45 protein-coding genes (2 of these 45 only partly in view) are annotated in these 57671 nt (G+C 72.1%); 19 read left to right on the forward strand and 26 right to left on the reverse strand.

Features of this window, described 5'->3' with window-relative positions:
* The 9 genes from BA175_RS07895 to BA175_RS32205 all read right to left on the reverse strand — a co-directional run.
* Positions 1-3104 carry the 5' end (the start) of a non-ribosomal peptide synthetase gene (locus BA175_RS07895; RefSeq protein WP_069170578.1) on the reverse strand. It extends 3238 nt beyond the left edge of the window, so only the first 3104 of its 6342 coding nucleotides appear in the window; it begins with the start codon at positions 3102-3104; its stop codon lies beyond the left edge, outside the window.
* Positions 3101-3364 carry a phosphopantetheine-binding protein gene (locus BA175_RS07900; RefSeq protein ID WP_175420778.1) on the reverse strand — a complete coding sequence of 88 codons (264 nt, stop codon included), beginning with the start codon at positions 3362-3364 and terminating at the stop codon, positions 3101-3103. Before BA175_RS07900 ends, BA175_RS07895 begins: the two co-directional genes overlap by 4 nt.
* 5 nt (positions 3365-3369) lie before the next feature.
* Positions 3370-6435: a non-ribosomal peptide synthetase gene (locus tag BA175_RS07905; protein ID WP_069170580.1), complete on the reverse strand. Its 3066-nt coding sequence runs from the start codon at positions 6433-6435 to the stop codon at positions 3370-3372.
* A 2-nt stretch (positions 6436-6437) separates the two neighbouring features.
* Positions 6438-12800: a non-ribosomal peptide synthetase gene (locus tag BA175_RS07910; RefSeq protein ID WP_069170581.1), complete on the reverse strand. Its 6363-nt coding sequence runs from the start codon at positions 12798-12800 to the stop codon at positions 6438-6440.
* Positions 12797-13981 (reverse strand): cytochrome P450, encoded by a 1185-nt coding sequence (locus BA175_RS07915; RefSeq protein WP_069170582.1) that lies wholly within the window; start codon positions 13979-13981, stop codon positions 12797-12799. The genes BA175_RS07910 and BA175_RS07915 overlap by 4 nt, the downstream gene beginning before the upstream one ends.
* 2 nt (positions 13982-13983) lie before the next feature.
* Positions 13984-14985, reverse strand: coding sequence for a 2,3-diaminopropionate biosynthesis protein SbnA (sbnA, locus tag BA175_RS07920; protein WP_254667832.1), 1002 nt, complete (start codon positions 14983-14985; stop codon positions 13984-13986).
* The gene (locus BA175_RS07925) at positions 14969-15814 is read right to left on the reverse strand and encodes a formylglycine-generating enzyme family protein (protein WP_079159444.1); all 846 of its coding nucleotides are present in this window, start codon (positions 15812-15814) and stop codon (positions 14969-14971) included. The genes sbnA and BA175_RS07925 overlap by 17 nt, the downstream gene beginning before the upstream one ends.
* Positions 15815-15823: 9 nt before the next feature.
* Complete coding sequence (locus BA175_RS07930; protein ID WP_079159445.1) at positions 15824-17440, reverse strand: DUF885 family protein; 1617 nt, start codon at positions 17438-17440, stop codon at positions 15824-15826.
* A gap of 250 nt (positions 17441-17690) precedes the next feature.
* Positions 17691-18068, reverse strand: coding sequence for an MbtH family protein (locus BA175_RS32205; RefSeq protein ID WP_079159446.1), 378 nt, complete (start codon positions 18066-18068; stop codon positions 17691-17693).
* Between the two features lie 533 nt (positions 18069-18601).
* Here BA175_RS32205 and BA175_RS07935 point away from each other — a divergent pair.
* From BA175_RS07935 to BA175_RS07950, 4 genes are all read left to right on the forward strand, one after another.
* Entirely contained in the window at positions 18602-19492 is an 891-nt protein-coding gene (locus BA175_RS07935) for a cupin-like domain-containing protein (protein WP_069170584.1), read from the forward strand.
* Positions 19493-19542: 50 nt separating this feature from the next.
* Entirely contained in the window at positions 19543-20805 is a 1263-nt protein-coding gene (ectB, locus tag BA175_RS07940) for a diaminobutyrate--2-oxoglutarate transaminase (RefSeq protein WP_069170585.1), read from the forward strand.
* A gap of 112 nt (positions 20806-20917) precedes the next feature.
* Positions 20918-22204 (forward strand): MFS transporter, encoded by a 1287-nt coding sequence (locus tag BA175_RS07945; RefSeq protein ID WP_069170586.1) that lies wholly within the window; start codon positions 20918-20920, stop codon positions 22202-22204.
* Positions 22205-22229: 25 nt separating this feature from the next.
* Positions 22230-22982, forward strand: coding sequence for a thioesterase II family protein (locus tag BA175_RS07950; RefSeq protein ID WP_254667833.1), 753 nt, complete (start codon positions 22230-22232; stop codon positions 22980-22982).
* A gap of 84 nt (positions 22983-23066) precedes the next feature.
* Here the strand turns inward: BA175_RS07950 and BA175_RS07955 are convergent, their stop codons facing one another.
* Positions 23067-24044: a 3-oxoacyl-[acyl-carrier-protein] synthase III C-terminal domain-containing protein gene (locus BA175_RS07955; RefSeq protein WP_079159448.1), complete on the reverse strand. Its 978-nt coding sequence runs from the start codon at positions 24042-24044 to the stop codon at positions 23067-23069.
* Positions 24045-24458: 414 nt separating this feature from the next.
* Between BA175_RS07955 and BA175_RS07960 the strand changes: the two genes are divergently transcribed.
* The 5 genes from BA175_RS07960 (at position 24459) to BA175_RS07980 (ending at position 28538) form a co-directional block, all read left to right on the forward strand.
* Positions 24459-26027 carry an AMP-binding protein gene (locus BA175_RS07960; protein ID WP_069170589.1) on the forward strand — a complete coding sequence of 523 codons (1569 nt, stop codon included), beginning with the start codon at positions 24459-24461 and terminating at the stop codon, positions 26025-26027.
* Entirely contained in the window at positions 26024-26293 is a 270-nt protein-coding gene (locus BA175_RS07965; RefSeq protein WP_069170590.1) for a phosphopantetheine-binding protein, read from the forward strand. The genes BA175_RS07960 and BA175_RS07965 overlap by 4 nt, the downstream gene beginning before the upstream one ends.
* A gap of 49 nt (positions 26294-26342) precedes the next feature.
* Complete coding sequence (locus BA175_RS07970; protein ID WP_069170591.1) at positions 26343-27044, forward strand: hypothetical protein; 702 nt, start codon at positions 26343-26345, stop codon at positions 27042-27044.
* Positions 27041-27286, forward strand: coding sequence for a phosphopantetheine-binding protein (locus BA175_RS07975; RefSeq protein WP_069170592.1), 246 nt, complete (start codon positions 27041-27043; stop codon positions 27284-27286). The genes BA175_RS07970 and BA175_RS07975 overlap by 4 nt, the downstream gene beginning before the upstream one ends.
* A gap of 94 nt (positions 27287-27380) precedes the next feature.
* Positions 27381-28538, forward strand: a complete 1158-nt coding sequence (locus BA175_RS07980; RefSeq protein ID WP_139131378.1) for a cytochrome P450 — start codon at positions 27381-27383, stop codon at positions 28536-28538.
* Between the two features lie 82 nt (positions 28539-28620).
* Here the strand turns inward: BA175_RS07980 and BA175_RS07985 are convergent, their stop codons facing one another.
* The 9 genes from BA175_RS07985 to BA175_RS08025 all read right to left on the reverse strand — a co-directional run bounded on the left by BA175_RS07985 (position 28621) and on the right by BA175_RS08025 (position 40572).
* A complete protein-coding gene (locus BA175_RS07985; protein WP_069170594.1) occupies positions 28621-29946 on the reverse strand; it encodes a sulfate adenylyltransferase subunit 1 in 1326 nt (441 codons plus the stop codon).
* Between the two features lie 2 nt (positions 29947-29948).
* Complete coding sequence (gene cysD / locus BA175_RS07990) at positions 29949-30890, reverse strand: sulfate adenylyltransferase subunit CysD (protein ID WP_069170595.1); 942 nt, start codon at positions 30888-30890, stop codon at positions 29949-29951.
* Positions 30887-31450 (reverse strand): adenylyl-sulfate kinase, encoded by a 564-nt coding sequence (cysC, locus tag BA175_RS07995; RefSeq protein ID WP_069172002.1) that lies wholly within the window; start codon positions 31448-31450, stop codon positions 30887-30889. The genes cysD and cysC overlap by 4 nt, the downstream gene beginning before the upstream one ends.
* An 85-nt stretch (positions 31451-31535) precedes the next feature.
* Positions 31536-32873 (reverse strand): (3,5-dihydroxyphenyl)acetyl-CoA 1,2-dioxygenase DpgC, encoded by a 1338-nt coding sequence (gene dpgC, locus BA175_RS08000; RefSeq protein WP_069170596.1) that lies wholly within the window; start codon positions 32871-32873, stop codon positions 31536-31538.
* Positions 32831-33490 (reverse strand): enoyl-CoA-hydratase DpgB, encoded by a 660-nt coding sequence (dpgB, locus tag BA175_RS08005; protein ID WP_079159449.1) that lies wholly within the window; start codon positions 33488-33490, stop codon positions 32831-32833. The genes dpgC and dpgB overlap by 43 nt, the downstream gene beginning before the upstream one ends.
* Before the next feature lie 14 nt (positions 33491-33504).
* The gene (gene dpgA / locus BA175_RS08010; RefSeq protein ID WP_069170598.1) at positions 33505-34584 is read right to left on the reverse strand and encodes a 3,5-dihydroxyphenylacetyl-CoA synthase DpgA; all 1080 of its coding nucleotides are present in this window, start codon (positions 34582-34584) and stop codon (positions 33505-33507) included.
* 108 nt (positions 34585-34692) lie between these two features.
* Positions 34693-36027 (reverse strand): PLP-dependent aminotransferase family protein, encoded by a 1335-nt coding sequence (locus tag BA175_RS08015; RefSeq protein ID WP_069170599.1) that lies wholly within the window; start codon positions 36025-36027, stop codon positions 34693-34695.
* Between the two features lie 79 nt (positions 36028-36106).
* Positions 36107-39229: a non-ribosomal peptide synthetase gene (locus BA175_RS08020; RefSeq protein ID WP_079159450.1), complete on the reverse strand. Its 3123-nt coding sequence runs from the start codon at positions 39227-39229 to the stop codon at positions 36107-36109.
* 317 nt (positions 39230-39546) lie between these two features.
* The gene (locus BA175_RS08025) at positions 39547-40572 is read right to left on the reverse strand and encodes a helix-turn-helix domain-containing protein (protein ID WP_069170601.1); all 1026 of its coding nucleotides are present in this window, start codon (positions 40570-40572) and stop codon (positions 39547-39549) included.
* 217 nt (positions 40573-40789) lie between these two features.
* Here BA175_RS08025 and BA175_RS08030 point away from each other — a divergent pair, with 217 nt between their 5' ends.
* From BA175_RS08030 to BA175_RS08065, 9 genes are all read left to right on the forward strand, one after another.
* Positions 40790-41098, forward strand: a complete 309-nt coding sequence (locus BA175_RS08030; RefSeq protein WP_069170602.1) for a hypothetical protein — start codon at positions 40790-40792, stop codon at positions 41096-41098.
* Positions 41099-42196: 1098 nt separating this feature from the next.
* Positions 42197-42376, forward strand: a complete 180-nt coding sequence (locus BA175_RS30860) for a hypothetical protein (protein ID WP_139131379.1) — start codon at positions 42197-42199, stop codon at positions 42374-42376.
* Between the two features lie 41 nt (positions 42377-42417).
* Positions 42418-43497 (forward strand): ParB/RepB/Spo0J family partition protein, encoded by a 1080-nt coding sequence (locus BA175_RS08035; RefSeq protein WP_175420780.1) that lies wholly within the window; start codon positions 42418-42420, stop codon positions 43495-43497.
* Between the two features lie 37 nt (positions 43498-43534).
* Positions 43535-44332: an enoyl-CoA-hydratase DpgD gene (gene dpgD, locus BA175_RS08040; RefSeq protein WP_069170603.1), complete on the forward strand. Its 798-nt coding sequence runs from the start codon at positions 43535-43537 to the stop codon at positions 44330-44332.
* Between the two features lie 152 nt (positions 44333-44484).
* Positions 44485-45207, forward strand: a complete 723-nt coding sequence (locus BA175_RS08045) for a VOC family protein (RefSeq protein ID WP_069170604.1) — start codon at positions 44485-44487, stop codon at positions 45205-45207.
* A gap of 761 nt (positions 45208-45968) precedes the next feature.
* A complete protein-coding gene (locus BA175_RS08050) occupies positions 45969-46913 on the forward strand; it encodes an ABC transporter ATP-binding protein (protein WP_069170605.1) in 945 nt (314 codons plus the stop codon).
* A complete protein-coding gene (locus tag BA175_RS08055) occupies positions 46910-47887 on the forward strand; it encodes an ABC transporter permease (RefSeq protein WP_069170606.1) in 978 nt (325 codons plus the stop codon). Before BA175_RS08050 ends, BA175_RS08055 begins: the two co-directional genes overlap by 4 nt.
* A 49-nt stretch (positions 47888-47936) precedes the next feature.
* Positions 47937-48341, forward strand: coding sequence for a GntR family transcriptional regulator (locus BA175_RS08060; protein WP_069170607.1), 405 nt, complete (start codon positions 47937-47939; stop codon positions 48339-48341).
* Between the two features lie 486 nt (positions 48342-48827).
* Complete coding sequence (locus BA175_RS08065; RefSeq protein WP_438947321.1) at positions 48828-49772, forward strand: terpene synthase family protein; 945 nt, start codon at positions 48828-48830, stop codon at positions 49770-49772.
* Positions 49773-49898: 126 nt separating this feature from the next.
* On the opposite strand, the gene BA175_RS08070 is transcribed toward BA175_RS08065, so the two are convergent.
* The 7 genes from BA175_RS08070 to BA175_RS08100 form a co-directional block, all read right to left on the reverse strand.
* Entirely contained in the window at positions 49899-50114 is a 216-nt protein-coding gene (locus BA175_RS08070; protein WP_069170609.1) for an EF-hand domain-containing protein, read from the reverse strand.
* 142 nt (positions 50115-50256) lie between these two features.
* Positions 50257-51453 carry a YncE family protein gene (locus BA175_RS08075; RefSeq protein WP_069170610.1) on the reverse strand — a complete coding sequence of 399 codons (1197 nt, stop codon included), beginning with the start codon at positions 51451-51453 and terminating at the stop codon, positions 50257-50259.
* Complete coding sequence (locus tag BA175_RS08080) at positions 51453-52262, reverse strand: polysaccharide deacetylase family protein (RefSeq protein WP_069170611.1); 810 nt, start codon at positions 52260-52262, stop codon at positions 51453-51455. The genes BA175_RS08075 and BA175_RS08080 overlap by 1 nt, the downstream gene beginning before the upstream one ends.
* 373 nt (positions 52263-52635) lie before the next feature.
* The gene (locus BA175_RS08085; RefSeq protein WP_069170612.1) at positions 52636-53151 is read right to left on the reverse strand and encodes an ATP-binding protein; all 516 of its coding nucleotides are present in this window, start codon (positions 53149-53151) and stop codon (positions 52636-52638) included.
* A 250-nt stretch (positions 53152-53401) separates the two neighbouring features.
* The gene (locus BA175_RS08090; RefSeq protein ID WP_069170613.1) at positions 53402-54169 is read right to left on the reverse strand and encodes an enoyl-CoA hydratase/isomerase family protein; all 768 of its coding nucleotides are present in this window, start codon (positions 54167-54169) and stop codon (positions 53402-53404) included.
* Between the two features lie 90 nt (positions 54170-54259).
* A complete protein-coding gene (locus BA175_RS08095; protein ID WP_069170614.1) occupies positions 54260-55513 on the reverse strand; it encodes a L,D-transpeptidase in 1254 nt (417 codons plus the stop codon).
* A 201-nt stretch (positions 55514-55714) separates the two neighbouring features.
* Positions 55715-56935 carry a L,D-transpeptidase gene (locus BA175_RS08100; RefSeq protein WP_069170615.1) on the reverse strand — a complete coding sequence of 407 codons (1221 nt, stop codon included), beginning with the start codon at positions 56933-56935 and terminating at the stop codon, positions 55715-55717.
* A gap of 154 nt (positions 56936-57089) precedes the next feature.
* On the opposite strand from BA175_RS08100, the gene glgX reads away from it, so the two are divergent.
* Positions 57090-57671: the start of a glycogen debranching protein GlgX gene (glgX, locus tag BA175_RS08105; protein ID WP_069170616.1), read on the forward strand. The gene runs 1653 nt beyond the window's last position; only the first 582 of its 2235 coding nucleotides appear in the window; its start codon is at positions 57090-57092; its stop codon lies beyond the right edge, outside the window.

The following is a 57671-nucleotide window of genomic DNA, read 5'->3' on the forward strand; positions in this document are numbered from 1 at the left end:
ACGGACGGATCCAGGAGCACATCGCGGAACACGTCGAGCAGCAGCGCCTCGGACGGATCGGCCGGAGCGGTGTCACCCGGCGCCGACGGCACGCGCCCGGGCCCCGCCGCGGCCACGGCGGCGACCAGCGCCCGCCGGTCGAGCTTGCCGTTGTTGGTGAGGGGCAGGCCGCCGGCCACCACGACGGTGCGCGGGACCATGTAGCGCGGCAGCGTCGAGCGCACCGCGGCCAGCAGTTCCGCCGGTTCGGGTGCGGCTCCCGCCTCGGGAACGACGAGGGCGACCAGGTGCGCGCCGCTGGCGTCCGTGCCGACCGCGACGCCGGCCGCGGCGATTCCTGGGCGGGCGCAGAGTGCCGCCTCGATCTCGGCGAGTTCCACCCGGAAGCCGTTGACCTGTACCTGCTGGTCGCGGCGGCCGAGGTAGGCCAGGGCGGTCCCGTTGCGCCGGGCGAGGTCGCCGGAGCGGTACATCCGGGCGCCCGGGACGGTGGTGAACGGGTCGGGCAGGAACCGCAGGGCCGTCTCCCGGGGTCTTCCGAGGTAGCCGTCGCTGACCTGCGGACCGCCGACGTAGATCTCGCCGACACACCGGTCGGCGACCGGAACTCCGTCGTCGTCCAGCACGTGCAGCGCGGTACCGGGCAGCGGCGTACCGATGTCGGACTCCGCCGTCCGGGTGTCCTCGGGCCGCAGCCTGCGCCACGACGCGTGCACCGTCGTCTCGGTGATCCCGTACATGTTGACCAGTTCGGTGCGGTGCCCGACCTCCTCGTACCAGCGCTCGACCAGCCGCCGGTCCAGCGCCTCGCCGGCGAACAGGACGTACCGCAGACGCGCGGTGGAGTCGGGCCGCGCGGCGAGCGCGGGCAGCATGGCGGTCAGCGCGGACGGGGTCTGGCTGAGCACGGTCACCCGCTCGCGTGCGCACAGCGCGGCGAACTCCTCCGGCTCCCAGGTCGTCAGGCGCGGCACCACGACGAGTCTGCCGCCGTGCACGAGGCAGCCGAACATCTCGTACATCGACACGTCGAACGAACAGGCGTGGAAGAGGGTCCACACGTCGTCGGGGCCGAGGCCGTAGCCGTCGGCGGTCGCGTCGAGCAGGCTCAGCACGTTGCGGTGGGTGACCCTCACGCCCTTGGGGCGGCCCGTGGAACCGGAGGTGTAGATCACGTAGGCCGCGGCATGGGCGGGTACGGGGGCGAGCCGCGCCCGGGCCGCCGCGTCCACGAGTTCGGCGGGGGTGGCCCGTGCCCCGGGCACGGTCGCGTCGTCGGTGATGGTGAGGCGGGCGCCGGAGTCGGTGAGGATGTCGGCCACGCGCGCCGTCGGCCAGGACTCGTGCAGCACGAGGCCGGCACCGCCCGAAGCCATCACGCCGATGATCGCGACGACGAGTTCGAGGCCCCGCGGCAGCGAGACGGCCACCACGTCCCCGGCGCCGATCCCGCGCGCCCGCAGGGCCTCCGCGGTCGCCTCGACCCGCGCCCACAGGTGCGCGTACGTCAGCTCTCCCTCGGGTGCGCTCACCGCGATCGCGTCCGGCCGGGAACGGGCCGTCCCGGCGAGGCGGCCGGTCAGCGATTCACCGGCGTGCGGCTGCCGGCCGGGCGCGGCGAGCGCGCCGGGGGCGGCGGCACCGAAGGTTCCGGCGGCGAGCGCCGTGACCGGTGCGTCCGGGTCGTCGCCGGCGGCGGCCAGCACCGCGAGGACGGTGCCGGCGATGGCCTCGACGTCCGCGTCGGCCACGGCCCGGCGGTCCGCCTCGACGTACAGGGTGAGGGTCTCGCCCTCGTCGCGGAGCAGGAAGTTCAGCCCGTACTTGGCGCCGACCTGCGCCACCTCGACATGCTCGATCGTCAGGCCGGGGAAGTCGGGCTCGGGCAGCGCGGTGCCGAGGTCGGTGACGATGACGTTGAACGCGGACCGGGCGGCGGCGACGTCCTCGGGCACGGGCGCGTGCCGGACGCCGCCGAGAACGGCCGTCCGGGTCCGCCGCACCAGGTCGGCGAAGGGGGCGCGGCCGACGTCGAGCCGGACCGGGACCGTGTCGAGCAGCAGGCCCACGACCCGCTCGAGGCCGGTGCGGTCGCGCCGCGAGACGGGCATGCCGACCACCAGGTCCTCGCGCCCGGTGTAGCGGGACAGCGCGACCGCGACGGCGGTGGAGACCACGGTGAAGACACCGGAGCGGGTCCGTTCGGCGATCCGCCGCGCCGCGGCGGTGGTGGCTCGAGGGACGACCACCCGGTGGGCGTGGCCGCGCTCGGCGGCGGCCCCGTCGAGCGGCGGAGGCAGCGGAAGGCCGCTCAGCTCCGCGTCGTCGAACGTCTCCCGCCAGTACCGGCGGGCGGCGGTGAGATCGGCGTGCGCGACCCGCTCGGCCTCCCAGCGGGCGTAGTCGACCACGGCGACGTCCCCGGCCGGGGCCGGCGGCCGCTGCCGCAGGACCCGGCTGCCGTAGCAGCGGGCGAGATCGTCGAGGAGCGGGCCGAACGACGTGCCGTCGGCGATCACGTGGTGGAGGACGAAGAAGAAGACGTGGTCCTGCGGCGCGAGCCGGAACAGGCGCATGAGCACGGGAGGGGCCGTGTCCAGGGGCAGGGGCAGATCGGCGAGGCGGGCGCACTCGGCCAGGCAGGCGTCCAGGTCCGCCGCGCCGGCCACGGTCAGCGGGGGTTCCACCGACGGCAGGACCCGCTGCCGCGGCTCGCCGTCCTGCACCGGGAAGACGGTGCGCAGCGACGGGTGCCGCTCGTGCAGGTCGCGCAGCGCCGTGACGAACGCGTCCTGGTCGAGCGGGCCGCGCAGGCGCAGCGCCCCGCACAGGTTGTAGGTGCCGTCCTCGGCGAAGTACGCGGTGGCCCACAACGAGCGCTGGGCGGCCGTCAACGGCCCGGTGTCCGCGCCCGGAGCGGGAGGCCAGGTCAGTCCCTCGCGCCGGCCGACGAGACCGATGAGGTCCTCCCGGTGGACCTTCATCTGCGCCAGCAGCTCGGCGGGCAGCTCCTCGCCCCGGGCGCGGTACCGCAGCCGGTCGTCGGCGAGGCTCAGGGTCACGCCGAGGTCGTCCAGGCGGCTCAGTACGTCCCGCGCGCTCACAGCTCCCCCTCGAAGACCGGCTCGAGCACGCGGCGGTCGGCACGCAGGCGGTCCAGCTCGGCGGCGACCTCCTCGACCGTGCCCAGTTCGAAGAAGTCCTCGAGCGCCAGCTCGACACCGGTCACCTCGGTGAGCCGGTAGAGCACCTGTACCGCCAGCATCGAGTGGCCGCCCAGTTCGAAGAAGTCCTGGTCGACGGCGACCGTCTCCCTCTCGAGCAACTCTCGCCAGACCTCGGCGACCTGATCCTGTGTCGACACCTTCATCACCTTTCGCCGAAAGTCGGTACCGCGTCCGGCCGGGCTGCGCCGGCGCGCAGCACGCCGGCCGTCGCCCGCGCCCAGCCCGCGACGGTCGCGGAGTCGAGCGTCTCCGGCCAGTACAGGAGTTCCAGCCGCAGCCGGTCGTTCTCGCCGGAGACGTCGATCATCAAGTCGAGGTCCATCACGGGGTCGGCCAGCTCGCGCGGCTCGACCCGCAGGTCCCCGATCCGCATCCCGGTGCGCCACGCGCTCTGGTGCGTGACCTTCACCTGGAACAGGGGGAACCGGCCCGGGCGGCGCGGCGGGTTCACCGCCGCGACCATCGTGTGGAAGGGGAGCCGGTCGTGCTCCTGAGCGCCGAGCACCTGCCGCCGGGCCAGGTCCAGCAGGTCGCCGAAGGACGGTGCGGCGCCGGGCGCGAGCCGTACCGGGAGCTGGTTGACGAACGTGCCGATCAGCTCCTCGCTGCCCGGCCACGAGCGGTTCACCGAGTCGATGCCGAGCACGAGGTCGGTGGTCGCGGTCGCCTCGCGCAGCACGACGTACGTGGCGGCGAGCACGGCCATGAACGGCGTGGCGCCGTGCGCCCGGGCCGTCTCGGCGAGGGCCTTGGTGTCGTCCGCCGAGAGCAGGGTGACCGTGTGGTCGGTCTCGAAGGTCGGCCTGGCCGGCCGGGGCCGGTCGAGCGGCAGGTCGAGAGCGCCGGGGGCCCCCGCCAGCTGCCCGGTCCAGTACCGCGTGCACTCCTCGGCGTCGGGGCTCTCCAGCCACGCGCGTTCGGCGGCCACGTAGTGCGAGAACGCGGCACGGGGCGGCAGCACCTCGGTGTCCCCCGCCAGGGCCCGCTCGTAGTACGCGGCGATGTCGCGCTTGAGCACCTCCAGGGACCAGCCGTCGGCGATCAGGTGGTGGAGGGCGAGCGCGAGGACGTGGTGGCCGTCGGCGATCCGCTCCAGCCGGGCCTGCGCCAGCGGCGGTTCGGGGGTACGGGCGGAGATCTCGAACCCGTCCGCGGTGCCCGGCTCCAGGGGGAACGTGGCAGTGGCCCGCAGGACGGCCTTCGGGACGCCGCGCTCCTGGGTGAAGACGGTGCGCAGCGGCTCGTGCCGGGCGACGACGGCGGCCAGCGCGTGCCGAAGCGCCTCCTCGTCGAGCGGCCCGTACAGGTCGAGGGAGAGCACCAGCAGATTGGGCGCCTTGCGGCGGTGCAACTGCTCGAAGAACCAGAGCCGTTCCTGGCCGGAGGACAGGGCGCCCACGGCGCGCGGTTCCTCGCCCCGGGCCACCGGCTCCGCGGCCTCCACGGCGGCGAGCAGACCCCGTGGGGTCGGCCGGGACAGGAACGCCCGCAGCGACGTGCCCTCCGCGCCGAACCGGGCGCGGGCACCCGCGACCAGGGTCATCGCGAGGAGCGAGTCCCCGCCCGCGGTGAAGAAGTCCTCGTCCGGGCCGATCACGGCCACGCCGAGCGTCTCGGCGACCAGTTCCCGGGCCGCTTCCAGGCCGGGCTCCAGGGCGGTGCCCGCGCCGGTGTCCGCGGCGGGGCCGTCGGCGCCCAGGGCGGCCAGGGCCCGGTGGTCGATCTTGCCCGAGGTGTTCACGGGCAGTCGCTCCAGCACGGTCACCTCGTGCGGGACGAGGTAGTGCGGGGCGGAAGCGCGCACGGCGGCGGCCACGTCGGCCGGGGCGTCCAGCGCCACGAAGGCGCGCAGCCGTCCTCCGGTGAACACACAGGCGGCCGACCGGACGCCGGGCACCCGCAGCAGCTCGGCCTCGGCGTCGCCCAGCTCGACGCGGTGGCCGCGGACCTTGACCTGCCGGTCGCGGCGGCCGTGGAAGTCGACGGTGCCGTCGACGGCACGGCTCACGCGGTCGGCGGTGCGGTACAGCCGTGCGCCCGGCGCCCCGGACAGTCCGTCGGGGACGAAGGCCAGCGCGGTGCGTACCGGGTCGCCGATGTAGCCCCGGCCGACCCCGTCGCCACCGACCAGGAGTTCACCCTCGGTGCCGTCCGGCACCTCGTGGCCCTCGGTGTCGACCACGTACAGACGGGTGTTGAGCACTTCCCGGCCGATCGACGGCCAGGACCGGGCAGCGCTCTCGGCGGCGGTCACCACGTGGTGGGTGACGTCGTCGGAGCATTCGGTGGGGCCGTAGGCGTTGACGATCGGTATGTCCGGGCAGTGCTCGTACCAGCGCCGGGCGACGGCGCCCGGGAGCGCCTCACCGGTGGCGACGAGGCACCGCAGCGAGGACAGCCCGGCACGCAGGTCGTCGTCGAGCTGTGCGGTGAGCACGGCGAGGAAGGACGGCACGATCTCCAGCACGGTCACTCCGTGCCGGCGGACCCACGCCACGAGTTCGGCCGGCTCGGAGATGTCACGGGGCGCGGCCACCGCGGTCCGTGCGCCGACGGTGAGCGCGACGAGGGTCTGCCACACGGAGATGTCGAAGGACAGCGGCGCGGTGAGTCCGACGACGTCGGCCGGGCCGAGGCCGAGGTCCGCGATCTTGGCCGCCAGGTGGTTGTCCATGCCGCCGTCCGCGACCATCGCCCCCTTGGGGGTACCGGTGGACCCGGACGTGAAGATCACGTACGCGAGGCCGTCGCGCGGCCGCACCGTCTCCGGGACCGTACGGGGTCCGGGCCCGCCGGGCTCCGTGGCGGCGAGCAGGACACCCGGCCGGGGGTCGAGCCCGGCCACGACCTCGGCGGCGTACGCGTCGTGCCCCGGCTCGACGAGGAGCGCCCGTACCGTGGCGTCGGCGCACATCCGGCGGGCGCGCCGCACCGGCACGCCCGGCTCCACCGGGACGAAGGCTGCGCCGGCGAGCAGGACGCCGAGCATCATCGCGACGTACGCGGGGCCGCGGTCCGCGACGAGCGCCACCACCGTCTCCGGCCCGGCACCGGCCGTCCGCAGCGCCTCGGCGTGCCGACGGGCCAGGGCGTCCAGCTCCGCGTACGTGTGGGTGACGCCGTCGGCGACCACGGCAGGGGCCTCGGGCCGCTCGCGCCGCGACGAGGCGAACCGGGTGAGCAGGGGGCTCGCGGTCGGTTCGGTCATGATCAGGTCCTCTCCACCAGATCGCGTACGGGAAGCAGCTCGGCCAGGGACGCCGCGTCGGCACCGGCCAGCGCGCGCACCGTGGCACGCAGCCGGCGGGCCAGGTCCTCGATGCCCGCCGCGTCGAACCGGTCGGTCCGGTAGCGGTAGGTCACCCGGTAGCCGCTGTCCCGCTCCTCGATGTCGATCAGCAGCGGGTACGGGGCCGCGGCGATGTCCAGATCGGTCACCGTCACGTCGAGACCGGTCAGTTCGAGGGGCCGGGACGGCGGCTGCATCACGAGCATCACGTCGAACGGCGATCCGTCGCCGCCGGCGGCCGGCGCGAGGAGCGGCGCCAGGTCCTGGAAGGGCACGTGCGCGGACCGGTAGGCCCGCAGGGCGCCCGCCCGGACCGCGGCCAGCGCCCGGTCCGGCGGGTCGGCCGGGGCCAGGTCCACGGCCAGCACCGACACGTTCAGCAGCGGGCCGACGATCCGGCGCCACTCGGGCCGGTCGCGCTGGGCGATCAGGGTGCCGAGCATGATCTGCTCACGCTCCTCCGTCCCGCTGTGGGTGAGCGCGGCCAGAGCGGTCGCGAACACCATGTACGGGGTGGTGTGGGTGCGGAGGGCGAGGTCGCGCACCGCCGCGCCGAGGTCCGCGTCGAACGCGTCGCGGTGTCCGGCGGACGGCGCTTCGCCGGGCCCGGCCGGCACGGCCCGGTCGGGCAGCGCGGACCGCCTGGCCGGACGTGCCGCCACCTCCCGCCACAGGGCCGCGGTCTCCCCGCGGTCGCGCCCGTCCCACCAGGCGCGCTCGTCGAGGCAGTAGTCCGCGAACCCGTAGTCGGCGGCCGCCGGCCGCCGGCCGTCGTAGCGGTCGGCCAGCTCGCGCAGGAACACCCCGACGGACCAGCCGTCGCACACGATGTGGTCGACGTTGACGAACAGGGCCCAGTCCCGTTCCCCGAGCCGTGCGAGCAGCGCACGGAACGGCAGCTCCCGGCGCAGGTCGGCCACGACCGCGGCCTCGTCCTCGACGAGCCGGTCGAACACCTCGTCCCCCAGTTCGGTCACCGGGCCCCGCAGGTCCACGCGGCCGAGTTCGAACTCCTCGACCGGGCGGGCGCTCCAGGTGAGTTCGCCGCCGGTGGTGGCGAACCTGGCCCGCAGCACCGGGTGCGCGACCAGGGTGTCGCGCAGCGCCGCCTCCAGGGCGTCCGCGTGCAGGTCGCCGCGCATCCGCAGGACGCCGGGCATGTTGTACGTGGGTGCGTCGGGGTCGATCTCGCGCAGGAACCAGAAGCGCTGCTGTGCGGCGCTGGCGGGGACCGGTCGCGACGGGTCCGCGGGGACCCGGTCCCGCACCCGGCCGGCGGTGGCCGGGTCGGCCGCGCGCACGGCGTCGACGAAGTCCCGCAGCCGCGGGTGGGCGAAGACGACGTCGACCACCAGCCGCACGTCCAGCAGGGCGTTGACCCGGTCGATCATGGCGAGCGCGAGCAGTGAATGGCCGCCGAGCTGGAAGAAGCTGTCGTCCCGGCCGATCGTGTCGACTTCCAGCAGGTCCGCCCACAGGGTCCGGACGGTCGCGGCGAGCGGGTCGTCCAGGTCGGCCGTGGCCGGCGTGGCCGTAGGGGCGGTGAACGACAGCGACCGGTGGTCCACCTTCCCGTTCCTGGAGCGGGGCAGTCGGCCGAACTCGGCGATGATCGTGGGGATCATGTGCCGGGGCAGCAGGTCGGCGAGGAGGGCGCGGACGTGTTCGTCCTCGTCCGGGCCGAGTACCGTCGCCGGGCCCTGCGGCCCGCCGGGGCGGGACACGTACCCGACGAGCGAGGCACCCGCGGGCCCGTGGTGGACCTTCACCGCGGCCTCGACGACGCCGGGGCACCGGCGCAGCGCGGTCTCGACCTCACCGACCTCGATCCGCTGGCCGCGGATCTTGATCTGGGTGTCGGCGCGGCCGAGGAACTCCAGATCACCGGCGGCGTCGACGCGGCCGAGGTCGCCGGTGCGGTAGAGCCGGCCGCCGGGGCCGGGCGCGTAGGGGTCCGGCACGAACATCTCGGCGGTCCGCCTCGGGTTCCCCCGGTAGCCGCGGCCGACCGCCCCGCCGCCGATGTGCAGCAGGCCGACCACGCCGGGCGGCACCGGCCGCAGGTACTCGTCGAGGACGTGCACGGTGGTGTTGGCGAGCGGCCGGCCGACCGCGGTGGTCATCGGCGCGCCGGGGCCGGCGGCGCACAGTCCGGCGGTGACGTCGTCGGTGCACTCGGCGGGGCCGTAGGCGTTGAACACCGGGATGCCGGGCAACTCCCGGATCCAGCGGCGCAGCACGTCGTGGGTGAGGCTCTCGCCCGTGGACAGCATCACCCGCAGGGCGCCCGGCGTCGCGGCGAAGCCCGCGTCGAGCAGCGCCATCATGTTGGACGGCACGAGCTCCAGCATGGTCACGCCGCCGTCGACGACGGCCCTCAGCAGGCTCGCGGGGGACTGCGAGTCCGGCTCGGGCACGATCCGTACGCGACCACCGGTCATCAGCGGGGTCAGCAACTGCCATACGGAGATGTCGAAGGAGACCGGGGCGGTCTGCGCCACGCAGTCGTGCTCGGTGAGCCCGAACTGCTCGGCCATCTGCCACATGTGGTTCGTGACGCCGTAGTTGGTGGAGACGGCGGCCTTGGGCACACCCGTGGACCCGGAGGTGTGGATGATCGTCGAGGTGGCGTGGTCGTGGCAGAGGCGCGGCGGCCGGACAGCGGTGGTGCCCGACACCAGGTCGGCGAGGTCGAACACCTCACGGTCGCCGAACAGATGGCGGCCCGAGGGTCCGGCGACGATGACGGTGGGGCCGACCGCGTCGACCATCGCCTCGGCCCGCCGGGGCGCTTCGCGCGGGCTGATCGGCACGTAGGCGCCGTCGGCCTTGTGCAGGGCGACCAGGGCCACCAGGTAGTCGGCGGAGCGGTCGGCACTCATCACGACGGTGCGGTCGGTGGCCACACCGGCGGCCCGCAGCCGCTCGGCCGCGCGGTTCGCACGGGCGTCCAGCTCGGCGTAGGTCAGCCGGACCCGTCCGTCGTCGACGGCGATGCCGTGGGGGGCGCGGTCCACCCAGGACTCGAAGGAGTCGAGGTAGTTCCCCGGGCGCGGCACGTCCGGACCGGTCCCCCGGGCGATCAGCGCGGCGGCCTCGTCCTCGGCCAGCAGGGGCGGTGGGCCGGGTGTCGCCGCGCCGACGCCGGCGAGCAGCACCGGCAGGGTCCTGGCCACCAGCTCGGCCTGGCCCCGGGAGACCGATGCGGGGTCGTACTGCAGCTGGAAGTCCAGCACGTCGTCGCGGATCGCCACGTTCAGCCCGAGGTCGGACTGCGTGGTGTGGTCGGGGACGGCGTGGCCGTGCAGGACGACGGCGCCCGCCGCGAGCTCCGCGTGCTCGTCTCCCGTCACCAGGCCGGCCGCGCCGGGCAGGGAAGCCGTGTAGCAGGTGAACATGGCCTGGAAGACCGTGGCGGAGGCGGTGTCCCGGTCGGGGTTGACCAGCCGCACGATGTCGGCCAGCGGCGTGTCCGCGTGGTCCAGCACGTCGAGGACGTGACGGTGGGTCGCCGCGGCGAACTCGGCGAACGGCGTCTGCGGGCGGTGGGTGGAGCGCACCGGGACCACGTTGACCAGGTGGCCGACCCATCCGGCCAGCGACCGGTCGGTGCGGCCGGCGGTGGGTACGCCGACGATCAGGTCGTGCTGGCCCGACAGCCGGTGCAGCAGGTTCTGGTACGCGGCGAGCAGGAGGTTGTGCAGCGTCAGCCCGTGCGCGCGGGCGTACTCGGCCAGCCGGGTGCCGGGCACCCGGAAGGCCAGGGACTCGCGGGGTGCTCCGGCCCGGGAAGGGCCGAGGTCGGGCAGGGTGAGGGTGGGAAGTTCGCCGTCGAGCTCGGACCGCCAGAAGTCACCGTGCTCGACGGGCGCGACGGGGGCCGGCAGCGTGTGGGGGTCGGCGTGCTCGCCGCGCAGTGCGGACGCCAGGTCGGCGGCGACGATCGCGAAGGACGACACGTCGCACACGATGTGGTGCAGGGACAGCGCGAACAGCCAGTCGTCGGCCCGCCGCAGCAGCGCCGCGCGCAGCGGGGTGCCGGCGCCGAGGTCGAACGGGCGGGTCGCGATGTCGCGGTACCAGGCCGCGGTCCGCTCGTCGGTCCAGCCGCGCCCGTCCGTGACCTCGACCTCGGGAGCGCCGGTGTCGCGCACGTCCGCGTGCGGGGCGCCGTCACGCGTGGTGATCGCCAGACGCAGGCTCGGATGGCGGGTGGCCACGGCGCGCAGTGCCGTGCGGAAGGCCCCGGCGTCGACGGTTCCGGTGACCCGGAAGGCGCGCGTGACGTTGTAGTCGCCGCTGTCCGGTACCGCCCGGTGCAGGAACCACAGGGCACGCTGGGAGGGGGTGAGCACGTAACCGCCGTCGGCCGCGGGGGCGGGGGGCGCCGGGGCGGCCGCGGCGGCCGACGCCGCGGCGGCGAGCCCGGCGATGGACTCCGCGCGCAGGGCGACGGTGGGCGACAGGACGACCCCGAGCGCCTCTTCCAGGTCGTGCCGCAGACGGACCGCGGTCAACGAGTCGGCGCCGAGGTCGGCGGGGGCGGCGTCGGCCGACGGGGGCTGTGCGAGACCGAGCAGGGAGCCGATGTGCAGGCGCAGCGCGTCGGTCAGGGAGTGGCCCGTCAGCAGGTTCGTGAGCGAGGACGCGCGCCCGTCCAGCGTGTCGTCGTGCAGGACGGGCAGTACGGCGTCGAGGTGGCGCCGGCGGGCCGCGTACCGCTGGACCTTGCCGCTGGAGGTCTTGGTGAGGGTGCCGGGCGGCACGATCAGGACGGTGCGGGCGGTGACGCCATGGACGCGCGACAGGGTGGCGCGGATCCGGGTGGCGATCTCCGCGTACCGCGAGGCGGGGGTGCGGGCGCCGACCTCCTGGCAGACCACGACCGCTTCGTCGCCGTCGTGGTCGACGCCGAAGACGGCGCAGCGTCCGGGCCGGACCTCGGGGTGGCAGGTGCCCGCGTCGGCCTCCAGGTCCTCGGGGTAGATGTTGCGGCCGCGCTGGACGACGAGGTCCTTGGCGCGGCCCACCACGAACAGTTCATCGTTGTCGCGGAAGCCGAGGTCACCGGTGCGCAGATGGGTCCCGAAGCTCTTCCCGCCCCAGTAGCCGTCACCGTTGCTCTCGCTCGCCACGGCGATCTCGCCGACCTGGCCGGCGTCGAGCGTGGTGTCGCCGTCCTGGGCGAGGATCCGCACGTCGGCGTGGTCGGGCAGCCGGTAGGCGGTCAGCTCCCGGCCGTCCGCGAAGGTCCGGGCAACGGCCGGGGCCACGGTCGTGACCAGCAGCGTCGATTCGGCCAGGCCGTAGCAGGGCAGATGCGCCGAGGAGCGGAACCCGGTGTCACGGAACGCCTCGGTGAAGGCGCGCAGGGTTCGTGGGTAGACCTGGGCGGCACCGTTGAACGCGACGCGCCAGCGGGACAGGTCGAGCCCGGCCTTCTCCTCCTCGGTGACCTTGCGCACGCACAGGTCGTAGGCGAAGTTCGGGCCGCCGCTGATGTCGGCCCCCTCGGCGCTGATGGTCTCCAGCCAGCTCGCGGGGCGCCGGATGAACGACAACGGGTCGAGGATGACGCCCCTGGCACCGGTGTGGAGGGGCTGCAGCATCGCGCCGATGAGACCCATGTCGTGGTGCAGGGGCAGCCAGCTGACGATCGTGGAGTCCGGCGTGACGCCGAACGACCGCTGGATGGCCGCCTCGTTGTGCATCAGCGCGCCGTGGGTCACGACGACACCGCGGGGGGTACTGGTGGAGCCGGACGTGTACTGGAGGAAGGCGATGTCGCCGGCGGCCGCCGTCGGCAGGTCCGCGCCGTCGTCGGCGGTGGAGGGCTCGATCAGATCGGCGAGCAGCCACTCCTGGGCCTCGGCGAAAGCCCGCAGCTCCGCGTCGTCCCCGGCCAGAGCGAGATCCCGGACGAACGACAGCGAGACGACGAGCGACACGTCGCAGTTCCTGGCCACGTTGAGCACGCGGCGCCGGGTGCCGTCGTCGACCGGCAGCGGTACGGGCACGGCGATCACCCCCGCGGCCAGACAGCCGAGGAAGGCGGGGGCGAACTCGGGTGCGGTGGGGAACAGCAGCAGGACGCGCGAGCCGGGCCGTACCCGCTCGGTGAGGGCGCGGGCCACCGCGAGCGAGCGGCCCCACAGCTGTCCGTAGGTCAGATCGACGCGTGGGCCGCCGCCGAGCGACGCGATGGACAGCGCCGGCTTGCCGGCCGACTCCTGCGCGTGTGCGGCGAGCCGTGCGACCAGCCCGCCCGGGACGAACCCCGTCATTGCGTTTCCTTCCATGCGAACCGGACGGCCGCCTCACTCGCGCCGAACATGAGACGTGGGTCGAGCAGGCGGGTGCCCGCCGGGTCGACCGTGAAGTCGAGGGTGGAATCGAGCAGTGCACGCAAGGCGATGCGGATCTCCAGGCGCGCCAGCGGTGCGCCCAGGCAGTAGTGGATGCCGTGCCCGAAGGCGATGTGCGGATTGGCCGGGCGCTCGATGTCGAAGACATGGGGGTCGTCGAAGATCCGCGGGTCCCGGTTGGCGGCCGCGATCCAGACCGACACCGATTCGCCGGCCGGGATCACGTGTCCACCGATCACGACGTCCCGGACGGTCCGGCGTTCCACCCGGGTGGTCTCCGAGCGGTAGCGCATGACCTCCCCGACGGCCGGGTCGAGCAGGTCCGGCCGGGCCCTCAGCGTGGCGACGGCCTCGGGGTGGCGGCCGAGGACGATCACCGCGTTCACGAGGGTGATGGTCGCGGCCTGGCCGGTGGACATCAGCAGGGCGATCAGCCCGGCGGTCTCGTCGTCGCCGAGATGTTCGCCGTCGATCTCGGCCGCGATGAGCTTGCTGGTCAGGTCGTCGGTGGGGGCGGCACGCCGCGCGGCGACGAACTGGTGCAGATACGCCTCGGCGACCTGGGTGAGGGAGAGCACCTTCTGCAGCCCGTTGCCCTCGGCACTCGGGTCGGCGAGCGCCAGCAGACTCCTCGACCACTCCTGGAAGAGCCGCTGCCCCTTCTCGGGTACGCCGAGCATGCGGGCGATGACCGTGGCCACGACCGGTGAGGCGAACTCCCTTACGAAGGACACCTCCTCACGGCCGCGCAGGCGGGCCAGGAAGGTCCCGACGGTCTCGTGGATCATCGGTTCGAGCCCGGCGGCCCACCGCGGCGTGAACGCCTGGCTCACCAGGCCCCGCAGGTTGCGGTGGCGGGGCGGGTCCATCCAGGTCAGGTTGCCGGTGCGGTAGAGGCGCATCGGGGAGTCCTCGGGCACCGGCCGCACCACGGAGTTGGAGAACGAACCGTGGTCGGCGAGCACCTCCTTGACCTCGGGGTAGCCGAAGACGTGCCAGCCGCCGTTTCCCGGGGCACGGGTGACCGGGTCGCGGGCGCGCAGCCATTCGGTCAGCGCGGCCTCGTCGGCGGGTGGCGGCGTCCACGTGCTCGTCGTCACGCTCATGCTCCCTCGGTTGCTGCCGGTGTGAGGTGGTCGGCGACCCACTGATCCGCGTAGACCGTGTCGGCGTACGGGTTGCCGCTGTCGGCGCACAGGAATGCCACCACCGGTTCGGGGCCGTCGTGTCCGTCGAAGTAGCGCGTGATCGCGGCGTAGACGCAGCCGGTGGACCCGCCCGCGTAGATCCCGTGATCGCGCAGCAGATCCCGGCAGCCCGTCACTTCGTCCCGCTCGGACAGCACCACCACGTGCTTGATCCACGCGTCGTCGATCAGCGGGGGCCGGATGCTGGAGCCGATGCCCGGGATGCGCCGGCGGGCCGCCGGGGCGCCGAAGATGGCCGAGCCCTCGACGTCGACGGCGACCACGGTGGCGTCCGGGTACTCCTCGCCGAGCCGGCGCGAGAGCCCGCTGATGGTCGCGCCGGTGCCGACACCCACGAAGAGGTAGTCGATCCGGCCGACGTCCTCGAGCAACTCCCGCGCCGTCAGCTCGTAGTGGCCGTGCGCGCCGTCCGCGTTCGCGTACTGGTTCGGCCAGTACACGTCCGGGAGTTCCGCGCGCAGCCCCCCGACCCGTGCGAGCCGGCTCAGCAGATAGCCGCCGGTGCCGTCGGGCTCGGTGACCTTCTCCACCCGCGCGCACAGCCTCCGCAGCGTCCGCTCGGTGGCCGCGTTCACGTTCGGGTCCAGCACCGGTACGAACGGCACGCCCAGTTCGTTCAGGAACGAGGCGAGGGCCAAGGCGAAGTTGCCGGACGACGACTCGACCACGGTCGTGGTGCGGGTGATCTCACCGCGCCGCACCGCTTCGCGCAGGATCCAGATCGCGGCCCGGTCCTTCGCACTGCCCGTCCGGTTCTCCAGCTCCATCTTGGCGTAGAGCTGGAGACCCGGGTGCGGCAGCCGCACGACCGGCGTCCTGGGCAGATCGCCCAGGAGCGTGTCCACCCGGGCGAGCAGCTGCCTGTCTGTGCGTCCTTGGTCAACGCGCGCAGACACGGAAGCCCATGTCGTAGCAGCTGTAGTCGGGCAGGTTGTAGATCCGCACCCACGCCAGGCAGCCGCGGGGGTCGCAGTTGTTGTAGAACGAACCGCCGCGGATCACGCCCAGCTCGACCTCTCCCTCCTTCGTCCTGATGACGCGACCGGGCTTGTCCGCGTCGTACGGGTAGTGGTGGAAGGCGCTGGCGGTGATCTCCCAGACGTTGCCGGTGAGGTCCACGACGCCGTACGGTCCGGCCGACTGCGGGTAGGCGTCGACGGGGGTGGTGTCGGCCACGTTCATGGTGTGGTTGCAGTGCTCGGCGGTGGGCTCCTCGTCGCCCCAGGCGTAACGGCGGCCGTCGGTGCCGCGGGTGGCCTTCTCCCACTCGGCCTCGGTCGGCAGCCGGGTTCCGGACCACGCGCAGTAGGCGGCGACGTCGAGGGAGCTGACATGGGTGACCGGGTGGTCGTCCTTGCCCTCCAGGGTGGAATCCGGGCCGTGGGGGGTGCGCCAGGACGCGCCGTCGATGTTCTTCCACAGGTAGTCCTGGTCCGGGACGACGACGCTCGGGTCGCCGATCCAGACCCAGCTCCTGCCCTTCTTCTCCGCGTCGGTCACATGGCCCGTCGCCTCGACGAAGCGGCGGAACTCGGCCACGGTCACCGGGTACTTGGCCATACGGAACTCGGCCACGTCGACCTGGTGCTCGGGGGCGGCGGCGCGCGGCTTGCCGTCCTCGCGCAGCTCGTCGGAGCCCATCGTGAAGGGGCCGGCGGGGATGGTGACCCAGTAGTCCGCGGGGAGTGCCTCGGCGAGGGTCGGTTCAGCCGTCAGCTGAGTCACGGATTCTCCTTATGTCGTGGTGGTGGATGCGGCCGGAACGAGCCGGCCGTCGAGGTGGTAGCGCCGTACGGCGGACAGGGGCGCGCTGCCGCAGCGCAGCAACCGGTCGTGGAAGGACTTCAGTTCCGCGGCCGAATCGCTCACGCCGGCCCACTCGCGCCACCGCCGGATGTGGAGCTTGCCGAGGGTGTACATGGCGCCGGCGGGGTGCGCGACGACGGCCAGCACCTCGCGGCCGGCTCGCTCGGGCGACCACGCGCACAGCGTGGCGGCCTCGGCGGCGGCCTCGCCGAACTTCCGCCGGCCCGAGTGGACGGAGAGGAACACCAGCAGGCGGGTGGCCGCCTCCAGCGCGTGGCGCAGAGCGGCGACCTCGACGAGCGGGCGGCCTTCGGCGAGGCCGCGTTCGATCGCCAGCTCCTCCGCGTAGTGGGCCCATCCCTCGGTGGTCCCGGGGAACCAGGGCACGCACCTGCGGATCAGGCCGGCCTGCCGGGGAGTGGCTTCGTGGTGCAGGTAGTGGCCGGGCACGGCTTCGTGCACGGCGATGATCTCGAGCATCGGCTCGTTGAGGTAGTCGCGCAGTGCGGCGGGGTCGCGCGGCTCGGGAACGTGCAGCACATGCGGCTGCGGCTCCGGTTCGAGGGCACCGGCGTGGTCGAAGACGACCGCGGCGGAGGTGGCTGCGTCGCGGGCGGGACGGATGTCGAGACCGTACCGGTCGGTGAGGGTCACGACGTCCTGCTCGGCCCAGAACTCCCGCAGCCGCTCGATGATCCCCGACAGCGTGGTGACCACCGATCCGGCGGGCAGCCGCGCACTCATGAGCCCGTACGCCTCCTCCCGGCAGCTCACCCCCAGTCGTGCGGCGAGCGCGTCGAGGCGGGCGGCCAGGTGGCGCACCTCGGCCTCGGCCTCGGCGAGCAGTTCCTCCACCGGGATGTCGATCCCCTCGGCCGCCTCCAGGTAGGCGGCGAGCCGCTCGGGACCGTGGACCGCCCGGGTCGGGCGGGTGGCCGCGACGGCGTCCGCGAAGCCCAGGAACGCCAAGCGGGCCGCGTCGGCCAGCCGCAGCAGCGAGTCGCCGGCCACCTCCGGGTGGGCCGCGACGAGTTGGGCCGCGAGGTTCGGCACGGACGCCGCGCGGGCCCTGGCGTTCTCGACGCCGCTGATCCGTTCGCCCGCGGGCAGGGCACCGCCGAACGTTTCCTGCGCCGCGGCGAGGAAGTCCGGCAGCCCCGCCAGATGGCGGGACAGCGCCCCGACGCGTTCGTCGAGCGGCGCGTAGTCGCCCCGCAGGTACCCGTGGACGTCGGCTTCGGCGAGCCACAGCTCGGGCCCGCGGTGAGGCCGGCCGAGCTCGGCGATGCGGAACCGCTCGTCGGTGAGGACCCGCATCGCCGTGCCGAGGTCCGCCCGCACCTCCGGATCCGCGTGCTCGGGCAGGATGTCGAGCTGCGCACGGACCGCCGTCAGCAGACGGTCCACATCGTGGAGCGCGTCGGGCAGTACCGCCGGCAGCCGGGCGTCGAAATCGTGACGGCCCGCCCGCCGAGCCACCTGCGGATAGCGCTCGAAGACGTGGTCGACCACGGCGGAAACGGAATTCAGGGCAGCAGACGTCATGTCACTTTTCTCGGAGAACAGTGGGCCGGTGACGTGCGGAGGAGGGACGCGTGCATGCGTCACGGAACGCGAGCCGGACGTGCCGGCTCAGGACTGTCCCGGAATTCCCGGTGGATCGGCGCGCGATGCCGGATACGGTGCATCGCACGGCGGAGGGACCTCCGCCTGCTGGATTCATCCGGGTGTTCCGACGACGCGGCGAGGTGCCGTAGCTGTCGTCGTGCGCCCGCCGGGAATTGCGGGACAGTGCTCAAGCCGCCCCGTTACCCGGGTTGGGCTCGATGGTGTTCCCGTCGTCGCCGTAGATCACGTCGTCGTCGAGGCTGGCCAGCATATTACGGAGTTCCTCGGGCGACATGGCCTTCAGGTCGTCGGCGTCGACCAGCTGCGAGAGTACCATTCGACTTCCCTGTGCAGTGAGAGATCCGGAGTTTTCGAGGGCCTTGCGCACACTCTTCGGTCGCATGTCGGTCCACACTCTTTCAATGTGATCGAGACATTCCTGTCGCGGGCGGGGGTCACCCACCGAAGCCCAGCCGTTCGGCAGGTCACGAACCGCCGGCCATATCGAGTACTGCTCCTCGCCGTTCATCACCACGAGGTACTGGGTGTTCTCGTCGTCAAACATCGGATAGAGGTCCCATACTGTCGGCCCCGGTGAGGGACGGGCGGGATGTGCTGCCTGCGGGAGAGGCTGCCGGATATCCGAATGAAGCCCGTCCGTTCGGACGGGAAATGCATTCCCGGCAGTTCCACCGGATGGAAGCTAGGCCAGGCCGATTAGGGGTGTCAAGAAAGCGGAATTGACGTGTGCTCAACCGGCGGGGACCACGCGATTTCCCTTGACCATATGACCGGGCGTCGGAATGCTCGCACCTCGGTACAGGTACTCCGTCAGGCCCGGAAAAAGAGCTGGAGTAACCACCACCACCGAACTCGCGCTCCCCGCTCCGGAAGGTTACGAGCCGGGCGGAAGCCATCCAAGCGGTCCGCCCGGACACAGGGCGTTCCCCGGGCGGCGGTCCTGCTCTGTTCGACCGGTGCCGCGCCTCACTTGGACAGCGGCCGGCGCGGACGGTCACCACGGCACCCGTGCGGGCGCCGGCGGCCCCTGCCCGTACCGCCGGCGCGGACGACGAATAGGAGATGTCAGTGACAACGATGGCCCCACCGGTACCCGTGGATGTGCGGACCGAGCTGAGCCCGGAGGAGTTCCGCTCCACGTACATGGGGCGCAGGCCGGTGGTGATGCGGGGCGCGGCCGCACACATGCCCGCGGTGTCCACCTGGTCGGCCGCCCACCTCGGCGCGGTGGCACCGGAGCAGCGGGTACGCGTCAAGATGGGCACGGTCTCCAAGGGCCGCACCGCCGTCGTCGGGCTCGGCGACTACGCCCGTCAGCTCGCCGAGTGGGAGGCGTCGGTCGCCCAGGGGGACGACGTCGGCGATCCTCCCGGCTATCTGCACGACGTACCGCTGCTCTCCATGCTTCCGGAGCTCCGGCGCGACCTGGAACCGTTCCCCGCCGACTACTTCCCGGCGTTCTTCCGCGAGCAGTGGTGGCAGTTCACGCAGTTCTTCGTCGGCCCCGCGCGCGCGGTGACCCCGCTGCACTTCGACACCCTGCTCACGCACAACCTGTTCTTCCAGGTCCAGGGATCCAAGCGGTTCGTCATGGTGGCCGACGCCGAGCGCGGCAAGTGCTACACCTACAAATGGCGTTGGTCCGCGGTCGATCCGGAGGACCCCGACCTCGACCGGTATCCGCACTTCCGCGACGCGACGGTACTGACGTGCGACGTCGAGGCGGGCGACGTCTTCTACATGCCGCCCGGGACCCTGCACAAGGTGATCTCCCCGGGCGCGTCGATCTCCTTCAACATCGACTGGCACGACCGGGCCAGCGCCCTGCGCGGCGTCGCCGCGGTGCGGGAAGGCATGCCGCTGAAGAACCTGCGGTACAACTCGCTGTTCGCGCTCGGGGTCGTCGCCGGTCTGCCGCGCGGTCTGCTCATGCCGGGCCTGCGCTCGTACTACTCCTACGTCTCCTGACCAGGGCCGGCCCTCGGTCGCGCCACTCCTCGTACACAGAAGGGGCTTCCATGAGCATCTTCGACCAGCACGAGTCGAACGTGCGTACCTACAGCAGGCGTTGGCCGGTCGTCTTCTCCCGCGCGACCGGCAGCCGCCTGTACACCGATGAAGGACGAAGCTGGCTCGACTTCTTCGCCGGAGCGGGTTCGCTGAACTACGGCCACAACAATCCGGTGCTCAAGCGGGCGCTGCTCGACTACATCGGCAACGACGGCGTCACGCACGCGCTCGACATGTTCACCACCGCACGGCACGACCTGCTCGACACGCTCGTCGAGGTCGTACTGCGGCCACGGGGCCTGGACCACAAAGTGGTCTTCCCTGGCCCCGGGGGCGCCAACGCCGTCGAGGCGGCTCTGAAGCTGGCCCGCACGGTCACCGGCCGCAGCGAGGTCGTGCACTTCACCAACTCGTTCCACGGGGCGACGCTCGGCGCACTCGCGGTCACGGGCAACCCCGCCCACCGCCGGGCCGCCGGGATACCGCTGACCGGGGCCACTCCGGTGCCGTTCGACGGCCAGGATGGCCGGCCGGGGCCGGACTTCCTGGCGCGGCTCCTGGACAACCCGGGCAGCGGACTGGACCGGCCGGCCGCGGTGATCGTGGAGACCGTGCAGGCCGAGGGCGGGGTGAACGTGGCGAGCGCCGAGTGGCTGCGCGCGCTCGCGGACCTGTGTCACCGGCACGAGATCCTGCTCATCGTCGACGACATCCAGGCCGGCTGCGGCCGGACCGGCCCGTTCTTCAGCTTCGAGGACGCGGGCATCGTGCCGGACCTGATCTGCCTCTCGAAGTCGATCGGCGGATACGGGCTGCCGCTCGCGCTCACCCTGGTCCGGCCGGAGCTGGACGTCTGGCGGCCGGGGGCCCACAGCGGAACGTTCCGCGGTGTGAACCCGGCGTTCGTCACCGCCACGGCCGCGCTGTCCGCCTACTGGCGGGACGACGCGCTCGAGAAGTCGACGCGCGCCAGGGGCGAGTGGACGGCGAACGCCCTCCAGGACATCGTGCAGGCCCACCCCGGTCTCGGCATGTCCGTCCGCGGCCGCGGTCTCATCCAGGGCCTGGTGGCCGGAGAGGGGGTGGCCGACGAGGTCGCCGGTGAGGCGTTCACCCGGGGCCTGCTGGTGGAGACCGCCGGCCCGCGGGACGAGGTGGTCAAACTGCTGCCGCCGCTCACCGCCTCCGACGCCGAACTCGCCGAGGGCCTCTCCCTCCTCGAACAGTCCGTACGCGCGGTCGCCGGGCGGACCGCACGAGCACGATCATGACCGTTCCGGCTGTCGGTACGACAGCGTTCTCAGACAGGAATCCGCTTGTGAACCCACCGCGCGTCGATCCCGTTCGCTGCCGGCACGTCCCGACCCGACGGGAGGCACACTGATGGCCCGGAGCGGGAGCGGCAGCAAGCGTCTCGCCCGGGCGCGCGCTCTGGAACCGCTCCGCATAAGGGAGTTCCGCATCCTGTGGATCGGGCAGGCCGTCTCGGCCGCCGGGGGCGGGATGACCAAGGTGGCGCTGATCTTCGCCGTACTGGCGGTGGACGGCTCGGTGACCGACATCGGGCTGGTCATGACCGCGCAGGTCCTGACGCAGATCGTCTTCTCGCTGATCGGCGGGGTGTGGGCGGACCGGATGCGCCGCCAGGTCCTGATGCTGTCGTCCGACCTGATCCGCGCCGCCGCGCAGCTGGTGCTGGCGGCACTCCTGGTGACCGGTACGGCCGGCGTGTGGCATCTGGCCGTCGGCGCCGCGATCTTCGGTGGCGCCCAGGCGTTCTTCGGCCCGGCGTCCCGAGGGCTGATGGCGGAGATCATGCCCGCGGAACAACTCCAGCGCGGCAACGCGCTGATGTCGTTCTGCATCAGCGCCTCCACGGTCCTGAGCCCGGCGCTGGCCGGCGTGGTGATCGCCTGGTGGGGACCGGGACTGGTCCTGGCGGCCGACGCCGTCACGTTCATCGTCAGTGCCGTCTCGCTGGCGATGCTGCGGCTGGCACCGCGCACCCTTCCCGCGGCCGAGACGTTCTGGCGCGATCTGGGCACCGGGTGGCGCGAGTTGTCCGTCCGGCGCTGGCTGTGGCTCAACATGATCGTCCACATGCTGCAGAACCTCGCGGTCGCGGCCTACTACGTGCTCGGTCCGGCGATCGCGAACGAGTCCCTCGGCGGCCCGTCCGCCTGGGGCATCGTCGTGTCGGGCTTCGCCGCCGGCGCCCTGACGGGCGGGTTCGTCGCACTGAAGCTGGAGCCGCGCCGCCCTCTGGTCGTCGGTAACCTCGCGCTGGTCCTGACCGCGCTGCCCCTGCTGGCACTGGCCGTGCCGATGCCGCTGTGGTGCGTGGTCGGGTCGGCCTTCGTCAGCGGTGCGTCCACGCTGTTCCTCGACGCCCTGTGGCAGGCGTCGATGCAGCAGCTGATCCCCGTCGAGGTGATGTCGCGGGTCGAGTCCTACGACTGGCTCATCTCCACCGTGGCCGCGCCGCTGGGCCTTGCTCTGGTGGGCCCGCTCGCCGCCCAGGCGGGTCAGGCCGAGGCTCTGCTGATCGCCACGGTGATGATCGTCGTCCCGTGCGGCCTCACCCCGCTGGTGCCCGGCATCCGCGCGGTCCGGCGTGCTCCCGACGGCAGGATCACCGGACCGGCCGTCCCCCAGCTCACCAGTGCGTGAGCCGACCGAACGAGGAGTCATGGTCATGGGACGGGGCGAATGGATCCGCCGGTTCGGGACGGCGTCCGACGCGGCGGTGCGGGTGATATGCCTCCCGCACGCCGGGGGGTCGGCGCACTACTTCCGGCCCCTGGCGGCGGCGCTGTCCCCCGCGGCCGAGCTGCTGGCCGTGCAGTACCCCGGGCGGATGGACCGCGTCAGCGAACGGTACGTCACCGACTTCGCGGAGCTGACCGAGCGCACGCTCGACGCGGTGCGCCGGGTGGCGGACCGGCCGGTGGTGCTGTTCGGGCACAGCATGGGCGCGCTGCTGGGCTTCCAGGTGGCCAAGCGCATGGAGGCCGAGGGGATCGCGCCGCTGGCGCTGTTCGCGTCCGGAGCGCGGCCACCGGGCCGGTCGCTCCCCCCGCACACACGCCCGCGGGACGACGAGGAGCTGATGGCGGACCTCGCCCGGCTGGACGGCACCGACACCGGACTGCTGGACAACGCGGACATGCGTGCCCTGGTGCTGTCGACGCTGCGCGCGGACTACCGGATGCTGCGGTCCCACCGACGTGACGACTCCGTGCTGGCCTGTCCGGTCATGTCGCTGACCGGGGACGACGACCCGGTGGTGTCCGTCGACGACGCCCGTGGGTGGGCACGCCACACCGCCGGCCCGTTCGGCCTGCGGGTCTTCACCGGCAGGCACTTCTACCTCGACGGCCACTGGAGCGAGGTCGGCACGGTCATCACGGAACGTGCAGCGGCGCTCGGGCCGCAGCGTTCGGGCTGACCCCACGACGAAGCACCCCCTCGTCCGCCGAGCGCGGTGAGGGGGTGCTTCGTCGTGGGCCGGTGGTGCCCTGCTCGCCCGGGGTCAGCCGTCGGCCTCCCACGCCGGCCGGGCCAGGACCTCCAGAACGGCGCAGCCGAAACTGAACCCCGTGGAGTCGCCCAGCATGACGACGCGGTCCCCCACCTCGACGGCCGCCGTCTCCAGCAGGTGGGTCAGTCCGACGAACGAGTCGCCGCCGCTGATGAGATGACCGACGGTGCGCCCCAGCTCCCAGGTCGTGCGCTTCTCGTCGATCCCGAACTCGGCGAGGAAGTCCCCCTCGACCAGGAAACGCCCGGTGTAGGGCAGCAGCCAGTGCGTGATGTCACCGGCCTCGAGACCGGCGTCCGCGAGCGCGCCCCGCACACAGTCACGCTTCGCCTCGGCCATCGTCCCCATCATCGACATGATCCGGGCACGCTGCGCACGGAGGTACGCGCGGCGATCCTCGAACCCGGCGGGGTCGAGTCCGGCGAGACCACTGAACCTGCCGTCCCCGACGATCTCGGTGGCGAGCAGCCGGGCGACGCCGCTCCCGCCACCCACGACCATGGCGGTCGCCCCGTCGGCGGCCACCGCGCCCTGGTCGTCGCGGTACCGGTCGCCCTCTCTCGCGTACATGTCCGCCGAGGTCAGTACCGCCGCACGGCCGGCGGAGACGTACATCGCGCCGACCTCCAGCGCCGCGAGCGCCCCGTTGCACCCCTGCCGCAGCCCGAAGGCCCGAGCGCGGCCGTCGTGGGCCATGCCCTGTACGTAGGACGCCGGTTCGGCGACTCCCTCCGGGCCCTGTCCGTCCACGTAGGCGTGGACGAACAGGCCGATCTCGGCCGGGTCGGCGGCGGACCGGGCCAGAGCCCTCCGCGCGGCCTCGACGGCCATGTCCGCGGCGCAACCACTGCTCGCGACCGCTATCGACGCGTAGTCGTGCGCCTCACGGACGGCGGGGTCGTACCGGCCGGCGGCCACGGCGTCCGCCACCGGCTCGCGCTCCCCCAGGACCACGGCACAGGAGCGCACATACACATCGTCCCAACGCACGAAGCAGCCTCCGGAAGTCTTCAGGGTGGTGGTTCTGGGCGTGAACGGCTGCGACCGTAACGGCGCGCGTCCCGCCCCGGCAACGTCCGTGGGGCACCGGGTGGAGCGCGTCCGCCCGCACGGTGTTCACGCTCGTCGTGCGGGCCTTCACTGGGCGGTGGACCTGTGGGTACGATCCCGCGACGAACCACGCCGGGAACGGGAGCCGGTCCCACCGCGCCCCGTGCGCCCCTCCCCCGTCCCCTCCGGCGGGAGGGCGTGCGAACGGGCCGCGTGCTGCCCGGACGGCGGAGCTGAGACCCGGTCAGGACAGAGGTCCTCGCGACACGCGAGCGAACCGCCACGAACACGCTCGACGACGGTGACGGCAGCCGTCGCACGTTGGGAGTCCACATGTGCCAAGCAGAGCAGGCGGATACAGCACGACCACCGACGCTGTGGGGCGGCACCGCGGAGCCGGGATGCCTGCTCGACGGGCTGGTCCGTGCGGTGGAACGGCGGCCCGGAGGGCTCGCCGTGATCGACGGGGCGACCCGGCTGACGTACGGAGAGTTGTGGGGCCGGGTCGGCGCGCTCGCGGCGACCCTCGGCCGCCACGGCATCGGCCCGGGCAGCCGGGTCGCGGTGACCGGCGCGCGCGGCGCACCCACCGTCACGGCCCTGCTGGCCACCCTCGCCGTCGGCGCCACCTGTGTGCCGCTGGACGCGTCGTACCCGGTACGCCGCCTCGCCTTCATGCTGCGCGACAGCGGCGCGACCCTGCTGCTGCACGACGGTCCCCCGCCGGTGACCGCACCCGGGATCACGGCCCTCGCCATCGAGGACGCCGCCGGGGCCGGAAACGACGGCTTCCGCCCGGTGGCCTGCCGGCCGGACCTCCCGGTCTACGTCATCTACACCTCGGGGTCGACCGGCCTGCCCAAGGGCGTGACCGTCCAGCACAGTTGCCTCGACCCCCTGGTGGCCTGGCAGCGCGGCGACTCCGTCCGGCCGGCACTGCGGACCGCACAGTTCGCGCCCCTGAACTTCGACGTGAGTTTCCAGGAGATCCTGGGCACCCTGTGCGACGGCGGCACCCTCGTCATCGCCCCCGAGTCGCTGCGCCGCGATCCGTTCACCCTGGTGGGGTGGCTGGCGGAACACGCCGTGGAGCGGCTCTTCCTTCCCTACGTCGCCCTGCACATGCTGGCCGTGGCGGCCTCGGCGCACGACGGTGACCTCGGACTCTCCCTGCTGGAGGTGAACACGGCGGGCGAACAGCTGCTGTGCACACCGCCGATCAAGGCACTGTTCACGGCGCTCCCCGGGGCCAGGCTCAAGAACCACTACGGGCCGTCCGAAACCCACGTGGTGACGGCCTGGACGCTGCCCCGCGACCCCGCCGACTGGCCGCTCGTGCCGCCCATCGGCCGTCCGCTTCCGGGCTGCGAGCTGCTGGTGGACCCCGGTGACGCGGAGTCCCCGGCCACCGGTGAACTGCTGGTGGCCGGTGCCCCGGTCTCCCTGGGTTACCTCGACCGGCCGGAACTGAACGCCGAGCGCTTCGTCACCGTCGCACGCACTCCCCAGGGACACACCCGCGCGTTCCGCACCGGCGATCTGGTACGCGTCGAGGACGGCCTCGTCCACTTCCTCAACCGCCTGGACCACGACGTCAAGATCCGCGGTGTCCGGGTCAACCTCCTGGAGATCGAGGCCTGCCTGATGCGCCAGCCGGGCGTCGCCACCGCGGTCTGCACCGCCGTCGAGCCGGTCCCCGGCTCGCGGCAGCTGCGGGCCGCCGTCACCCTGCGCCCCGGCGGGACCGAACCCGGTGACCTGCGCGCGGCGCTGGCCGAACTGCTGCCGGAGGCCTCGGTGCCCGCCTCGGTGACCGTACTCCCCGGACTGCCCCATACCCCGAGCGGCAAGATCGACCGCAGCTCGGTCGCGCGGTCCCTGACGACCGGAGGTGGCCGATGACGGCCGAACCGACCCTGGACGACGCCACCACGCCCTACCGGCGACGCATCGCCGCGATCTGGTCGGCCGCACTGGGCATCGAGGTGACCGCGGCGGACCACGACTTCTTCGCCGCGGGCGGCGATTCCTTCCAGGCGGTGCTGGCGACGGCCTCGGTGCGCCGCGAGTGGGGCGTCGACGTCCCCGCCCAGCTCCTTCTCGATCACCCGGTGCTCGCGGACTTCGCGGCTCATGTGGCCCGGCTGGCGGACGAGCGTGCCCGGTGAGGTCACGCAAGCCGGCGAGGACGGCCGGAGAGCGGGAAGGAGCACGACGTTGCTGAGGATCCTGGACTATCCGGGGCGCCGGCCGGAGGCGCCGGTCACCGCGCTGGGTCTCGACGGCATGGTCGGTCTGCTCGACGACCCCCTGCCGGTCGAGGGCACCGGCCCCGCGTACGCGGCCCGGCTCGACGTCGGTCCCGAGCCGATCCTGGCGTACTGCGCCGCCTCGGCGATCGCGGTGCACCTCGCCCACCGGTCCGTACGGCCGAACCCCCTGGTCCTCTTCGACCCGATGCCCACCACCGACGACGACATCGCGCACGCCTACGCCGACGCGGTCGCCCAGGTGCCGGGAGACGGCGAAGAACCACTGCCGTTCGGTGAACTCCCGTCGGAACCGGTGAAGTTCCTCGACGCCGTGGGCGCCGACCTGACGCGGCGCGTGGACGCGGCGCTGCGGGCCCAGGGGCTGAGCGGGGAGGTGACCGCCGGCCCGGCGGCGCACTTCGTCCGGCAGCACCTCTCGTACCTCTCCTACCTGCTCGCGGCACGGGGCGCACTGCCCGACGGGCCGGTCGGGCCCATGCTCCAGGTGCTCTCCCGCGAGCACCCCGACCACCGTGGCTGGCTCCCCCCGGGGCAGCTGACCACCTTGCGTATCGACAGTGACCGGGCCGGACTGACGGCCCACGAAGAGGCGAGGGTCGGCACCGCGTCGTTCCTGGCCACAGTGACGAGGAGGCAGTACACATGACCGGTGACGACCTGCGGTCCGCGGTGCGGACGGTCTGGGAGGAAGTGCTCGGCACCGTCGTCGACGACGACACCGAGTTCTTCGATGCGGGGGGCACCTCGTTCGCCGCACTGCGCATCATCGCGACCATCAACGGCCGTCGAGGAACCTCGGTCTCGGTGAAGGTGCTGTTCGACCACTCCCGCTTCGGCGACTTCACCGCCGCCCTGGACCGTGAAACCGGGCTCGTCCGGCAGGTCTGACACCGCGTGTGCGGAACCGCGCACCACCACGAGATCTCTTCCGGACCATCGAAAGCAGGGGGCTGCCTTGTCCGTGTCGTTGACGGTCGATCTGTTGGATCCAGCGCTGTACTCGGAGGGAAATCCGCACGAGGTCTGGCGGGCGATGCGTGAGGCCGGTCCCGTACACCACCAGGTGGCGCGGACCGGCGCGGAGCACTGGGCCGTGGTCGGCCACACGGTGGGCAAGCAGGTGCTGCACGACTGGAAGACGTTCACCTCCACCCGCGGGGCGCTGCTGCGCGCGGACGACAACGCCGCCCCCTACCCCGGCGCCGGCAAGATGCCGGTCCTCACCGATCCACCGCGCCACACGGATATGCGCCGGGCCGTCGCCCGGATGTTCACACCCCGTGCCGTGGAGGGGCTGGGCGCGCTGGCGCACGAGGTGGCCCGCTCGCTCCTGGCGGACCTGCGCGCGCGGGGCGGTGGCGACTTCGCCACCGAGGTGGCCGCGAGGTTCCCGATCGCGGTCCAGGCAGAGATCCTCGGCATACCGGTCGAGGACATCCCCCTGATCCTCGATGCCACGCGCCGCTCCGTGGACGATCCGGAGCACGATTCCTTCGGTCACCACGATGTGATGACCTACTTCCTGGGGGCGCTCGGCACGACGCGGGGCGCGGCGGGCCGCGACCTGATCGGCACCCTGCTCGCGGCGCGGGCGGACGGCCTTCCCCTGTCGGACGAGGAGATCGTCCTGACCTGCGACAACATCGTGGTGGCCGCGAGCCAGACCGTGCAGCACGCGGTGAACGGCGGTCTGTTGGCCCTGATCGAGCACCCGGCGGCGTGGGCGGAACTGCGCGAGGGACGGGTGGACACCGGCGCCGTGGTGGACGAACTGCTGCGCTGGACCTCGCCGGCCACGCACGTGATGCGCACCGCGGTCCACGACACCGAACTGGCGGGAACCACGATCCGGGCCGGAGACGCGGTGGCGGTGTGGATCGCCTCCGCCAACCGGGACGCCACCGTCTTCGACCGTCCGGGAGAGCTGCTGCCGGCCCGCAGCCCCAACCCGCACCTGTCCCTCGGCGGCGGCATGCACTTCTGCCTGGGCGCCGCCCTCGTACGCGTGCTGATGCGGGCGCTGCTCACGGAACTGACCCGCTCCGGGATGTCGCTGTCGCTCGCGGGCCCGCCCGTGTGGCACTCGACCTGGGCGGTCAACGGCATGCGCTCGCTGCCCGTGGAGGTCTCTCCCGTCTGACCCGCGATGCGGACAGAGGTGGGGGGCCGGCCGCGTACGCGGCCGGCCCCCCACCTCTGTCCGCATCCGGCTTCCGCCCGGTTCAGCGGGCCCCTTCCCGGTCGTCGTGGGGCGGGCGGGGTCCTCCGGCCCGTTCGGCGAAGGCACGGCCGGCCATGCCGGCGGCGAGTGTGGTGCCGTCGTCGGGATCGATCAGCAGGAACGATCCGGTGCGGCGGCAGTCGGCGTAGTCGTCGATGGGCAGTGCCTCGGCCGTGCGGATCACCACGTGCCCGATGTCGTTGGTGACGAGGGAGCCGGGCGCGGGGTGCAGGGCCAGGCTGTCCGGCGTGAGCCGGGACGCGATGTCCCCGACCATCGACGTGACCGTACGAGTGCCGTGCTTGAGCAGGACGCGTGCGCCCGGCACCAGCGGCCGGTCGGCGACCTGGCAGACGGTCGCCCTGATGTCCTGGGTGACGCGGGGCGCGGACGCCGTAGGGGCGATCAGGTCTCCGCGGGAGACGTCCACCTGGTCGGCCAGCCGCAGCGACACCGACTGCGGGGCCCGGGCCCTCTCCACGCTCTCGCCGAGCACGTCGATACCGGCGACGGTCGTCGTGCGGCCCGACGGCAGGACGGTGACCTCCTGGCCGACGTGGAAGGAGCCGGCCGCTATCTGGCCGGCGTACCCGCGGTAGTCGGGGTGGTCGGAGGTCTGCGGGCGGATGACGTACTGGACCGGGAAGCGCGCGATACCCGCCCCCGGCTCGTGACCGGCCGGGACCGTCTCCAGGTGCTCCAGCACGGTGGGGCCCCCGTACCAGTCCATGTGCGCGCCCGCGTCCACGACGTTGTCGCCGTGCAGCGCCGAGACGGGGATGGCGGTGACCGCGGACACGCCCAGCCGGGTGGCGTAGGCGGTGAACTCGTCGGCGACGGCGGCGAAGGTCTCCTCCGCGTAGCCGACGAGGTCCATCTTGTTGACGGCGAGGACGAGGTGCGGGACCCGCAGCAGTGCGGCGATGGCCGCGTGCCGCCGGGTCTGCTCGACGATGCCGTGGCGCGCGTCGACGAGAACGATCGTCAGCTCGGCGGTGGAGGCGCCGGTGACCATGTTCCGCGTGTACTGCACGTGCCCCGGGGTGTCCGCGAGGATGAACCGGCGCCGCGGGGTCGCGAAGTAGCGGTACGCGACGTCGATGGTGATGCCCTGCTCGCGCTCGGCGCGCAGACCGTCGGTGAGCAGCGCGAGGTCCGGGGTACCGGAGCGGGAGACGGACTCCAGCTGGTCGGAGAGGACAGACCTGGAGTCGTGCAGCAGGCGGCCGACGAGCGTCGACTTGCCGTCGTCCACCGACCCGGCGGTCGCCAGGCGCAGCAGCGTGGTCCCGGTGGGGGCCCCGCTCCGTTCGACAGTGATGGTCATGGCTAGAAGTACCCTTCGCGCTTGCGGTCTTCCATGGCGGCCTCGGACATCTTGTCGTCGGCACGGCTGGCGCCCCGCTCGGTGAGCCGGGACGCGGCGATCTCCGCGATGACCTCGTCGACGGTCGTGGCGTCGGAGTCGACGGCGCCCGTGCAGGAGATGTCGCCGACGGTGCGGTAGCGCACCTGGCGCTTCTCGACGGTTTCCCCGGCCTTCGGCCCGCCCCACTCGCCCGCGGTCAGCCACATGCCGTTGCGTCCGAACACCTCGCGCCGGTGGGCGAAGTAGATCTCCGGAAGCTCGATGTGCTCGCGGGCGATGTACTGCCACACGTCCAGCTCGGTCCAGTTGGACAGCGGGAAGACGCGGACGTGTTCGCCGGGGGCGTGGCGGCCGTTGTAGAGCTGCCACAGCTCGGGGCGCTGGCGGCGCGGGTCCCACTGCGAGAACTCGTCACGGAGGGAGAAGACGCGCTCCTTGGCGCGGGCCTTCTCCTCGTCCCGGCGTCCACCGCCGAAGACCGCGTCGAACCGGTGCGCGCGGATGGCGTGGACGAGCGGCACCGTCTGCAGCGGATTGCGCGTCCCGTCCGGACGCTCGCGCAGCAGTCCCCGGTCGATGAACTCCTGCACCGACGCGACGTGCAGGCGCAGCCCGTGCCTCGCCACGGTCCGGTCGCGGTGCTCGATCACCTCGGGGAAGTTGTGCCCGGTGTCGACGTGCAGCAGGGGAAACGGCACCGGCGCGGGGGTGAACGCCTTCATGGCCAGGTGCAGCATCACGATCGAGTCCTTGCCGCCGGAGAACAGGATCACCGGCTTCTCGAACTCCCCCGCCACTTCGCGGAGGATGTGCACCGCCTCGGACTCGAGGGCGTCGAGGTGGGTGAGGGCGGCCTTCGCGCCCGCCTTCCCGGCCTCGGCCGGTGCGATCGATGACGTCATGCGATGCCCCTTCTCTTCAACAGGTCCAGTAGTGCTCCCACCGACTCGTCCACGCCCTCCCGGTGGGCCGCGATGCGCGCATCCGGGTCGGCCGGCACGTCGTAGGGGTCGTCCACCCCGCTGAGCCCGGTCAGTCCACCGGCGGCCTGCCGGGCGTACAGGCCCTTCACGTCGCGGCCGGCGCACACCTCCACCGGTGTGGCCACGTGCACCTCCAGGTACGGCGTGCCGGACGATTCGTGGTGCCGGCGCACCGCGGCGCGGCTCTCGGCGTGCGGCGCGATGACCGGTGCGAGGACGAGCACGCCGTGGGAGGCGAGCAGTTCGGCGACGAAGCCGATACGGGTCACGTTGGTGTGCCGGTCCGCGCGGGAGAAGCCGAGCCCGGCGGAGAGGAATGTGCGCATCTCGTCCCCGTCCAGCACTTCCACCCGGCGGCCGGCCGCCCGCATCCGCTCGGCCGCCGCGGCCGCGATGGTCGACTTGCCCGCGCTCGGTAGACCGGTCAGCCAGACGGTGGCACCCCGCTCCCCGGCTCCGGGTCCGGGTCGAAGCGTCATCCCGGCCATCCCGGCACCTCCTTCCCGCCGGTGGGTCCGGGCCGGGGGCCCGTGCGTCGAGCGCGGGCGTGACGCGCGGCGCGGGTCAGGACGGCACAGGACACGTCGGCCGCGCCTCCTCCACGAACCGGCCCACCTTGCTGATGACGTCCTCGCCGTACAGGCGCAGGGCCTGCTGGAGTGCGAACTCGCTCATGTAGCGGCGGAACTCGTCCAGGGGCTCCTCGGCGAGGTTCAGCATCCTGCGGTTGGGCACCACCGCCGGGCCGCGCAGCCGGCCGACCGCGCGGGCCACGGCCTCGTCCATCTCCTCCGGTTCCACCACCTCGTCGATCAGCAGCCGGGCGTCGGGCTCCGTGGCCCGGATCCGCCGGCCCTGGAGGATGACCTGCCGCGCGATCCGGGGGCCGGTGGCCCTGCCGAAACGGAAGTTGCCGGCTCCCGGCACGATGCCCTCCTGGGCGGCGGGCAGGCTGAGGTAGGCGTCCGACGCGCACAGGACGTGGTCGAAGGCGAAGAGCAGCTGTGTCCCGCCCCCGATGGCGAAGGTCTCGACGGCCGCGACCCACGGCTTCTCCACCGTGGGCGAGTGCCAGGGCGCGTCGTCGGTCCGTATCCCCCGGACGAGCTTGTGGATGTACCCGATCTCACGCCGCAGCAGGAAGTCCACCAGGGAGATGTCCCCGGCGTGCAGGCTCTTGAGGTTGATGCCCGCGCTGAACACCCGTCGGCCGCGGTGGCGCGGGTGGGTCATCGTGCCGCCGCGCAGCACCCCCACGTTCACCTGTGGATCGAGAAGGACGAGGTCGACGGCGGTCTCCATGTCGTCGACCTGCTGGTTGTCCTCGGCGTTCAGGCAGTCGTCGCGGCACATCGTGAGGTATGCGGCGCCGTCCCGCCGCTCGACCCGGACCGACGCGGTCTCCAGAACACCCGTCCGCAGGAATTCGGGCAGCAGCCGCAGCGCGCGAGCGGTGGGGCGGAGCATGGTGTCGAGCAGGTGCGCGCCGGCCCTGGGCGAGGCCAGGACGGCGCGAAGAAAGATGCCCTGGTCGATCTCGTACCCTTCCTTGTCCGCCTGCCGGCGGCCGCGGTCGGCGGCGAGCTGCCCGGCCGTCGGCACCAGCCCGGGGAACTCGGTGGCAGCGGCCTCGACGAGTTCCGCGATCCGCAGTCCCTTGGTGCGGCCGTCCGTCAGACGGTCGTAGACGGCGTCGGCCTGCGCCTCCAGGAAGCGCATCCGCATCGTGCGGGCGGCGTCCTTCGCCTCGGCGATCTCCGCGCGTTCGCCGGGCAGCCGTGCGCCGGGTTCGGGCAGCGCGGCCACCAGCTTGTCGACATGTGCGGCCGTCGCCCGCACCGCGGACCAGAGGGGCACGGTCACGACGCCACCTCCACGGGTTCGCGCAGCACTCGGTCGCATGCCGCGAGGTGCGAGCCGAGTGCCTCGTCGAAGCTCGTCGTCGCGGCGTCGAAGTGCAACTGCCGCCGAATGGCTATCTCGTCGCCCACCAGCGCGCCCACCAGCGCCACTGCGGCCGCCAGCGCGCCCTCGGGGTCCTCGGTCAGTTCGTCGGCCAGGCCGATCCGCAGCGCCGTGGCGGCGTCGATGGGCTCCCCGAACAGCAGCGCGCGGCGGACCCGGGCGGCCCCGCCCAGCTGGACGAGCCGGTAACCGGCCATGCCCGGCCAGGTCGCGGCGGCGTCCCTGGCCACCAGCAGCCGGGTGTCGGGCGTGACCGTCCGGATGTCGCAGGCCAGGAAGACGTCGAGGGCCGCGCCGCCGCAGTCGCCGGACGCCACGACCACCGTGGCCCGCGCGAGCCGCTCCAACCGGCGCAGCGCGCGTTCCCACTTGCTGACCGCGGTCACGTCGAGGCCGCTGGTCCACCCCTCGGCCGGGGCCCCGCCGACCCGTACCACCACGGCACCGGAGCCGGACCGGTCCTCCGCCGTGTCGCAGAACGCCTGCACGGTCGCGGCCGTCACCGCCGACGGCGGTACGGTGCCGTCGATCACCAGAGTCAGTGCTTCTTCCACAACGTCCTCCGCATTCACCACTGGACCAGCGCCGTTTCGATCGTCGAACCAGGACCCATCGTCATCAGCACGCCGTACTCGCCGTGCTGGGCGACTCCTTCGTCCAGGAGCCGTTCGTACGAGAACAGGAAGGATCCGCTCGACACGTTTCCGTAGTCGCGCAGGACACCGACGGTGTGCCGTACGTCGTGCCTCGTCAGCCTCAGGTTGACCGCGACGGCGTCGACGACCTTCTTGCCGCCGGAGTGCACCAGCCAGTGGGCGATGTCGCTGCGCCGTAGGCCCGTCCCGTCGAGGAGCCGGTTCACGGCCAGTTCGGCATGGGCGCCGACCACGTACGGAACGTGCGGGTCCAGGTAGAAGCTGAACCGGCCCAGATCCCGGTCCCAGTCGTAGCGCATGGCGTCGACGGCGTCCGGGATCAGGCAACTGGCGAACTTCAGGATCTGCGGTCCTTCGACGACAGCCGTCTCGTCCGGGGCGTGGCCGGATCGGATCGCGAGCGCGGCGGCCCCGTCGCCGAACAGGCTGTTGACCACCGCGGTACGCATGGTGGAGTCCATGGCGTAGGCGGCGGAGCACGCTTCCGCGCAGAGCACGACGGCCAGCTCCCCGGGGTGGGCGGCGGCCCAGCCGGAGACGACGCCCAGGGCGTTGAGGCCTGCGTTGCAGCCCATGCCCACGATGTCGGAGCGACTGCAGTGCCGGTCGATCCCCAGCTCCTTGATGAGCAGGGCGCTCAGTCCCGGGGTGAGCAGTCCAGTGGACGTCACACAGCACAGATGACGCAGGTCGGAGAGCTCGGCCCCGGCCCGCTTGAGGCAGGCGAGCAGCGCCTCGGCCCCCATCGCGACGGCCTGGGCACGGTGCTTGTCGAGGAGGTCGCCCTGGGCCTCGTGGACCCGGCCGCCGGCGCCGTCGGGCGGCGGGAGCGTCAGATGGCGGCGGTCGATGGCACTGTTGAGGAATACCGAACGGATCTTGGGGTCGGTGATCGCGAAGGTGTCGAGCACCTCCTGCTGGGTGTACGACGCGGAAGGCACCGCCGTCCCCACGCCCAGGGCGCGGGGCCGCAGCGCGGCTGCCAGGGTCATCGGAACGTCCACCCCCACATACGCGCTCTGCGCCGCGGTCGACGGCACCGGTTCGGGTCGGTCACGTGCATGTCCTCTCTCACTGGGGTACTGCGCTGTCCTGGCCGGTCAGAGCGCCGCACACCGTGCCTCGACGAAGCGCACGAGCCGCGCGGTGCCCTCATGGATCTCGGCCGGCGTCAGAGAGCTGGTCGACAGCCGGATGGCGTGATCGCCTCCGCCGCCGGGGTGAAAGTGCGTCATGGGCGTCCAGAGGACTCCGAAGTCCTGTGCGCAGGAGGCGAGTTGCTCGTTGTCCACCGTGAAGGGGACCCGCAGGGTGAGGAAGAAGCCCCCGCTCGGCTCGTTCCAGCTCACGCCGAGGGCTGTGCGTCGCGCCTCGGGAAGCCGGGCGTCGAGCTGCCGCAGCATCTCCCGCATCGACCCGCCGTAGCGGGCGGCGGCCCCTGCGTTGAGCTGCGACAGCCGGCCCTGAGCGCCGAGCAGGGCTCCGGCCACCGCCGCCTGGCCCAGCGGGGAGGTGTTGACCGTGACCATGCTCTTGATCTTGGTGAGCTCGGCGGCCAGCAGCCGCTCCCCGCCGTCGGCGTCCCGGACGCGCTGGTCGGCGACGACGAATCCGACCCGGGCACCGGGAAAGAGCGTCTTGGAGTACGAGCCCACGTGCACGACCCTGCGCGTCCGGTCCAGGGACTTCAGGGTGGGCAGCGGTGTTCCCGGACTCACCAGCCGGTACGGGCTGTCCTCCAGGATCAGGAAGTCGTAGCGCTCGGCCAGCCTCAGCAGGTCCTCCCGGGCCCGTGCTCCCATGGTGGCGCCGGAGGGATTGGAGTGGTCGGGCACGACGTAGAACACGCGCGGGCGGCGGCCGCCTGCCAGCTCCTCACGCACCGCGGCCTCCAGATCGGCGGCGCTGAACCCGTCCTCGCGCTCCTCCACCGGGCGGACGCGTACGTCGAGGAGGCGGGCCGCGCCGGTGATCCCGACGTAGCAGGGACTGGAGACCAGCAGGACGTCGTCGGGGTCCGCGACGAGCGCGCGCAGGACCAGGAGCATGGCCTCCTGGGCGCCCACGGTCACCAGAATCGACTCGGCCGGCACGTCCATGTTCTCGTCCACGCGCAGCGAGTCGGCGATGATGTCGCGGATCAGCCCCGCCGTCGGCCCGTACTGGTACAGCGCGGTGCGCACGTCGTCCGGCGAACCGCCCCGCTCCGCCAGGTGGTCCAGATACCGGCGGACGTGGCCGATCACCTGTTCGGGGTCGAAGGAGGCGTCACAGGGGCGCCCGGGAGCGAACGAGATCGCGTCCGGGTACCGATGGGTGATCTCGTTGAGGAAGTTCATGGTGTCGAGCACCGGCTCGGAGACACTGCCGTGCAGCTCTGCCTTCTCCAGCCAGTCCCGTGGGCGGGTCTCGGTGGACACAGCGATTCCAGGCATGGGCTCCCCTGAGTTCTGATGAGTTTCTTCCCGTGGGCGGCCGCGGTGCGGGGCGGCGCACACACGTGGGCGGCGCCGGTCAGGCCGGTGCGGTGACGCCCGCGCCCATGCTGCGGTGTCCGGGGTCGGCCACGACCGTCGCGAGCAGTGCGGCGAACCGGTCGCGGACGCGTTCCGCCGTCGACGCGTCGAAGAGCGCGGTGTCGTACTCGAGATAGCCGGTGACGCCGAGCGGGCGGTGCCGGTCGTCGTACTGCTCCGTGAGGCTGAGGAGCAGATCGAACTTCGCGGTCGACGTGGCCTCCTCGACGACCGAGACGTCGAGGCCGGGCACGGCGAACTCGTAGCCCGTGACGTTCTGCAGGACGAACATGACCTGGAACAACGGGTGCCGGGACAGGGACCGGGGCGGGTTGACCGCTCCCACGACCTGCTCGAAGGGCACCTCCTGGTGGGCGTACGCGTCCAGGGTGACGTCCCGGACCCGGGCGAGCAGTTCGGTGAAGGAGGGGGCGCCCGACAGGTCGGTCCGCAGGACGACCGTGTTGGCGAAGAAGCCGACCAGGTCGTCGAGTGCCGCCTCGCCGCGCCCCGCCGTCACGGTCCCCACGGGGATGTCCGCCCCGGCTCCGAGTTCGTGCAGCAGCACGGCCAGCCCTGCCTGGAGGACCATGAACGGCGTGACGCCGTTCCGGCGCGCCAGCTCGGCCACGGCCCGCTGCAGACCGGCATCGAGGCGGATCGGGAGCGCGGCGCCCCGGTGCTCGCCGTCCGCCGGGCGCGGCCGGTCGAGAGGCAGCGCCAGCTCGTCGGGCAGCCCGGCCAGCGCGTCCTTCCAGTACGCGAGTTGACGCGCGGCGAGGCTGTCCTCGTTCCGCGGGTCTCCGAGGAGGGAGGTCCGCCACAGCGTGTAGTCGGCGTACTGCACCGGCAGGCCGGCCCAGCGCGGGGCCTCGCCGGCGCGCCTCGCCGTGTAGGCGAGGGCGAGATCACGGCTGAGCGGAGCCTTGGACCAGCCGTCCGAGGCGATGTGATGCAGCGTCAGCACGAGGGTGTGCCGCTGCTCGTCCAGGACGAACAGCTCCGCCCGCAGGGGCAGGTCGGCCCGCAGGTCGAAGGGCCGGCGGCCGGACTCGCGCACGGCGACGTCGAGTTCCGTGGCACGGACGTGTCTGACGGGCAGCGCGGGACGCACATCCTCCGGCTCGATGACCACCTGGTGGGGCTCGCCGGCCTCCTCACCCACCACGGTGCGCAGGCTCTCGTGCCGGACGATCACGTCCCGGACCGCTTCGCGCAGCGCGTCCCGGTCCACGTCACCCTCCAGATGCAGGACGACGGGCAGGTGGTACAGCGCCGAAGGTCCGTCCCACTGTTCCAGGAACCACATCCGGTGCTGGGCGGCGGAGAGCGGGACGCGGGCCGGCCGCGGGCTCCGGGCGAGCCGTGGGCGGCCGGGACCGGAAGCCGGTCCCCGAAGGAGCGGGAGCAGCGCGGTGACCGTAGGAGCGCCGAAGATCTGCCGGACGGACACCTCCGCGCCGAAGGCGGCCCGCAGCTCACCGATCAGCCGGGTGGCGAGGAGGGAGTGGCCGCCGAGGTCGAAGAAGTCGTCGTCCACGCCTACGCGTTCGGCGCCGAGGACCTCCGCGAAGAGAGCGCAGAGCCTGCCCTCGTCCTCGGAGCGCGGCGCGCGGTAGGCGGCGCTCGCGGTGAACTGCGGTGCGGGCAGGGCCCGGTGGTCGATCTTTCCGTGCGGCGTGAGAGGAAGGGCGTCCAGCGCCACGAACGCGGCCGGGACCATGTAGTCGGGCAGGGCGGCCGCCGCGTGGTCGCGCAGCGCGTCGGTGCGGACGGCACCGGCACCCACGCAGTACGCCACCAGGCGCTTGCCGCCGTCGGCCTCGCGGGCCGTGACCACGACCTGGTCGAGGCCCGGGAACGTCGACAGGGCGGTTTCCACCTCGCCCGGCTCGACCCGGAAGCCGCGGATCTTGACCTGGCCGTCGGCACGGCCGAGGAAGTGGAGGACACCGTCCGCGCCCCGGCGCACGATGTCACCGGTGCGGTACATGCGGCTGCCGGCCGGCCCGTCGGGGTCGGGTACGAAGCGCTCGGCGGTGAGTCCGGGGCGGCCCAGGTAGCCGCGGGCCAGTCCCGCCCCGGCGATGCACAGCTCGCCGGGGGCGCCGCCCTCGGCCGGGGTCAGCCGTTCGTCCAGGACGTGTGCGCGCATGCCGTCCAGGGGGCGGCCCATGGCGATCTCACCGGAGATCCGGGAGGGATCCGTGTAGGCGTGCTGGGTGGCGTACAGGGTGGTCTCGGTGGGGCCGTACGTGGCGCGGACCACCGTCCCGGGGCAGGCTTCCAGGATCCGCCGCACCGCGACCGGGGAGATCACGTCGCCCCCCGTGGACACCTCGCGCAGCCCGCGGAAGGTCTCGGGAGCGGACTCGGCGACGGTCCGCAGCAGACCGGCGGTCATCTCCAGGCTGGTGATCCTCTCCGCGCCGAAGAGCGCGCGGAGCCGGGGCGCGGACACGTCGTCGTCGGCCGCGACGACGGACGTGGCACCGCGCAGCAGGGGCATCCACAGGCCGTGCAGGGAGGCGTCGAACGCGTACGGGGCGATCATCAGGACGCGCTCGTGGTGGCCGGTACCGAACAGGGAGTCGTCCACCAGGTCGATCACATTGCGGTGACTGACGGCGACGCCCTTGGGTGCGCCGGTGGAGCCGGAAGTGAACATGACGTACGCCAGTTGGTCCGGCGAGCACACCGCCGTCGACGCGGAGGCGGCTCCGGGGACGTCCGGTCCGTCGACCGGGACCACGGTGATGTCGCCCCCGGGAAGTCCCTGAGCGGTGGTCACCGCGTCGGCCAGCAGGACGCGGGCCCCGGTCGCGCGAAGGATCCGCTCCATCCGCTCCACCGGATACCCGCTGTGCAGGGGCACGTAGTAACCGCCGGCCCTGAGGACCCCCAGAAGGGCCACCGTGAGGTCCACGCTGCGATCGGTCAGCACCGCGACCGGCGTCTCCCGGACCACTCCGAGACCCAGCAGGAGGTGCGCCAGCGCGCCGGACCGCCGGTCCAGCTCCCGGTAGGTCAGCTCACGCCCCCCGGAGCGCACCGCGATCGCATCCGGAGTACGCGCGGCCTGTTCCTGGAACCGCCCATGAAGGGATGGCGCGTCACGCATCTGGTACCACTCCACATCAGGGTCGGGGCAATGCCCTGCAAACACAGGAGCAGAGGGTGGCCCGGCTGGAAAGAATCTCCGCGGAATTCGAAAGAGCGTGAATCGGAGATCCGCTGGTGTCGTGGGCCACCAGACCAGAAACGAAGAGGAGCGTCAACGCGCTGCGGTCCTGCCGGCTTTCGCGCACGGCCCGGCGAGAAATTGCGTGCCCGGCTCTCCTTGCGCGAATCGCTCAAGTGACGTCGGGAATCACTTGGACAGCCCGCGCGGACACGGGGCCCCTCGCCGGGGCGGCCCCGCCGCGACCGGTGCGCGGGTCAGTCGGCGCTCAGCGGGAGGAACCCCAGCTGGATGGCGAGCACTCCCGCCTGGAAACGGCTGCGCGCGCCGAGTTGGGTCATCAGGCCCGACGTGATCCGACGTGCGGTGCGCGGTGACACACCGAGGCGCTTGGCGATAGCCTCATCGGTGTGGCCGAGGGCCAACAGCCGCAGGGCTTCGGCCTGTTGGCCGGTCAGCTCTCCCGGAGCCGGGGGCACGGGTGTCTCGAGCGACTCCGCGGACTGCCACACCCTCTCGAAGAGTGAATGCAGTGCGGCCACCATGCCCGGTGCACTCACGCGAACGGCGCCGGACGCGGTGTCATCGGCATTGACGGCGATCATCACGGACTTGCGATCGTAGATGATCATCCGGTTAGGTAGCGACGGGACGGTACGGACTTTGCACCCTTGCTCGATCAGCCAGTGCGCATGGTCCGTCGTCGGCCGGTCGCTGCGAATACTGTCCAGATAGACGGTCCGCATCTGCACGCCACGCTGCAGCAATTGCTGATTGAGAGGCCGGGACGCCTCCATGTTCGCGGGCTCTTGCGGGCCACCCGGTGCGAAAGTGAGAAGCTCTTCGGCAACCTCACCGTTCATGACCGCCAAGTGGTCGCGTATGGCGTCCAGCCCGGACAGGTACTCGACCTCCGCCTCGAAGGATCCGGGCAGTCTGCGCTCCTCGTAGGCCAGGATGAATCTGGCCGCGGCCGCTTGGGCCGCCTCCAGTCTCTGCTGGTGAGCGGCGAGTTCGGAACGCTGCCGAGCGATCAGGACGTCCATGCCCCGCTGCGGGCTGACCGCGTACACGCGGTGAGGGGATTCGGCCGACGCGCGCACGAGGGCCAGTGCGCTCAACCGGTCGAGTGCGCCTCGGACGGCGTGCTCCGGCAGGCTCAGCCGGCAGCAGATATCGGCGACACCCTCCACCCCCTCCAGCAGAGCGCCGTAGACGGACTCCGCAATCGGCTCCAGGCCGAGCGAGTCCATAAGGCCATGCACCACTTCCCCATCAACCATTTCGCCCCCACCCCGATACAAACTGGCCCATTCTAATCTACCGATCGCGTCCGAACGAGGCAAGAAGGTGCCCGTTTTGGTCAGAGTTTGATTCATATGAATTCAGATGACCCACCTTGTGTACTGCCAGGCTCACCGCTGTCGACCGGAGCCACCGCCACCCGACGGGCCCATACCCGAACCATCGGAACCGAGAATTCGAAGGACAGGACCACCCATGTTTCTCGTCCATGTGACCCTCCGGCCGCGCCGGTCGGAGGCGGAATTACCCGACTCCACCGCGAAGTCGATCGGCCTGCTCTGCGCGGGCCTGCACGGATTCGAGCACGTGAGCGTACACCCGCACGCACTCCCGCATCCGGTCGTCGCCTTCTACGTACGGACCGAGTCGCTCCTGGAGGCCGAGGCCGCGGCCCACGCGCTGTGGCACCACTCCAGCTCCGGGCTCGTGGAGCTGCGGGACTGGGAGCCGGTGCGGGCCGAGAGCCCGTTGTTCAGACCGGATCTCGAACCGGGTCCGTCCTGAGAGCTCGTCACCGCTTAGGCCTCGGCCGGCGGGCGGTTGAGGCGGGCGGGCTGTCCGCCGGGGGCACGGTGACGGCACGAGCGCGTGACACGGTCGTGGGATCCGGCCTTCTCGAGTGGCCTCCCGCACCCCGACCTGCGGGCGACGAGGGGAAGTCGTCGTGGAGTTCGAGGCGGCGCTGCCGTCCGACGGCGGGGCTTCGAGCCGGTGGAGCAGGGCCGAGGTCTGCTCGACGACGTGGCGGAGTGCGCCTCACACCTTGATGTTCGGGGCCCCTTGCGGGAGATCACCGGCACGGTCCGACGTCCGCGCTGTGCGCGCCGGACGGCCCGCGGGTCGTACGCCTCGCCGCCCAGGACCGGGGCGGGACGTCGGCGCGGGCGGGCGGGGCGCCCGGCGACGGGCGGGGGTACCGTCGACGACGTCCAGGTCCGGGTGGCGTCGTCGACGTGAGCGGACGTCGTGACGACGTGCAGCGGGGCGCCCTTGCCGTCGCGGCTCGGACGGTGCCGGCTGCCCGGCTTCCGCAGGCCGACCGGCGACGGACCGGGCGCACCACCCCCTCCTCCGCGCGGACGCGGGGGCCCGCCCGCCCTCCCGTGGGACCGGTCGAGCCCTTCGGCCGCGTTCGGCTCAGCGGGCAGCGCGCGGTGCCGTCGCCCGGAAGACGCCGGCCCCAAGGGCTGTCCCGGACGCCACCGGCACGTCCGCCAGGAGCCGGACCCCCTCACCGGGGGCGGTACCCAGGGCGATGCCCTGATGCGCCACGTGCGGAAGGCCCTGCGGGCACAGCCGGCCACCTGCCGGTTCGGGCCCCCGGCGACCGTTCCGGCCAGGGTGGGCGCAGTGGTTCCATCCGCGCCCACGGGTCGGCGTCCACGGTCCAGGGTCGAGTCGTCCCACGGCACGTACGGCCGGTTCATCGCCTCGGCCATGCCGGCCCCGGGCACATCGGCAAGATCCTTTTACGGGCCCCGGGGCCCGTGGACGGAATAGGCCATGGCCAGTTTACCTCCCAGCCACCCGCTTTCCCTCTCCGCTAACCGACGGCAGTCTCTTCTTCATCAACGAGATCCGGTCCAGGAGATGGAGTATCCGATGACCCACCCGATTCTGCGCAATGTCCTTCGTAGTGCAATTGTGGCCAGTTTCATTGCGGCGGGCGTCGGGGTTTCGGTTCAGATCCAGAACCCCGGATCCCACGGCGTGGAAGTCCATGCGCAGACCGAGGGCACCGAAACGTCTTCGGAGGGCGTGAACGACCACGGATGGCAGTGAAACCGGCCACTTTCGGATCTGAGGGGATTCACGAAATGGAAATGGTCACGGAGCGAGCGGACTCCGATTATCTGATCAAGCTGCAGTCCCTCACCGGGACACTGCCCATCGAGCAGGTCCCCGTCGTCCACCTACGGACGGGATTCTCCCCGCGGGTCGACGGCGAGGACGCCGATCACATCCAGATCCTCGCCGAGAACGCCGACGACCTCCCTCCCATCCTCGTGCACCGCGCGAGCATGACGGTCATCGACGGCGCCCACCGTCTACGGGTGGCCGAACTCCTGGGCACGGACCGCATCGCGGTGCGGTTCTTCGACGGCGACCAGGCCGACGCCCGGCTCCTCGCCGTGGCGGCCAACGTCAGCCACGGGCGGCCCTTGTCCGTGGCCGACCGGTCGGCCGCGGCCGTGCGCATCTTCGCCGCACATCCGCGGTGGTCCAACCGCGCGGTCGCCGCGGTCGCCGGCCTCTCCCCGAAGAAGATCGCCCGCCTGCGGAAGGACTTGGTCCTGCCGGAGTCCGATTCCCGGGTGGGGCGTGACGGCCGGGTCCGCCCCATCGATTCCGCACGTCGTCGGGAACGGGCCGGCGAGCTGCTCCGGAGCAATCCCGGCTCCTCCCTGCGGCAGATTGCGGCCGAGGTCGGACTCGCTCCGGCGACGGTGGCCGACGTACGGGACCGGATCCAGCGCGGCGAGAGTCCGGTACCGAGCGGCGTACGGGGGCGCACGGCCCGGTCCGCCGACGCATCCCACCTGACGCGGCAGCCGGGCGCCCGGTCCGCCGGACATCCCGTGCCGGGCGCGCGCCCTCAGGTGGACGAGGCGTCGCTGCGTACCGCGCTGGAGGACGTCAGGAAGATCACCGGCATGCTGGCCCGCGATCCCTCCCTGCGGCACAACACGTCCGGTCGGTCCCTTCTGCGCCTGCTCGACGTGTGCACACTGATCACCCTGGACCGGCAGAAGATAACCGAGACGGTACCCGCGCACTGCAAGGAATCGGTCGCCCAGCTGGCCCGTGGATACGCCGGAATGTGGCGGTGGCTGGCCGAGGATCTGGTGCGGCAGGTCGAGGAGATGCGCGACCTCGGCGACGACGGGGCGCTCAGCGCGTGACACCCGTACGCACCCCTTCCTTCCCGGCGAGGAGAACATGACCGCGGACGTCCTGTACGAGAAAGACGGCCATGTGGCCCGCGTCACACTCAACCGCCCGGCCGTGCTCAACGCGATGGACCTGGCGACCCATGAGCGGCTTGCCGATATCTGGGACGATTTCGAACAGGACGACGAGCTGTGGGTGGCGGTGCTGTCCGGTGCCGGTGACCGTTCCTTCTCGGTCGGGCAGGACCTGAAGGAGCTGGAGCGGCGCACCGGAGCGGGGCAGGCGACGCCATCGACGTGGGGAAGCCGCGGAAAGCCGGGCTGGCCCCGGCTGACCGAACGGTTCCACCTGGCCAAGCCGGTGGTGGCGCGGGTCAACGGATACGCGCTCGGCGGCGGATTCGAACTGGCGCTGGCGTGCGACGTCATCGTGGCGGCCGAGCATGCCGAGTTCGGGCTGCCGGAAGCCCGGCTCGGCCTGATAGCCGGCGCGGGCGGGGTCTTCCGGCTCACCCGGCAGGCGCCGTTCCGCGTCGCGCTCGGCCACCTCATGACGGGCCGCAGGCTGAGTGCCGCTCGGGCGTACGAACTGGGTCTCGTCAACTCGGTCGTTCCGGCGGAGGAGTTGGACCCCTGCGTCGATGCGTGGGTCGACGACATCCTGCGCTGCGCTCCCCTGGCGGTCCGTGCGGTCAAGGAGGCCGCACTGACCTCCGCGGACCTCCCGCTGGCGCAGGCGTTCGCCACGCGCTACGTGTGGGAGGAACGGCGTATGCACAGCGAGGACGCGAAGGAAGGGCCCCGCTCCTTCGTGGAGAAGCGGCCGCCCCGGTGGCAGGCCCGCTGATCCGGCCGGCTCGCAGGCCGGTGACGTTGCGTCGCCGACGCGGCCGGGAACCGCCCGCGCCTCGCTGCACGCGCCGTTCGGCGACTCTAGACTGTATCCGCGAAGGGCCGAGGTGCCGTGTCGGCCTTCAGCGGATCGGAGATGCACCGGGTATGACCAGTCAACTTTTCGCGGTCTGCTTCAACGCGACGGCGCCGTCGGATCTGGCCCGCTTCTGGTCCGGGGTCCTGGGCTGGGGGCCGGTCACCGGACCGGACGACGGTGTGACGATCCTGCCGCCGGAGGGCACCGGCTTCCGTATCCGGTTCCTGCCGGGCCGGGAGCCGAAGACCGCTCAGAACCGGGCGCACTTCGACCTGACGAGCACGTCCCCCGAGAACCAGCGGCGGACGGTGGCCAGGGCCCTCGAACTCGGGGGAACGCACATCGACGTGGGTCAGCGCCCCGAAGAGGGACACGTGGTGCTCGCCGATCCGGACGGCAACGAGTTCTGCGTCATCGAGGCGGGCAACACGTTCCTCGCCGACACCGGCCTCATCGGAGCGGTGGCCTGCGACGGTACACAAGAGGTCGGCTACTTCTGGAGCGAGGCACTGGGCTGGCCGCTGGTCTGGGACCAGGACGAGGAGACCGCGATCCAGTCGCCGAACGGCGGCACGAAGATCACTTGGGGAGGCCCTCCGGTGGCGCCGAAGGAGGGCACGAACCGGCTGTACTTCGAGCTGGCGCTGCCCGTGGGCGCGGACCTGGAAGCGGAGGTCGGCCGTCTGGTCTCGCTCGGCGCGGCACGGACGGACCCGGGTGTGGTCGACGCCGCCCTGGTTCGGATGCTCGACCCCGACGGGAACGAGTTCGCGGTACGGACCGCTCCCTGACGTCGTCTTCGGCCTGCGCACCATGGACGCGAGGTCCTTGGCTTCCGCGTTCGCCGCTGTGCGGGGTCCGTTCGCCGGGTGTGTGCACGTCGGGGCGTGAGGTGGTGGGGCGCCGTTCCCGCGGCCGACCGGCCCGCCGGAATCGGGGCGGAAGGATCTCGGAGCTCCGGTGGGGCGGGCGGCCTTCGGGCGGACGTGCCGCACATCGCGGCGGACACGGGCCGTCATGGTTCTGCGGGGGCGGGCCGGGTTTCTCCCAGGGCCGGCGCGGATCAGCGGCGGTGGGGCGGGTGAGCCGGTGCCGGCCGAGGACGACGAGGATCAGCCTCCACCGGCCGGCGGCCTCGGGGCCGCGGATCGCCGGGCAGGTCCGGCCCTGGGTCCGCTCGGCCGGCCGGAAGGCGTGCTCGATGCCGTACCGCCGCAGGAACGCCTGCCCGAGCAGGCCGATGCGCGTCTCGGCGCGTCGGCGCCTGACCACCTGAGCCGTACCGTCCCCGGGATCGCGCCGCCGGCCGGATGGCCGGCCCGCGGAAGGATCACGGTGCCTTCGACGAGCGGCAGGTCGCCGGGCGGGGCCGTCCAGGCGGACACACACGGTGATCGACCGCACCCGGCCGACGCGGCGCCTGCCGTGCCGACCCGTCGCCGCTGAGCCCCCATCACCCCCGCACCGCGCTCCCGCCGCACCGCCGGTTGACAGCCACACCCCGCGATGACCATGATTCCACTAATTGACTCATTGAATCGAGGCGAGGCGCGTGGCAGAAACGAGCACCCCGGAGAGGGTCTCCGGCACATGGGCACTGGAGGCCCGCGGTCTGGGCAAGCGCTACCGACGCGGCTGGGCACTGCGCGACTGCTCCTTCCGGCTGCCGGCCGGCCGGATCTGCGGCCTGGTGGGCCCCAACGGAGCCGGGAAGAGCACCTTGCTGGGCCTGGCCACCCGGCAGGTGGAGCCGACCGAAGGGGAACTGCGCGTCTTCGGCGTGCCCGTCGGCGACTCGGCGGTGATGCCCAGGTTCGCCTTCCTCGGCCAGGACAAGCCGCTGTTCAAGCGGTTCACCGTGGCGGAGACCCTGCGGTTGGGCCGGGAACTCAACCCCGGCTGGGACGCGGCGGCGGCCGAGCGGATCGTCCGCTCGGGCGACATCCCGGCGCACGCCCGTATCGGCACCCTCTCCGGCGGCCAGCGCACCCGGGTCGCGTTCGCCCTGGCCTTCGGCAAGCGGCCGGACCTGCTGCTGCTCGACGAGCCGATGTCGGACCTCGACCCACTGGCCCGCGACGAGATGGGCACCCTGCTGATGGCGGAAGCGGTCGAGCGCGGGACCACGGTGATGATGTCGTCCCACATGCTCGCCGAACTGGAGGACATGTGCGACTACCTGCTGGTCGTCTCCCAGGGCAGGGTCCGCATGGCCGGTGACGCCGACGCGCTCGTCCCGGCCCACACCCTGGTGACCGGGGTGACCCGGGACGGGTCGCTGCCCTCCGCCCTCGACGGCCACACGGTGATCGAGAACCGCGTGCAGGGCCGGCAGTTCCAGGCGATGGTGCGGCCCGGCGGCCCGCTGTCAGCCGACTGGCAGGTCTCCGAACCCAGCCTGGAGGAAGTCCTGCTGGCCTATCTCCGCTCCCCTGATGCTCCCGCCCTCTACACACCGGGCGCCCGTGTCGAGGCCGAAGGGACCCAGGCCGCATGAGCACCATCCCCACCCTGACCGACACCCGTGAGGGGCGCGCCACCCGGCCGCGGTTCCTCGGGGGACTGACCTGGCTGGTCCTGCGTCAGCACCGGATCACCACGCTCGCCGTGCTCGCCCTCGTGGTGTTCACCTCCCTCTGGATCGTGTACCAGCGCAACGAGCTGACCCAGCTGCTCGACGCGGCGGGCTGGCCCGCGAAGGAGGCGCCGATCCCGGTCGTCGGCCGGCAGTACGAGTACCTGACGATGCTGCTGGGCTCGCTGCCGGTGGTCCTCGCCGTGTTCCTCGGCGCCCCGCTCATCGCGGCCGACCAGGAGCAGGGAACGGCCCAGCTGGTCACCACCCAGTCGGTGACGCGCCGCCGTTGGCTGACCGCGAAGCTCGGCTGGTGCTTCCTGACCGTCCTGGCCGGATGCGCCGTCCTCTCCGCGCTTTTCACGTGGTTCTGGCAGCCGCACCGCTCGGTGCTCGCCGGCAACTGGCTGGAGGGCGAGATCTTCGACAGCACCGGCCCGATGCTTCCCGCCCTCGCCCTCTTCCTCACCGCCGCGGGTGTCACCATCGGCCTCCTGCTGCGCCGCGTCCTGGCCGCGATGGTGGCCACCTTCGTCTTCTCCGTGGGCGCCCAGGTCGTCTGGGGCGAGCTGATCCGCCGGAAGCTGGGTACGCCACGCTTCGTGACCTACCCGCTGGACGGCGACCTCCCGGCACGCTTCCAGGACGCCTACGAGCTCGACCGGTGGGTCGGGAGCGCGGACGGGACGCTGTACGGCTGGGGTGTCTGTGCCGAAGCGACCGAGAAGGCGACCGACGCGTGCATCGAGGAGAAGGGGATCGTCGACAACGTCGTCGAGTACTACGCCCACAGCCAGATGGCGGGCATGCAGTGGGCCGGCGCCGGGATCCTGATCGCCGGCACCGCGCTCCTCACCGGGTTCGTCCTGTGGTGGGCCTCCCGGCGCCCCGTGTAGGACCCGCATCCTTCATCTACGTAAAGTATCGGTATTCGAGCGGAAGGTGATGTCCGTGGTCGTGTTCCGCATCGACCGGCGCAGCGGGGTGGCGACGTACCTCCAGATCGTCCGCCAGGTCGAACAGGCGCTGCGGATGGGAGCGTTGGAGGAAGGTGACCGGCTGCCCACGGCAGCGCAGGTGGCCGCCACCACGAAGGTCAACCCCAACACGACGCTCAAGGCCTACCGCGAGCTGGAGCGGGCGGGACTCGCCGAGGTACGCCAGGGGGCGGGGACTTTCATCACCCGCTCCCTCGCCGATCCCGGATCGGGCCCCGACTGGCCGCTGCGTACCGCGCTGAACGAATGGATGCACCAGGCGCGCGAGGAGGGGCTGGACGGAGCAGAGGTCCAGGCACTCTTCTCGGCCTGTTTCGCGGCCGCCTATCCCTCCGGCGGGAGCGCGGGCTGATCCGCCCTGGCGGTACGGCTTTCCGACGTGCCCGGAGGTGACGTCCTACCAGGCCGGATCGTCCGTTGTACGCGTGTGGGGCCCCTGGTTCTCCAGGGGCCCCACACGTGCATGCATGAACATGCGTCCATCAGGATCAAGCAGTTTCGGTCACCAACGGCTTCCATTGATCACGTACACAGGGTTCACTAGGTGTGACGCATGGTCACGCGACCTCCCCCACCGGCTCGCGGATCCGGTTCCCGGGCCCAGGCCCCGGCGGAGGAAGGAGGACGGCGACGACCGCCCCACCTCGTACGGCGACCCTTCGGCCGGGCCCGACGAGCCCCGCCGCCCGCCCGCCACGGACCGGTGCCGGTGCGTCGCCGCCGTTGCGTCTCCCGTTCTCATCCTTCATCCGCACCCATTCGACGAGGGGCACCCATGAGCCAGATCGTTCTGCCTGCGTTTCACATGCCGTTCCGGAGTGCGGGGTGCAATCCGGGCATGGAGGAAACGAAGAAGGCCGCCTGGAAGTGGGCCGAGGCCAACGGGCTCTCGCTCGCCCCGTCCGCCCGCAAGAAGATGCTCCGCACCCGGCCGGAGCTCTGGATCTCCCTGATATTCCCCGGGGCTTCCCAGCAGCATCTCGATCTCTTCTGCCAGTGGCTCTTCTGGGCCTTCCTCGTCGACGACGAGTTCGACGACGGACCGGCGGGACGTGATCCGCGCATGTGTGAGGCGGCGATCACCCGCCTGGTCGGCGTCCTGGACGGGGCCGAGCCGCACGGCCCCATGGAGAACGCCCTCGAAGGCCTGCGGGAACGGACCTGCGGGGACCGGTCGGCCGCCTGGAACCGGCAGTTCCGCCGGGACACCGTCTCCTGGCTGTGGACGTACTACGCGGAGGCCGTGGAGCGGGCCGCCGGACAGGTGCCGACCCGGGCCGACTTCGTGAGGCACCGCCGGGACTCCGTGGCCATGCAGCCCTTCCTGGATCTCCATGAGATCACCGCCGGGACGGACCTTCCGGAATCCGCCCGCAGCCTGCCCGCCTATATCGCCCTGCGCCATGCGGTGACCGACCACTCGGGCCTCTGCAACGACATCTGCTCGTTCGAGAAGGAGGCGGTGCTGGGTTACGAGCACAATGCGGTCCGGCTCATCCAGCGGGACCGCAACTGCACGCTCCAGGCGGCGGTGGACGAGGCCGGGGTTCAACTGGCGCGCATCGCCGAGCGGATCCAGCGCGCGGAGCGGGAACTGGTCGAGGAGATGGCGGCCGCCGGGATCGAGGGGCCGGTACGGGCGGCGCTGGAGCGCTGCGTCCAGGACTACCGTGGCCTCGTACGCGGGGACTTCGACTACCACGCGCGGGCGGAGCGCTACACACGCCCCGACCTGGTGGAGGTCGACCGGCGGGACACGCTCTCCGGGTACTTCGCCGCCTGACGGCGGAGGCGGCGCGCGCCCCGGGCACCCGGCGACGGGCTTCGGGCACCCCGCGCAGCCCCCCGCGCCCCGTAGATATCGAGCACACCGGGAACGCCGGCCCGGCCCGCGCCGGGCCGGTGCGTTTCAGGCCTTGTTCTGGGCGGCCCAGAACTCGTCGAACGTGAGCTCGCCGTCACCGTTGCCGTCGTGGGCGTTGATGATGGCCTGCGCCACCGTCTCGGTGACGAACGGGTCGCCCAGCCGCGCCATCGCGCTCTTGTACTCGGCGGCCGTTATCCGGCCGTCGCCGTTCTGGTCGAAGTGCTCGAATGCCTTACGTGCCGACTCGATGTCCGCCACTGTCCCGCCCCTTCGTTAAGCGTCGTTGACGGAGGTCAGATTAACGGGCGGCGTGCCCGGCGGGGCACACCACCCGGTGCGGACGGGCCGTGCGGACGAGCGGCAGGGACAGCCGCCGCACGTCCGCCGCCGGCGCCGGACGTCAGCGGAAGACGCCGGTGTGGCCGAGCGAGTAGCGGCCGGGCTGCGGGTAGACCGCCAGCCCGTGCGGCCCGCTGCCCACCGGGATCCTGGCCAGCTGCCTGCCGTCCGCCGTGTCGATCGCGTACACCTCGGCGTCGTAGCGCCCCGACAGCCACAGGACCTTGCCGTCGGCGGACACGCCTCCCATGTCCGGGCTGCCGCCGTCGGGAAGGTGCCACTTCTTGGTGAGCGCGTTCTTGCCGAAGTCGAAGACGGACACGGAGCCCTCGTCCCGGTTCGTGATGTACATCTCCCTGGAATCACGGCTGATGTAGAGCCCGTGGCAGCCCTTGCCGGTGGGCAGCAGCTTCGGGGTACGGAACGATCCCGCGTCCAGGACCCACACGCCGTGCGCCTTCATGTCGGCGATGTAGAAGGTCCGGCCGTCGGGGGACAGCTTCACGTCCTGCGGCATGGCGCCCTGCAGCGGCAGCTTCTGCTGTCCGACGACCTCCATCCGCTCCGTGTCGACCTTGAGCAGTTCGCCGGAGAACTCGCAGGAGACGATGAAGAACCGCCCGTCGGCGGAGAAGTCGGCGTGGTTGACCCCCGCGCAGCTCACCGGCACGGCCTTGGCCCGGTCCATGGTCCTCGGATCCCGGAAGACCAGCTCCCGGTCCATCGAGGCCATCACGACGGCGTACTTTCCGTTCGGGGTGAAGTAGAGGTTGTACGGGTCGGACACGTCGACCGTGCGCCCGGTCCTGCCGGTCGCAGGATCGATGGCGGTGAGGCTGTCGCCGAGGTCGTTGTTGACCCAGAGCGTCTTGAGGTCCCAGGAGGGGACGACGTGCTGGGGCTGATCGCCGACGGGGATGGTCTCCACGACCTTGTACGTCGACGGGTCGATCACCGACACGGTGTCGGAGTTGGTGTTGGGTACGTACACCCGCGAGGGGAAGTCCCGTACGGCGGGCGCCAGCCGGCCGGGCCGGTCGGCTGCGTAGATGTCCGCGGGATCGAGCACGGGCGGCATCCCGGGGAGCCCGGGCGGGGTCGCGGCCCGTGCGGACCTGACCGGCGCGACGGCCGCCTCGGTACGCGAGGACGCGGCCCCGCGGTCCGCGGGGGACCCGCAGGCGGCGAGGGCGGCGGCCATCAGGCCCGCGAGCAGGGTGGTGGCGAGGGTGGTGGTGGTGCGCGTGGAGGGAAGCATCAGGTCAGCAGCTCCGTCGTGGTCACCGCGCGCAGTCGGCGCCGGTCGATTTCGGTGAGGAGGAGGGGAAGCGCGGCGATGGTGTCCCGGTAACCGAAGTGCAGGCTCACCACCGATCCGTTGCGGAGTTCGCCGGCGACCTTGCGGGTGACGGCGGCGACGCCCGGCGAGGTGAAGTCGAGGGAGTCGACGTCGTAGGACAGGACGTGCGGGTAGCCGGCCCGGCGGGCGAGGTCCTGCACGAGAGGGGTGGCGTACCGGGCGCGCGAGGGCCGGAACCACGTGCCGATGGAGCCGGTGAGCCGGTGCAGGCGCCGGGCGCAGCCGGTGATCTCCTCGTACGCCCGCTTCTCGTCCATGGCGTTGATGTCGAGGTGGTTCTGTGTGTGGTTGCCGAGGTCGTGTCCGCCGTCGAGGATCCTCGTGGCCATCCGGGGGTGTTCGTCGAGCCAGGTGCCGACGGCCAGGACGGTGAGCCGGGCACCGGCCCTCTCCGCCTCGTCCAGCACCGCACGGGCCAGGGCCGGGTCGCCCTGTCCGTGGAAGGTGAGGGCGACCCGTGGACGGTCGCGGGGCCCGTGCTCGATCTGGCCGGGCCGGCCGGGGAAGCGGTGCGGGGCGGCGGCGGGGCGGCCGGCCCCGTGGGCCTTGCCCGCGGACGGCGAGGGGGTCGGCGCGGGGCCGGCCGGAGCGTGGTGGGAGGCAGGCGCGTCCCGTGCGCAGCCCGCGGTGGCGGCGCCTGCCAGGAGGGCCCCGGCGGCGGCGCGCAGGGCGCCGCGGCGGGCCACCGGGGTCGTGCGACCGTCCATGGCCGTCACCTCGCGGTCGGTTCGGATGCTGCTGCCGGCTGACCCGAGACACAGTAGGACGCGAAGAGCGGAGGGTACGGATGGACGCCTTCAGAAGATGATCAATGAATCATCCGGTGAAGCTCATTGATATGCAGAGAAATCCAGGCGAGTGACCCACTACACCTGCGATTCTTTGATGAAACGACCGCTCTTGCGCCATTTTGGGCGGTTTGCGACTTTGGCACCGGGGTCGCCCGTATGCCATAGTCGTGGAGCGACCTCCTCCGACCCGAGCCAGGTCCCACGAGCGGCCGTGGACACACCCCCCATTCCACGGCCCCCTCAGGAGCCCCCGAAGCGCCGCACCCCGGCCGCCGGGGGCTCCTGCGCGTCAGCGGTCCAGCGTGCGCATCTCGAACCAGGTGTTCTTGCCGCGCGGTAAGAGATCGACGCCCCACCGGTCGGAGAGCTTGTCCACGAGGAAAAGCCCACGGCCGCTCACATCCATCTCCCGGACCGGCATCAGGCAAGGCAGCCCACGCGAGGGGTCGCACACCTCGACCCTGATCCAGCCGCGACGGCGCAGCATGCGCAGCCCGAAGGACCGGGCCCCGGTGTGACGGACCGCGTTGCCCACCAGTTCCGAGACGAGCAGCACGCCGTACTCGACGGTCTGCGGGGGAAGCGCCCACTGGCGCTGCAGCACACAGGAGGTGAGCCGGCGGGCGGTGGCGGCGGACTCGGGGCGGGAGGGCAGCCGGACCTCCCCCTCCGTCGGGTTCCCGAACAACTCCAGTATCCGGAAAGGCCGTTCGTCATCAACGGCCGACATCCTGCTCGCCGTCGCCGCACTGCTTCGCGGTCGCGGCTGCTCCACACCCTCCAGGCCCGCCATGCGCTCCATCATGGCCGCCCCCGACGCCTCCCGTGGCCGTCTCCGGGAATCGACCCCCCGGAACGGGGCGTTCCGGTCGGGTCTTCTGGCATATACCAGAGGCATGAAGAGTCCCTCGGCACCTGCTTCCAGCAGCAAGGACGCAGATCTGTGCGGTAATTGCACGGAGCGCGCACGGGTGGAACCTTAAGACTGCCTTAAGGTTCCACCGATCCGCTCGCACGGATGAACGCGCGTCCTGTTGTGCCGGACCGGCGTACGGTCAGAGGAACTCGGCCTTGCCCGGCCCCTCCTCCACGAAGCTGCGCATGCCCCGCTCCCGGTCCTCGGTGGCGAACAGACCGGCGAACCAGTTCCGTTCGACCGTGAGCCCGGTGTCGATGTCCGTCTCCAGACCCGCGTCCACGGACTCCTTCGCGGCCCGCAGCGCGAGCGCCGGGCCCTTGGCCAGCCGGGCGGCCCAGGCGTGCGCCTGCTCGTACACCTCGGCGGCGGGCACGACGCGGTCCACCAGGCCGATGGCCAGTGCCTCCTCGGCCTTCACATGGCGGCCGGTGAAGATGAGGTCCTTGGCTTTGGACGGACCGACGAGCCGCGCGAGGCGCTGGGTGCCGCCGGCTCCGGGAATCAGGCCGAGCAGGATCTCCGGCTGGCCGAGCTTCGCGTTGTCCGCGGCGATCCGGAAGTCGGCGCAGAGCGCCAGCTCGCAGCCGCCGCCCAGGGCGTAACCGGTGAGGGCGGCCACGACGGGCTTGGGGATGCGCGCCACGGCGGTGAAGGCGTCCTGGAGGGCCTTGGAGCGCACCACCATCGCCGGATGGTCCATCGCCTGCATCTCCTTGATGTCCGCGCCCGCCGCGAACACCTTCTCGCCGCCGTAGAGGATCACCGCACGCACGTCGTCGCGCCGGGCCGCCTCCTCGGCGAGCTCACGCAGCCGGTCCTGAGTGGCGATGTCCAGGGCGTTCATCGGCGGGCGGTCCAGCCGGATCGTCCCGACGCCGTCGCTTACTTCGAGGGTTACGGTCATGGGAGGCAGGTTAGAGGGTCGGCCGCCGACGGCACGGGCGGGCCCCGTGCCGTCGCTCACGGCACGGGGCCCGCCCACGCGGAAGGGGACCTACGCGGTCCACTCCGACCAGTCCATGTTCCAGCCGTTGAGACCGTTGTCCGGCTGGATCACCTTGTCGCGGGAGTTCTTCACGACCACCACGTCCCCGATCAGCGAGTTGTCGAAGAACCAGGCGGCCGGGGTCGTTCCGTCCCAGGCGCCGCGCACGTCCCGCAGGCCCACGCACCCGTGGCTGGTGTTGGCCGACCCGAAGATGCCGGACGAGCCCCAGTAGTTGCCGTGGATGAAGGTGCCCGAGGTGGACAGGCGCATCGCGTGCGGCACGTCCTTGATGTCGTACTCGCCGCCGAAGCCGACCGTGTCCCCGTTCATCCGGGTGACCTTGAGCTTCTCGCTGATGACCATCCGGCCGTTGTACGTGGTCGTCGACGGGGCGCCCGCGGAGATCGGGATGTCCTTGATCTGCTTGCCGTCGCGGACCACCTTCATCCGGTGGGAACCGGCGTCGACGGTGGACACCTGGCTGCGGCCGATGGTGAACTTCACGGTCTTGGCCTGCTTGCCGTAGACGCCCGGCCGGCCCTCGACGCCGTCGAGGTCGAGCCGCACGGTCACCTTCGTGCCCGCCGCCCAGTACTCCTCGGGACGGAAGTCGAGACGGTCGTTGCCGAACCAGTGGGGTTCGATCCGTACGGCGGGCTCCGCCGTCACCGTGATCGCCTTCTCCACGTCCTCCGGTGCGGTGATGCCCCGGGTGAAGTGGATCGAGACGGGCATGCCGACGCCGACCGTCGAGCCGTCCTCGGGCGTGTACTGCCCGATGAAGGTGTTCTGCGGGACGAGCGTCGTGAACGTGGTGTCCTTCGCCGACTCACGGCCCTTCGCGTCCTCGGCGACCGCGTGCACCGTGTACTTGGTCGCGGCGGCCAGGTGCCGGTCGGGCACCCAGCTCCGGCCGTCCGCCGCGATCCTGCCCGCGACCTCGCCACCCTTGGGGTCGGCGACCTTGACGGTGCTCAGCCTGCCCTGCGAGGCCGACACCTTCAGCGCCCCGCTGGTCGCCACGTCGTCGGCGCCGTCCTTCGGCGCGACGGTCACCACCGCCTGGGAGGCGCTGGTGTCGGCGGCCTTCGCGCCCGTGTCCCCGCCGTTCCCGGCTTCCTTCCCGGCCGCGCCCCCGCCGCACGCCGTCACCAGCAACAGCAGCGCACCCAGCACGGGTACGAGAAGTCCGGGGCCCCCGCGCCCACGCCGCTCCCCGCTCGCCCCGGCCGATGCCCCCGATATCGGCTGCCCGTTCAATGTGGTCGTCTCCCCTCGCACGGCCTGGCCCCGCCATGGCCCGCACCCCCGCGCGCTGTACACACGCTCGGCGCAAGATAATCACACCGCGGCTGAGGAGGACTCCCCCGGAATGTCACTGTTCCGTCCCAAGTGGCTTTCCGTAGCCGCCCGTCGGTCCCGGAGACGGCGTCCCCGGGACCGTGCAGGTCGGGGCAGGGGTCAGCGCAGGGCGGAGCCCGCCTTCCACGCGGCCCAGCCGAGGTTCCAGCCTCCGAGGCCGTTGTCCGGGGCGACGGTCTTGTCCGCGGAGTTGACGACCTCGACCACATCACCCACGAGCGTCCGTTCGAAGAACCAGCCGGCGGGGGTGTCGGAACTGCCGCCCTTCACGTCACGCAGGCCGATGCAGCCGTGGCTGGTGTTCTCCGTCCCGAAGATGTCGGGCGACTCCCAGTAGTTGCCGTGCAGGAAGGTGCCCGACTTGGTCAGCCGGATGGCGTGCGGGACGTCCGCGATGTCGTACTCGCCGCCGAAGCCGACGGTCCGCCCGTCCATCCGTGTGACCTCGTGCCGTTCGGAGACCACCATCTTCCCGTTGTACGTGGTCGTGCTCTCGGCGCCCGCCGTGATGGGCACCGTGCTGACGAGTTCCCCGTCGCGGCTCACCCGCATGGTGTGGTCGCGGACGTCGACGACGGATGTCTGGGACCGGCCCACCCGGAAGGTGATCCTCTTGCGCTGGCTGCCGTACACCCCAGGGGCGCCCTCGACGTCCCGCAGCCCCACGTCGACGGTGACCGCGGTGCCCGGCTCCCAGTACGCGGCCGGGCGGAAGTCGAGGCGCTCCTTGCCGAACCAGTGGCCCGCCACCTCGACCTCGGGTTCCGCGGTGATCCTGATGGCCCTCTCCACCGCGGCGCGGTTCCTCACCGGCCGGTTGAAGTCGAAGGAGATGATCATGCCGGTACCCACGGTGGACCGGTTCTCCGGCTTGAAGTAGCCGATGAAGCGGTCCTTGGGCACCAGGGTGGTGAAGGTCGTGCTGCGCGCCTCGCGGTGGCCGTCCCCGTCGACGGCGACCGCCTCGACGCTGTACTTGCCGGCGAGTCCGAGCCGGTAGTCCTTCTCCGCGGGAGCCCATGAACGGCCGTTCTCCGCGATCCGGCCCGGCACCTCCTCGTGTTCGGCGTCCTCGGTCCGTGTCACCTTCACCCGTTCCAGCCGCCCGTCGGGGACAGTGACCTCGATCCTGCTGTCCGCGCCGACGTTCTCCGCGCCGTCCTCGGGGACGATGCGGATGGCCTCCCCGGGGGCGCGGTCGTCCCCGAAGAACGACGCCGACCCGGTGCAGCCCGTCAGCACGGCCAGCACGGTGAACAGTCCTGCCCATGTCAGCACGGCGGCCGTACCCGCCCGTGCTCTCTTCGCTACGTGGTTCACGCTCCCCCAACGACAGGAGCCGCCCGGGGGAAACGTGAGTGCGGGCCCCGCCGTGGGCAGAACACAGGGGAGGACCACACCAGGAAGGCCGCGGCCGGGACGCCGCGCGCCCTTTCGCCGGGTACCGGTCCGACGAGCCGCAGGAGGCCGAGAGGTGTCGAGCACAGCGGAGCAGGAGGAAGCGCCGAGGGCGGCCGGAAGCGTGGTGGCGAGGGAACCTGCCGTACGGGACGGGCCGGGCGGACCACCCGTACGGCCGGGTACCCCGACACCGCTCGGGGCCCGCTACCGGGTCGGCCCGGACGGGTCGGCGGGCACCAACTTCGCCCTGTGGGCGGGCGGGGCGGAGGCGGTCGAGCTCTGCCTCTTCGACGGCCGGGACCGGGAGACCCGGCTCCCGCTGTCCGAGCTCACCCATGAGATCTGGCACGGCTTCGTCCCCGGCGTACGGCCGGGGCAGCGGTACGGCTACCGGGTGCACGGCCGCTGGGACCCGTGGACCGGAGCCCGCTGGAACGCGGCGAAACTGCTCCTCGACCCCTACGCCCGCGCGGTGGACGGCACGTTCGCCCTTCCACCGGAGGTGTACGGCCATGTGAGGGACTGGCCGCAGCAGCACGTCGCCGACACGGTGCGCGACGACCGGGACTCCGCGCCCTTGGTACCCAAGGGCGTCGTCGTCCACGACGACGACGACTGGGCGGACGACCGCAGGCCCAAGACCCCGTGGGCGGAC

Origin of the sequence: Streptomyces griseus (genome assembly GCF_001715295.1) — a bacterium.
GTDB classification, from domain to species: domain Bacteria; phylum Actinomycetota; class Actinomycetes; order Streptomycetales; family Streptomycetaceae; genus Streptomyces; species Streptomyces griseus_G.

Coding starts and splice junctions, on each gene's coding strand:
- BA175_RS08085 (WP_069170612.1), bottom strand. CDS start 53,151: ATGATGGAGCGCATGGCGGGCCTGGAGGGTGTGGAGCAGCCGCGACCG.
- BA175_RS08080 (WP_069170611.1), bottom strand. CDS start 52,262: ATGGACGGTCGCACGACCCCGGTGGCCCGCCGCGGCGCCCTGCGCGCC.
- cysD (WP_069170595.1), bottom strand. CDS start 30,890: ATGACGTCATCGATCGCACCGGCCGAGGCCGGGAAGGCGGGCGCGAAG.
- dpgD (WP_069170603.1), top strand. CDS start 43,535: ATGACCGCGGACGTCCTGTACGAGAAAGACGGCCATGTGGCCCGCGTC.
- BA175_RS30860 (WP_139131379.1), top strand. CDS start 42,197: ATGACCCACCCGATTCTGCGCAATGTCCTTCGTAGTGCAATTGTGGCC.
- BA175_RS32205 (WP_079159446.1), bottom strand. CDS start 18,068: ATGTTTGACGACGAGAACACCCAGTACCTCGTGGTGATGAACGGCGAG.
- cysC (WP_069172002.1), bottom strand. CDS start 31,450: ATGACGCTTCGACCCGGACCCGGAGCCGGGGAGCGGGGTGCCACCGTC.
- BA175_RS07975 (WP_069170592.1), top strand. CDS start 27,041: ATGACCGGTGACGACCTGCGGTCCGCGGTGCGGACGGTCTGGGAGGAA.
- BA175_RS08035 (WP_175420780.1), top strand. CDS start 42,418: ATGGTCACGGAGCGAGCGGACTCCGATTATCTGATCAAGCTGCAGTCC.
- ectB (WP_069170585.1), top strand. CDS start 19,543: ATGAGCATCTTCGACCAGCACGAGTCGAACGTGCGTACCTACAGCAGG.
- BA175_RS08020 (WP_079159450.1), bottom strand. CDS start 39,229: ATGCGTGACGCGCCATCCCTTCATGGGCGGTTCCAGGAACAGGCCGCG.
- BA175_RS07950 (WP_254667833.1), top strand. CDS start 22,230: ATGGGACGGGGCGAATGGATCCGCCGGTTCGGGACGGCGTCCGACGCG.
- BA175_RS08090 (WP_069170613.1), bottom strand. CDS start 54,169: ATGACCGTAACCCTCGAAGTAAGCGACGGCGTCGGGACGATCCGGCTG.
- dpgA (WP_069170598.1), bottom strand. CDS start 34,584: ATGACCCTGGCAGCCGCGCTGCGGCCCCGCGCCCTGGGCGTGGGGACG.
- BA175_RS07935 (WP_069170584.1), top strand. CDS start 18,602: ATGGCCCCACCGGTACCCGTGGATGTGCGGACCGAGCTGAGCCCGGAG.
- BA175_RS07910 (WP_069170581.1), bottom strand. CDS start 12,800: ATGACGGGGTTCGTCCCGGGCGGGCTGGTCGCACGGCTCGCCGCACAC.
- dpgC (WP_069170596.1), bottom strand. CDS start 32,873: ATGCGACCGAGTGCTGCGCGAACCCGTGGAGGTGGCGTCGTGACCGTG.
- BA175_RS07985 (WP_069170594.1), bottom strand. CDS start 29,946: ATGACCATCACTGTCGAACGGAGCGGGGCCCCCACCGGGACCACGCTG.
- BA175_RS07945 (WP_069170586.1), top strand. CDS start 20,918: ATGGCCCGGAGCGGGAGCGGCAGCAAGCGTCTCGCCCGGGCGCGCGCT.
- BA175_RS08075 (WP_069170610.1), bottom strand. CDS start 51,453: ATGCTTCCCTCCACGCGCACCACCACCACCCTCGCCACCACCCTGCTC.
- BA175_RS08030 (WP_069170602.1), top strand. CDS start 40,790: ATGTTTCTCGTCCATGTGACCCTCCGGCCGCGCCGGTCGGAGGCGGAA.
- BA175_RS07960 (WP_069170589.1), top strand. CDS start 24,459: ATGTGCCAAGCAGAGCAGGCGGATACAGCACGACCACCGACGCTGTGG.
- BA175_RS08060 (WP_069170607.1), top strand. CDS start 47,937: ATGTCCGTGGTCGTGTTCCGCATCGACCGGCGCAGCGGGGTGGCGACG.
- BA175_RS08015 (WP_069170599.1), bottom strand. CDS start 36,027: ATGCCTGGAATCGCTGTGTCCACCGAGACCCGCCCACGGGACTGGCTG.
- BA175_RS07930 (WP_079159445.1), bottom strand. CDS start 17,440: ATGACGTCTGCTGCCCTGAATTCCGTTTCCGCCGTGGTCGACCACGTC.
- BA175_RS07965 (WP_069170590.1), top strand. CDS start 26,024: ATGACGGCCGAACCGACCCTGGACGACGCCACCACGCCCTACCGGCGA.
- BA175_RS08055 (WP_069170606.1), top strand. CDS start 46,910: ATGAGCACCATCCCCACCCTGACCGACACCCGTGAGGGGCGCGCCACC.
- BA175_RS08065 (WP_438947321.1), top strand. CDS start 48,828: ATGGAGGAAACGAAGAAGGCCGCCTGGAAGTGGGCCGAGGCCAACGGG.
- BA175_RS08045 (WP_069170604.1), top strand. CDS start 44,485: ATGACCAGTCAACTTTTCGCGGTCTGCTTCAACGCGACGGCGCCGTCG.
- BA175_RS07905 (WP_069170580.1), bottom strand. CDS start 6,435: ATGACCGAACCGACCGCGAGCCCCCTGCTCACCCGGTTCGCCTCGTCG.
- BA175_RS08025 (WP_069170601.1), bottom strand. CDS start 40,572: ATGGTTGATGGGGAAGTGGTGCATGGCCTTATGGACTCGCTCGGCCTG.